We start from the raw sequence: 57,671 nt of genomic DNA on the forward strand, positions 1-57,671 counted from the left end.
GTCACGCTGAAGAAATACAAGATAATTTCTGCTCCTTCACGCGTAACTGCCATTGATATAATCACACTCATAATAAAACACAGGAGAGATTTAGGGATGCTTTTCTGATAGAAAAAACGCGTCAGCATGACCATATAAAAAACCAACATAAAATAAATTATGAATTGTATCAGCGCATTGATCACTTCCTGACCAACACCTTCAAACCAATCTGAGACTATGTTTATATTGGTGCCATAAACCATTGCACCAACAACACCCAATGATAAAGACCAGACTAGCCAGCGAAAATTGAGTGACATTTGCTTTGATAGTGCTATAAGAATACTAAAGAGTAAGGCCGCTTCAAGCACTTCACGCAGGACGATGATGACTGAGCTTAACAACATAAGGACAACCTTTTATTCAATTCTTTATTCAATGTTTTTTTCAACAATGACCTTTCCCTGTGCTGTTTTAGGAAAAAACTCACCAAAAAATGGATATTCTCCGGCAGGTAAAGGGCCAATAAATATAATTCCTTTACGTTCACCAATAATGACTTTTTCTCGGTTTAATTCATAGCTTTCAAATTCTTCATCGGTGGCATCATGGTTATGAATAACGAGTTTAACCTTGGTATTTTCTGGAATGGTGATTTCTGAGGGGATAAATAAATGATTACGTATTTCAATATTAACAATCGGTGTTGCAGCGTAAGTTGTCACTGAAAAAAATTGCAATAAAATAGCAGTGTAAATGCCCATAAAACTAACAGCCAAAGAAAAGGGATTTTTACCCCTGGGCATTTTAAAGCCAATCATTTTAATACCTCATTAAAAACAACTTTGACTAATAAGCCAGTTTCAAAACGCGACTGTTGCAGTGATATTGTTGCATGATGCAGTTCTACGATTTGTTGTACTATAGCCAGACCAAGACCACAACCAATGACGCCTGAGCTATGGCAATCACCATCCAGACGATAAAAACGATCAAATAATCGTGCATATTGATCTTCGGGCACGCCGGGTCCAGAATCTTCTATCATCAAGTTTATCTGATTATGTTCCTCAGTGACAGTCACAAGCACCGAACCACCCTCAGGGGTGTACTTACGCGCATTTGATATAAGATTCTGTAATAGTATATCGATAGCAAAGGTGTCACCATTAATATAGCAGGCATCTCCTTCCAGTTCGATTTGTAAGTTTTTTTCTTCAAAATAGGCATACTCCCGAACGATCACATCTTGTGCAATGGTATAAAGGTTGAGACGGGAAAAACCAGTACTGTATTGATCAGGCGAAGTACGACTTAAATTTAAAATTTGTTCAACCAAGTGTCCCATGCGATCAATTGAATCCTGCAACTGGATAAAACTATGTTCATCTTTGGCCACTGAATGCGACAGATTATGTAAATGAATCTTCATCGCACTAATGGGTGTTCTTAATTCGTGAGCTGCATCTGATGCAAAACGCTTTTCCCGAAAAAATGAAGCCTTTAAGCGCTTAAATAAATCATTGGTTGAATTGACGACCTGGATTAATTCTACCGGTTGCTTATCAATTGCCAGTGGCGTCAAATCATCCGCACGTTTATTTTCTAGTTCTTTGGCTAGGTTTCTTAGTGGCGACAGGCCAAAACTAATAATAGACCAAATAAGAATGCCTAGAAAAGGAATCATAAGCACCACCGGCAATATCGTTTCAAGCACAATATTTTCTGCCAGTACATAGCGAATATCCATGCGCTCGGTGGTAATGATCCATAAATCAGAAATATCGTTATAAAAACTGAAAACACGCCAGCGATGATTCAAAAAATTAACATCCTTAAAGCCAGCTTCAAAACGTGCTATCGGCTTATCAGGAGCAAGAGACGAGTGCAGGAGTAATTTATCACCTTGCCAAATTTGAAAGGCAAAAAAATCATCACTATTTTTATCTGATATATCACTGGCTAATGCATTCACCGAATTATCAGTGCGATCTAAATTCAATAAATGCGTATTAGACTCATTTTTTTTATGATGGACTGAAAATGCTTTTGAAAGAAGATGTGCCTTGTCCATCAATTCTGAATCAAACAGTAATTCAGCCTTACTCATGCTATCTTGATAACCATTAAGCGCAGATAAAAAAGCCATCAATGTGATAGTTGATAAAATAACAATACTTAAAAAAAATCGAATAGACTTCATACTTTATTAATGGTGTACCCTACTCCACGCACTGTTTTAATAAATTCAATGCCTATTTTTTTTCTTAAATGATGGATGTGCACTTCCAGGGCATTACTGCTAACTTCCTCTCCCCAACTATACAGTTGTGATTCAAGACCATCACGAGTTTGTACTCTGCCGGCATTTTGCATTAATGCCTTGAGCAACATGTATTCACTTTTTGAAAGCACTAAAAGCTTATCCGATACTTTGACTTGCATGCTCTCAGTATCCAGAGAGACCTGACCAATGTTGATTTCATTAGATTCAGCCGTGGTGCTGATACGACGCTCAAGTACACGAATTCTAGCTAATAGTTCGGAAATTTCAAAAGGTTTTGCCAGGTAGTCATCTGCACCACAATCAAGACCTGAAACAGTATCCTGAACGGTATTGCGAGCGGTTAAAATAAGCACGGGAGTGGTTAGTTTTTTTCGACGTATGGCTTTAATAACATCCAAGCCATCCATATCAGGCAAGCCTAAATCGAGCAAAACGATATCCGGTGGGAAAGATTCAACGACATGCAGGGCTTCTTTGCCATTGGCAACATGATTGACCGTAATACCTTCATGACCAAGCGCCTGTTGCAGGCCATCAGCCAATGAAAGATCATCTTCTACCAATAATATTTGCATCGTTTAACCTTTTATATCCCTATTACTTGGAATAATAAGTATCATGGGTATACCCGCTCTAAGCTTATGAAATGTATTTTTTTGCAGCCTTATTTTGTGAGCGTGTCGCCTTATCAACCAGCCCCGGTAAAATGGCATTAATACGCACAAATAAAGCTTCTGGAAAGCCTAAGTATTTTTCTTTATGATCTTTAATAATAGACCGAATGATCTGTTTGGCAACAAAATCCGGCTTATCCATATTCATCTTAACTTCTTTTGCCATATCGTAAACAGCACTGGAATTGAGTGAAGTTCTGACTGCTCTTGGCGCAATATAGGATATTTTTATATCAGTTTCGGCCAGCTCTCGGCGTAATGCCTGAGAAAACCCACGTAAGGCAAATTTGCTGGTTGAATAGCTTGTAAACCAGGCAAAGCCAATGGAACCAAAGGTTGAACCAACATTAACAATATGTCCCTCATTTTGCGCTAGCATATAGGGTAACACCTTTTTACATAATAGCATCGGTGCAATCACATTTGTTTGCAAAACAGCCTCAATACGCTCATCAGATTGCTCTAACAAGGAGGTAAAGTCCATAATGCCTGCCGTATTGATCAACATATCATAGCCATCAAAGGACTTTAGCATTTGATCGATAATCGTTTGTCGGCCATCACTCGTATTGATATCAGCACTGATTAAACAAAGCTTATTTGCATCAGAGGATAAGGAAGCCGCTAATTGCTCTAATTTTTCATTAGAGCGACTGACGAGTCCCAATTTGCAACCTTGAACAACCAATTGCTTGGCAAGCTCAATGCCTATACCACCGGTAGCACCTGTTAAAATGATGCGTTGATCGGTTAAAATTGTCATTTTCTGCCTCTAATAACGTTCGATGGTTTTTAATTTTTCCTTGATTTCAGCACGACGGCCTTCATCTGCAAGAGGACGAGTCGCACGTGCCGGCGCTTTCAGGGCTTTTTCAAAATAAGTCTTTGCTTCCTGGTATTTATCATTATCCAACAAGAAATCACCATAGAAATAGTTTGAGTCTATGCCATCAGGATTCAAGGCTAAGGCTTTTTTCAGATAAATTTCAGCTTGATCATCATCACCAAAACCTAGAGGCCAGCCTGGTACTTGATAATATAAACTGCCTAAGGAAGAGTATATTGAACCATTTAAGGCTTCTGGATTGATTTTTTCTGCCTTCAGTAATAGTTCACGTGCTTCTTTAACCTTGCCCAGCGCACCTAAACCACCATTTTTACCTGCATCGGTACTCACAATGATGGCATTCCATATCAGTGGTTCAGCCTTATCAGGGTTGGCACTCACTGCATTAACGGCCTTAGAGGTTAGGTCTGCAAAGACTTTTTCAAGATCATCTTCTGCGGTTTTATAATTGGCTATCGCCCATTCTTTTTGCAAGCTATGGATAGTATCATCCAAACTATCAGCCATTAATACAGCCGTTGAGGAAAAAAACACCGGAACGACTAATGACAGACTAAGGGCTATATTTTTTAGGTGAGCTCGTATTTTAATTTTCATTTTTATTATTTCCTATTTCTTTATATTGATTAAACTAAACAGCAATTGAACGGAATATATCTCCATACAATTTGTAAAACATCTGAGCGGCATGAATAATGATGATTTGATCATCTTCATCGCTGATCTGATTCATCAATTTCTCATAAAATCCCATGTGTTCGATATCTAAAGAACCATGTGATGACAGATAACTAAAGGCTGAATCTGGCAGGTTGAGATTTGTTTGTAACTTTAAAGCAGCATTCGTTGCCAGTGCAATACTCGTCCCCTCTAAAACCAATACCATACCAAAAAATCCAACTGGATTTATACGGGTAATCATATCATAAGCATAGGCAATCATCAGCTCTGTTGAAGGGTGAGGAATACCGTGACGTGTCAGTTCAGGGTCAAGCCCCGTCGCGGCAATATCATTCAATATCCATTCCTGATGACCGAGTTCTTCTTCGATATATTCGGCAATGGCATTTCTTAACCATTCTTTATTGTGTGGAATACGACTGCCACATGCCATTAATAAGGGGGTTGTATGCTTAACATGATGATAAGCCTGAATTAGAAATTGTTGATAGTTTTCCAATGAAATATCACCCGTACTGCCCTTTTTTAAGGTCTCAATTTGTTGAAACGCTTGTCTCTCATCTTCGGTAGCGGCGATTAATGTATCAAAGAAATTAGTCACAGAAATGCTCCATTTCATTAAGTTTGTTTAGTATCTATTCAGTGTGATAGCACTGTTCGAGTTGTTGCTGATAGATATTATAAATTAATTCACGTCTTGGACGACCTGTCCCGGTGAGTTGTTCATTAGCCACGGTAAAAGGACTGTCAGCGATGATGAATTGACCGATGCGTGCATAATCAGGCAGATGCGCATTCAGTTGCTTAATCTCTGCTTCAAGCTGGCTTAAATCATTGCTGATTTCACGTAGCACTAAAATAGCAACCAAATTTGGTTTTGCATGGCCATAGACCAGGCATTGTGCTATTTGTGGTATAGCTTCTAGTTCTTTTTCAACCCATTCTGGTGATATGTTTCGACCAAATGAGGTATTAATGATATTTTTTTTGCGCCCATTGATAAATAGGTAATTGTCCTCATCAAAATAACCTAAGTCACCAGTAGCATAATAGTTATCATCATTTCTGGCCGCTTGGCCTAAATAACCATTGAATAAATCGCCCTTAACCAAGACTTCACCCGTGTCACTGATTTTGACTTGATTTGCTTCAAGCACTCGCCCAACAGAACCACTTTTATGATGAGAAGGATTGTTTACCGCAACAACAGAAACTGCCTCGGATAAACCATAGCCTTCAAAAACCGGTATCTGTAGTTGACCTGCCATTGCTAATACTTTTTCTGAAATTGGTGCGCCTCCCATAGCAATAAAACGCATTGCAGATGGTAATTTGAAGCCATTAGAAATCGCATTCACTAATAAAAGCAATAATTGTGGAATGATTATAAAGGCAGTTGGTTGATACTGCTGAATTGATTTTAATAATTGCTGAGCATCAATTTGACTTGAACCGGTTAAACCGATGCTGGCAGGCGCTAATAAGATAACACTGGCGCCACAGTATAAGGTGACATAAAGCCCACCAATATTTTCTAATAAAGTTGACAATGGCAAGATAGACAGTGCAATATCATTTTCATTGGCTTCACTGGCAATAGCCAATGCGGCCACTTTCGATAAAATGGCTTGTTCCGACAATAAGACCCCTTTAGGCTTATCAGTCGTACCTGAAGTATAGGTTATCTTGACGGGATTTTCAGAAGAAGTTTGTGCAAAACCATCATTGGCGTTAGCTCTTTTGAGGTGCAAGCAAAGCAGTTCTTTTTCTGCAACAACAATATCTGTTTGCTCAATAATATCATCGCTTAATTCTTCTATCAGTTGAGTATTAAAATTAGAGCGATCTAAAATAAGATATTGTGCCTGAGAATCAGTTAAAGCATGCTTTAATTGTTCCATGGAAAAAAATTTCGGTAAGGGCACTGAGCACTGCTGATTAAAAAATAAAGCCAAGTCAAGCACAGCCCAAGCAGGATCATTGTCCAATAGCACCGCAAAAGTGTATGGTGAAGCATTAGATAACAATTCTAAACGGCTAGATAATTGTTGAATTTCATGCCATAAAGACGCGTAATCCAAGTTGATGTTATCACCCTGGATTGCTAATTTGTGCGGGTTTTGCTCAGCATAGTCGCAAATCCGTTGCTCTAATGCATTCAAGCAACTTCTCCGCAGAGATTTTCAGCTACAAACTCCTCTGTTTCATTGCTTTGTTCTTGAGCTTGTGCAGCAAGTAATGCTTGTGCACCGACTTTACAGGCTTGCTCAAACAATGGAATCAGTTTTTTATTTGAGCTATAGATATTTTTTTTCATTATCTCATAGCCCTTTTCAATGTCACCCAAAAAAACCATTGGCTTATTTTGGTAATATTTTGGTCCCCATTTCTTTTTAATTTCTTCAGGCAAACAATCTTGTTTTGCTTCAGCAATGAGCTCCAAGGGTATATTCATTCGGCTAAAAGAATTATAAATACCGGAAACGCCGGTAAAAATTAAGTATTTAAAACCCGCAGAATATAAGAAGCCAGTAATTGAGGTAATTAACCAACGCATTTGACCAATATTGGCAGGTGCGAGATTGCCCACTTCAACAATTTGTTTACGAGATATAGGCAGCTTAATTGAAGCACCAAATCGGTTTTTTATTTCTTGTTCGAGGGTATTTTTCAAATAGTACTCTGAGAATAAGTGACCATTTTCAGCACTACGTACACCTGCAACCGCCTTAATAGTTGATTCATTATCTTTACTATTTACATTGGTTTCTATGGCGAGCAAGTTAGGGTAAAACTCTTCAATATTGGCATCATAGTATTTTTTATAAACGCCTTTAATAAAAGTCTCAAGGTGTGCGCGTTCTGGTCTATCCTGCGGATAATAATTTATCTCAGAAGCAAGCGTTTGCTGATTGATTTTTGCTAGCTTAAGCAGCTTATCTTTATTCGTATAATGCTCATGGCTATCTTCATTCACGGTAATAGGCTGTAGATGCATATTAGCTGCGTTTGAGATTATACTTGTAGATTGTTTGACCAAGGTCATGAACTAAGCTCCAATAAATTTTTCATTGGAATTAGTTTACAAAATGAACCTTAAACTAACCTTAAGGTAGGCATATAAAGTGTGATATTGTTCATGTTTTAAGACTTAAACAAACTAACAAACAGGCTTTTTAATTATTTTTTGCCGCTAAATCGAGAGATTTCAGGTATTCAAGCTTGGTTTTGAGTTTTATTTCCAATCCCCTTGGCTGTGGTTGATAAAATTCAACTTGCGCATTACTTGTGGCTAATTCTGGCGGTAAATAGCTCTGCCCCGCTGAATAAGCTTCTGATTCATCATGTGAATAGCGATATTCTTCGCCATAGCCCAAAGATTGCATTAGCTGAGTAGGCGCATTACGTAAGTGTTCCGGGACTTCCAATGAGCCGGATTCCTTAACACAGGCCATTGCCGCTTTAAAAGCGGTGTAGACCGCATTGCTTTTTGGCGCCAGTGCACAATACACTGCCGCCTGAGCAATGGCACGATTCCCCTCAGCAGCACCCAATCGTTCAAAAGCATCCCAGGCATTTAATGCGACTTGCATTGCCCTGGGATCGGCATTACCAATATCTTCTGAGGCAATGGCCAATAAACGGCGGGCAATAGTCAATGGGTCGCAACCAGCCTCTATCATCCGAGACATCCAATACAGTGCACCATCAGGGGATGAACCACGTACCGACTTATGAAAGGCAGAAATTTGATCATAAAAAATATCACCACCTTTATCAAATCGACGGCTACTATTGGACACCACCTGGGTAATCACCTCAGTATTGATGAGCTGATTAACACCATTACTTTCAGCCAAATCAGCGGCTATTTCAAGTAAATTTAATAGTTTTCTGGCATCACCATCAGCAGCAATCACCAGATGTTGCTTATCCTCTTTTGCAATTAAAAGCTTAAGTTCCCCCAATCCACATTTTTTATCGGCGAGTGCCAGATTGAGTAAATCAAGGAGCTCATCTTCCCCTAGGTTTTTTAGTAGATAGACTCTTGCCCGGGAAAGAAGCGCATTATTTAATTCAAAGGAGGGATTTTCTGTCGTCGCACCCACAAAAATAAAGGTACCATCTTCTATATAGGGCAAAAAGGCATCTTGTTGGGATTTATTAAAACGGTGTACTTCATCAACAAATAAAATAGTACTCTGTTGATAGATTTGGCGATGTTGCTTCGCTTCTGTTACAGCCTGTCTTATTTCTTTAACGCCTGATAAAACAGCCGATATTGAAATAAACTGAGCATCTGCATAATGAGCAATAAGACGCGCTAGTGTTGTTTTACCTACTCCGGGTGGCCCCCAAAAGATCATTGAGTGGGGATGACCACTTTGCAAGGCAATTCGTAAGGGTTTATCTGCCGCTAAAAGATGGCTTTGACCAAAATAGTTATCCAGAGTAGTAGGACGCATTCTGTCTGCTAATGGAATAGCTAGATTGGCTGAAGGATTTTTTTCTTCCGGCTCATTCAAAAAGTCAGCCTGATATGACTTATTGGACATTCTCAGAGCCCATGATATCAACCCCTTCCGGTGGTACAAAGTTAAATTGCCGTGAAGAAAATGGTATGTTAACTGTCATATTAGAAAAATTTAATTGAGTGACCTGACCGAAACTATCATACATGATCATTTTCTTTAATTCCTTATCAGCAAAGGCCAAAATAACTTTCTCGAAGATCATTTCTTCCTGTTTCGCCCGTAGCTCAACCCAGTCAAGCCCGTCATCTTTGAAGTTTTTTAGATCGTTGACATCATAATGTCTATAAATATTTTTATTACTGCTTAACAATAATGCCGGTGAATCCCCAACATTGTCACTAATATTTTTAATGCTAACCTGCTCTAACTCCACATCATATATCCAAATTGTCTTACCATTAGAGATATATTTCTGCTCAGCGGGAGCAATATATTCCAGAATAAATTTATCTGGACGATCTAAAAGCAATTTACCCGTCGATTGTTCAATCACTTTACCACGCGTAGTACGGATGGTTTGGGTAAAATTAGCTTGCAGACTGCGTGTTGACTGATAAAAACTATCCAGAGTTTGATTGGCATGCGTCCAGGAAGAAATAAAGAGAATTAGAAAAAAAATACCGAAAAAAGACGATTTAATCATTGAGTTTGCCAAAATAATAAAAAATAAATAAGTAATTGTTCAGTATATACCCGTGATACTTGGAAATGCAGCGAGGCATTTTGATTTAGAGCCGATTGATTGTATAGTACTACATGATTGAGGCTTTAAATTACATCTCTTAACAAAGAGAACGAAGTCTGCATTTCCAAGTTTCATGGGTATAGAATGGATGAACACGGATTAGACAGTGAGATTTTATACAGGTTCATTGGGAAAATGAAGTAATATTTACTTTTTCACAGGCATAAAAAAACCTGCTTTAATTGAGATAATATCAATTAAAGCAGGTTAAGTTTACAGCAGCACACAATTAAACTGAAAATTCAGCAATAGGTGACTAAGATTTATCTAATTTACCTACTAAGGATAAAGTAAAGTCAGATCCCATATATTTAAAATGTGGTTTAACATGTAGTGCAGCACGATACCAGCCTGGCTCGCCTTCAACTTCAGTCACTTCAACTTTGGCAGAACGCAATGGCCTTCTACTACGTACTTCTTCAGCAGGGTTTTCCTGATCCGCAACAAATTGTCTGATCCAAGTATTTAATTCACGCTCCAAATCTGAACGCTCTTTCCAGCTACCTAGGTTTTCACGTTGAATAACTTTTAAGTAATGTGCCAAACGATTAATAATAAACATATAAGGTAATTGAGAACCTAACTTATAATTTGTTTCAGCAGCTTTACCTTCGGCATTATTAGCAAAGCGTTTATTCTTCTGGGTTGAATTCGCAGAGAAGAACGCGGCATTATCAGTTCCCTTTCTCATTGTGAGAGGAATAAAGCCTTCTTCAGCTAATTCAAATTCTTTCCTATCTGAAATTAAAATCTCGGTAGGAATTTTGGTCTCAATATCACCCATTGATTCAAAATGATGTAAAGGCAGATCATCGACTGAACCGCCACTTTGAGGCCCAATAATATTAGGACACCATCTGAATTTTGCAAAACTATCGGTTAAACGTGTACCGAGAGTAAAAGAAGTATTGCCCCACAAATAGTCTTCATGATCATTGGAAACATTTTCTTCATAGTTAAAAACCTTTACGGGGTTTTCTTCTGAGTCATAAGGGGGACGTAATAAAAATCTTGGCATTGTTAGGCCAACATAACGTGAATCTTCTGATTCCCTAAAGGAGTTCCATTTCGCATATTTAGGCCCTTCAAAGATAGACTTAAGATCTTTTAAGTTTGGCAGACCTTCAAAGTCATCCAAATCAAAGAACTGGGGGCCTGCACTAGCAATAAAAGGTGCGTGTGCCATCGCGGCAACATTAGAGACATGCTGCATTAGTTTAACGTCAGGTGTAGAAGGGCTGAGTTGATAATTAGAAATCATCACGCCGACAGGTTCACCACCAAATTGACCAAACTCTGAAGTATACACTTGTTTATAAAGACCTGATTTAATAACTTCTGGTGCATCTTCAAAGTCATCTAATAAATCCGCCTTAGAAACACTTAATAATTCAACTTTAATGTTCTCACGAAAATCAGTACGATCAATTAATAACTTTAAACCACGCCATGATGACTCAAGACTTTGAAATTCACGATGGTGCATAATTTGATCTAGTTGCTTACTCATTTGTTGATCAAGTTCAGCAATCATTTTATCAACAAGATTTTTGTTAACACGCTCTTCTTTATTTTGCGGTTTAATCAGCTCTGCAATAAAAGCACTCACGCCTTTACGCTGAACATCATAACCTTCATCAGCAGGTTTTAATTTAGTTTGACTGACAATGGAATCAAGTAATGAAGCAGATTCGGATTGTTGTTCTTCGACCATTGTTTCTTGGCTGGCGGACATGAAAGACTCCTTTCTTTATGGAACATCCTGGCTAGTCTATTAATAGACTATAATATTTTTAAAACAGTTATTTTTTAAACAGTTGAATAAAAGCTATTTATGAAAGCTTGTTTACGCGCTTTGATCAACGCCTAATTCAGACATTAATTGCTCTTTCTTGCTGTCGTCTTGTAGGACTGCTTGAATTTCATTTCTGAATGCAGGTACGTTACCCAGTGGTCCTTTAAGAGCTACAAGCGCTTCACGAAGTTCTAACAATTTGTTCAGTTCAGGCACTTGTCTAACGATACTTTCAGGCTCGAAATCTTTAATGTTTTTAAATGCAAGATTGATTGACATTTCTGCTGCATCACCTTCTTCACTGGCTGACAATTTATCATCAACAGTAAAATCAATATGCAGATCCTGCTTACCTAATACTTCGTTAAAGTTTTCTTTATTAATATTGATCGGTTTTCTTTCTTCGACTGGACGATCATCAGACTGCTGGGTGAAATCACCCATGACCATTACTTTAAAAGGTAATTCGACATCTTCTTTACTGTCACCAGTACTGGGGGAATATTTGATATTGATGCGTTCTTTAGGTGCGACGGAGCCTTCTTTGGCCATGATAATCTTCCTTATATATCCATTATGTTTTAAACAATTTAATTCCATTAAATACAGTTATTGAGGATGCCTCAGCTAGAATAGCATTAATAACTGTTTTAGACTTTAAGCTATTTAAGCTCGAGGTCTACCCTGTGATAGCAATGTGTACATTAGAGTCCAAGCGCTAAAACCGGGTCCAATTGACAAAGACGAGAGTATAGTAATTTATATTCATTATTTTCTTCTATCTTTTGCGATCCTTCTATCTTTTGGGATCCTTCTATCTTTTGGGATTGAGGATCAGTTGAAGACTCGATGTTAACGCTACTATTTATATTAGCATAAGACAGAAGTAAAAGATGCACTACATTCTTTTCTAGATCTGGTTCCCAACATTTTAGATTATTTTTTTGTAAAAATCTATCTATTTCTTTTAAAAGAAAAAATGCCAATTTCTTCTCAGATTTGTCATAACAAAACTGCGCAAAGTAATATTTTAAAAAAATTTTCTTTTTTAAAATAGATTGCGACATTATCTTTTTTTGAAAAAAATTAATCGCTTCTTTAATGTCTTTCTGTGTTGCTATTTCCCTAGCTTCTTCAACAATGTCTTTTAAAACATCATCACTGGAATCATCATTTAAAGTTGTCTGTTGCGATTCAGTTATCAATATAACAGAATTTATCCACTGTTTTGTTAAGTCGTCCGCAAATCCTGAATTATCTGAAAATTTCATCTCAACTAAGTCTGGAAAACGTCGCAAAAAAAGTGCTAAATGCTCTTTGATCTGGTTGGCTGATTCCTCCATCCCCAGTGCGACCAAAGACTCATAACTCAGTCTATGGGCATCAAGCCAAAAAGGTGATTTAGAAAAGCTTTGCTCGACCAAGGGAACTAATTCTTGATAATTACCACTATTATATAAATTAGTATAGGCATTGAGTTTATCTTTTGGCAGCGGTCTCAATGGCGTCAAATATTCTGTATGTACCGGCAACTGAGTAATACTCATCCAGGTAGAAAAGCGGTTCATCGCATACGCTGATGGTGAATCAAGCTTATTATTTAAAGACCAGGAAGAAATGCTTCTTAATGCCTCGTGGCATTGTCTAATTATTTTGTTTTTATCTTTTTCATCATTGGGGTTCAGTGCTATTGAAGTCACATTTAATGCTGTTTGTGAACGATTAGCTTTATTTGTATTTGTTACATTGGCAATGTCAAAAGACTGCTTATCACCTGTTACACTAGCAGGATTATTAGCGACATTCTGAGACTCTATATGTTTATTAACTGTTGTAGTCTGTGCTTGCTCGGGTGCTATTTTTTCCTGAGAATCTAATAGTGTTTGTTGCTCTTTCTGCTGTTTTTTTAAATCATTTAATGAACCAATAATATCGTATAATGAGCGTCTAAAATTTCCTAATGCTGGTGCATCATTTTCTAGTTTTTCATTAAAGAATTTTTCTATTTTCTGTATATTTTCATAAACACTCTGGTAAGTGTCTAATAATTCCAACTCAGGCTGAACATCCTGCATTAAAGGTTCAAGCCGTGACATCAACCATTCAAAAGCATTGCCTCTTGCTTTTGTCTTTATTGGAAATAAGTCATCCCAAAATGTATTTATAATTTGCAGATTAATATCTAGGCCAATTTTTAAGCCTTCAACACCTTGTTTTTCAAATAAGGCGCGTGTTAAATAACAGGCAATTTTTATATCTTTAGATTTATTAGATAATATATTAATACAAGCATCGATTACTTTTTCCCAGTTGACAACACCTCTATCAACCATCGAACCTTGTTTGGCTAGTTCATCTTCAACAAATTCAAATTCGTCATCATAACGTACATTTTCCCCTGCTGGTTTTTCAGAGGAAATAGGAATCAAGGCTATTTCAGATAATAATTCGTTTGACTTGCTCATAATTTCGTATCAATCACGTATTAACCCATCGCTTTAGCGGTAGGAATCTTCTCTTTTGATGTGAATTTTTTTGCCACAGGTCTTTTTGAATTATTTCTAGTATTAGTATCAGCATTTGTATCAGCATTTGTATCAGCAACAACATCAGTACTTTTTACTCTTCTTTTTGTCGAACGAGTTCCTTTTGATAAGACTTTACGTTCTGAAATAATATCAATGAGTTTTGCAAAGTTTTCTAATGAACTAAAATGCTCATAAATCAGCTTCATCTCATCATTGACAACCATTTCTTTAACTATTTCGCTATCAAGTTGTTGGAATTTTTCTTTGCTTATGGTAAAAAAGCCAGAAACTGACAATTTATCACCATTGCTCAAATTGATATTTAATGTGGCTATACTTAACCGGACACACAACTTAAAATAACTAAAAGATAAAAAGTGTGACCTAAAATGAATGATCAAACAAAAAAACCGAATAAAAGCTATACATCAGAATTTAAAGAATCAGCTGTCAAATTAGCTAATGAGACGGATCAACCCGTTTCTCAGACTGCCAGGGAGCTAGGTGTTAATGTAAATACTCTACATACCTGGATCAGTAAATATTCCAAACCGGTGAAGACGGTAGCCAATAGAAGTGATGAACACATTTATGATGAAGTAAAACGTCTGAAAAAAGAATTGGCAAAAGTGATTCAGGAGCGTGATTTATTAAAAAGGCCACAGCGTACTTTGCAAGGGAAACTTTGTGAAGTACGCATGGATAACTGATCAGGCTAAAGATTACCCGGTAACGATTCTGTGCCGTTTTATGGATGTTTCCCGTAGTTGCTATTATGATTGGGTTAGCTCTCCTAAAACGGATAGAGAGAAAGAAAATGAAGCGCTTACTGAGCAGCTAAAAAACTGTTTGAAGACAGTCGCAAGACTTATGGAACCCGTCGTCTTAAAAGAAAACTGGCTGAAAAAGGCGTTCATATAAGCCGCCGGAGAATTGGTCGATTAATGAAAAAGCCGGTTTGTTTTGTAAAACGAAGAGACGCTTTAAAGCGACGACTAATTCCAAGCATAATAAGCGTATATCTCCAAATTTACTGGAAAGAGAGTTTACTGTCTCTCAACCTGATCGCTACTATGTGGGTGATATTACCTATATTGCCACCAAGGAAGGCTGGTTATATTTAGCGGTTGTCATTGACTTATTCTCTAGGCAAATTGTTGGCTGGTCGATGGATGAGCGAATGAAAGCCAAGCTAGTCAATGATGCTTTACTGATGGCCATATGGAAGCGTAAACCAATGGATGGATTGCTTTGGCATACTGACCGAGGTAGCCAATATGCCTCTGATAGTCATAGAAAAATATTGTCGGATCATAACATAATTCAGTCTATGAGCCGCAAAGGAAATTGCTGGGACAATGCTGTATCAGAGAGCTTCTTTCATAGTTTGAAAACTGAATTGACGCACCATTGTCGATTCAAAACCAGAGTAGAAGCAAAGCAGGCAATATTTGAATATATTGAGGTATTTTATAATCGGGAGCGACTTCATTCGGCTAATGATTATTTGTCACCAGTCGATTATGAAATACAGCAGGAAATAGCTTAAATCGATTGATTGAAGAGGGGTAAAAGGCGACATAAATGCCGCCCATTACCGTTGACGGCCATCGGCTCCTCAGCCTGTGCCGTGAAGATATTGTAACAGGATCATTACCGTTGTGAAAATACCTTGGGTGAATGGAACGGCTCTATCGTTCCAGAGGGCAAAGCCCTTTCTCTTCATCTGTTTAAAGTTAACATGAGAAACTAAAATGATAGGAAATACAAAATGACAAAAATCACTTGAAACAGCCAAAAAAATATTTAGAAAACTGTCCGGAAAAGTGTTGACACATCATTACTGCTAACCAGTAAAGAAACATTTCCATTCACGACACCGGCTAGACTGATAGCACCATTTGATTTTAATTGAGTATCTTTGCTCAAGTTTAAGGTAGTATTTTTAGCGAAAGACAGTGATTTATCTGCGCTGACATTTCCATTAAGTTGAATACTACTATTCTCTTTCGTAATTGATAGAGTGTTTACCTTGGTATTGCCTAAGTAAATTGATGCCGCATCAAGTGAAAGATCATAGCTTTGACCTTCAACAACAGTATCCAGTAATAGATTTGAAAGTTGAGATTTTAAGCTCAGGCTATTATGTAAAACAATAGTGCTTGCATTATTCAGGTCGAGTAAATAATTTGTTTCAATATCATCATATAAACGTGTGTTTTTAGCAAATACCGTCAGTGATTGTAATTGCACTGCCCCTAGTCTTACATCACCCTGTTCAGCTCTGAGCGTCAATTGTTCACCACTCACCAACGTTGGACTAAAATCAATACCACCCTGAGTAGATTGAATTTCACGATCACCCTTAATGGTTGCTAGTTTAACTTGATTGAAGCTCAAACTATCCTGAACCATAATATTGCCTGCAATATTAACTGTATCTGCATTCAGATTAAGTTGCTTCAATGAACTATTGTTTTGACCGATATTTTTTAGTTCAATTTTATTGGCAGTCAAACTCAATGCATTCGTATTGACCAAACTATCCTCAACGTTACCACCCAAAGAAATAGTATTGTTACTACCCGTACTGATGAGCTTAATTGTATTATCAATAACTGTCAGTACAACTTCACTTAAATCAATATCACCAATTGTTGTAATATCACCTTTTAATGTCACTTTGTCAGTATTTGAAATACTTAAGCTATTCGTTGATACATTATTAACTTCAATGTCATTGCCCTGGCCATTTAAGATTAAATCATAATCTCCACTTACAGTATCAGCCAGCACTTGAGTATCTTTGGAAGTAATGATGGAGTCGCCGGTTAAATTTAGATTGACATTGTCCGCATAAAAAACACTGTCTTGACTTGTGATATTACCATTAAGATTAAAATTACTGCCTTCTTTAACGATAGATAACAAATTAACATTAGTATTACCCAGAGTAATATTATCCGCATTTAGAGATAGTTCAAAGGCTTTACCTGTCGTTGTAGTATTTAATAATAAGCTAGACTGTTTTGATTGTAATTCGATGTTTTTATAGAGAATAACTGTGTTTGCATTATTGAGATCTAAAGTATTGATTGTGGTAATATCATCATAGAGTCTTGCGTTTAATGCTTCAACAGTAAGCGATTGTAAGTTCACAGCATTTAAACTAACATCCCCTTTAGAGGCTATTAGAGTCAAATTATTACCTGTAAGGCGGGTATTAGCAAAGTCAATATCACCCACATTTGACTCTATTGTTCTGATGTTCGCCCCACTGACATTTGCATTCCTAACATCTGTAAAACTAAGGCTATTGTTGGTTGTGATATCACCGTCAACAATGACACTATTCGCTGTCAACTCTAAATTCTTCAGAGCCTTATCTTGACCAAGTGCTTGCAAATTAATTGTATCGGCAGTAATTTTCAAATTACTATTATTTGAATTGGAATCATCAGTGTTTTGACCTAGTAAAACACTATTATTAGCCCCCTTACTCAGTAAGCTTACATCTGTATTGAGAACTGTATTTGTCACACCACTTAAGTCAATATTAGCTTGTGTAGTAATATCATCATTTAATTTTGTAATACTGGCATTTTTCAAAGTAAGGCTATTAGTCGCTACCTGATACAAATCAATTTCACCACTATTAACTTGTAAGGTTAAATCATTTTCACCGGTAATAGAACTGGCAAGTACTTGATTACCCAATGAGCTAATGGTGCTATCAGTCACTAAGTCAAGTACTGTATTGGTCGTAAATATAACGTCAGCCTGAGTAGTAATATCACCATTAAGTGAAGTTGTTCCAGCACGAGATATATTTAAACTCTTTAAGTTTGATGCGCCCAGACTAATAATATCTGCATCTAGGATCAAATCATAAGCCTGACCTGTAAGCTGAGTATCTAACAATAGATTTGTCGCATCAAGGCTTAGGCTATTATATAAAACAACCGTTGCAGCATTACTTAAATCCAAACTATTCGATGTCACTATCGTGTTATACAAATTGGCATTTTGTGCCTGCACAGATAAGGATTGAAGATTAACCTTAGAAAGACTGACATCGCCTTGCAGTGCTTTGAGTGCTAAATTGTTACCACTCAATTCAGTTGAACTAAAATCAATATTTCCGGTATTAGATTCTATTGTGCGCGTATTAATTCCACTAATCGTTGTGTTGGAAACCGAGGTAAAATCTAAGCTGGATTGTGTTGTTACATTGCCATTTATATTGACGGTATTTGCATTAAGACTCAAGGTGTCCAATACTTCGTTCTGACCAATTGCCTGTAAATTAATTGTCTCTGCATTTAATGTCAAACTATTAGCATTAACAGTAGAGATATCGTCATCAAGATTCTGTCCGAGCAGAATTTGACTGTTTGCACCAGCACTTAAGCTAACATCTGCGGTGATCGTTGTTGCACTCACGCGGCTTAAATCAATATCACCCTGAGTCGATAAATTACCGCTAATATCTAGTTCATTAGCATTGACTATCAGGTTATTCAATGAAGATTCACCAAGAATAACTGTATCACCAGCATTTAATGTCAGATTTTGTGATTGATTATCTAAACCTTGTGATAAATCTATATTACCGCTAGTACTGGTAAAACTAATATCCGTATTAAGCGTTAATTGTGAGAGACTATTTAAATCAATATTATTCTGGGTAGAAATATCATCATTTAAATTTGTGATGCCACTATTAATCAAAGTAAGGCTTTTAGTATTCACTTTGTTTAAGTTAATTTGTCCACCTTGTGACTGTAAGGTTAGATCATAAGCACCGGTAATGGCGCTAGCAAGCACTTGATTACCTAAAGAACTTATGGTGCTATCTATTGCTAAGTTCAATATCGTATTGGTCGCAAAGGTGACATCAGCCTGAGTTGTAATATCACCATTGAGTGACGTTGTTCCAGCACGCGTTACGCTTAAACTTTTCACATCCAATTGCCCCAGACTAATGACATCAGCGTCTAATGTCAGATCATAAGCCTGACCCGTTATCTGGGTATCAAGTAATACATTATTCGCATCTAAGCTTAGACTATTATATAAAACAACCGTTGCAGCATTACTTAAATCCAGACTATTCGATGTCACTATCGTGTTATATAAATTCGCATTATTTGCTTGTACGGATAAGGATTGAAGATTAACCTTAGCAAGACTGACATCGCCCTGGTCTGCATTGAGAGCTAAATCATTACCACTTAAATCAGTGAGACTAAAATCAATATTACCGGTATTGGATTCTATTTTACGTGTGCTATTACCACTAATCGTCGCATTAGTCACCAAGGAGAAGTCTAAACTGGATTGGGTGGTAATATCACCATCAATATCCACGGCACTGGATGTGATGTTCAGTGTGTCCAGGGCATCATTTTGACCCACATCGTTTAACGCTATCGTATCAGCGCTTAACGTCAGCTCTTTTCTATTGGCATTAGTCGCATCGTTATCAATGGCGGTACCGAGTAGAATTTGATCCCCTGAACCCACACTGCCTGCCGTTAAAGTCACGTCAGTAGTAATTGTGGTGGCGGTTACATTGGTGAGATCAATGTTATCACTGGTATTGATATCACCATTGAGACTCAGAATCGCAGCAGTGACATTCAGTGATTCCAAGGTACTAGCACCCAAGTCGATGCTATTGGCTGCTAATACTAATTGTTCATTAGCACTGTTCAGGCCTTGTGATAAGTCAATATTGCCCGTGTCACTGGTTAATGTCAGGTTGTCATTGAGCGCTAAGGTATCAGCAGCACTCAAGTCCATATCAACTGCGGTGGTGATATTGCTATTGAGTGTGGTCGTGCCGCTATTGGTCACATCCAGACTATTGGTATTGACTGCGTACAAGTCAATTTGACCACCATTGACATCAAGCACTAGGTCAAAGTTACCACTGATGCTATTGGCCAGTATTTGCTGACCGGCATCACCGCTTACACCATTAGCATTCAATATCAATTTGCTATTGTTGCTCAGGATCAGGCTGTTATTGATACCAAACTGCAAGTTATCCTGCGTGGTGATATCACCCTTGAGAGTAATGGTGCTATTCGTACGGGTGAAATTCAGGTTATTGACATCGGCACTGTCCAAACTAATGCTGTCACCATCAACACTTAAGTCATAAGCATTGACACTGCCCAGATTAATGGTGTCGGCTTTAAGATCCAGATTAAATGCACTACTATTGACCACCGAATTTAATAGCAATTGACCCGACTGGGATTCCAGTTTTAGAGCACCCAGTAAAATGACACTATTCGCACCACTTAAATCTAAGTCGCCAGTGGTCAGGATGTTATTGTTTAAATTGGTCGCTTGAACGGACTGTACTTTTAAGGAGTTTAAGGTCACGGCATCTAAACTGACAAGACCATTGGCTTGCAAGGATAAGTCATTACCACTGAGGGGTGTGCCGGTAAAATCAATATCACCATTGTTTGAGATGACATTACGGACTGCACCACCACTGATATTTACACTGCCTGAGCTGGTAAAGTCTAAACTGGATTGGGTGGTAATATCACCATCAATATCCACGGCACTGGATGTGATGTTCAGTGTGTCCAGGGCATCATTTTGACCCACATCGTTTAACGCTATCGTATCAGCACTTAACGTCATCTCTTTTCTATTGGCATTAGCAGCATCGTTATCAATGGCTGCACCGAGTAGGATTTGATCGCCTGAACCTGCACTGCCCGCAGTTAAAGTCACATCAGTAGTAATTGTGGTGGCGGTTACATTGGTGAGGTCAATGTTATCACTGGTATTGATATCACCATTGAGGCTCAAAGTCGCAGCAGTGACATTCAGTGATTCCAAGGTACTAGCACCCAAGTCGATGCTATTGGCTGCTAATACTAATTGTTCATTAGCACTGTTCAGGCCTTGTGATAAGTCAATATTGCCCGTGTCACTGGTTAATGTCAGGTTGTCATTGAGCGCTAAGGTATCAGCAGCACTCAAGTCCATATCAACTGCGGTGGTGATATTGCTATTGAGTGTGGTCGTGCCGCTATTGGTCACATCCAGACTATTGGTATTGACTGCGTACAAGTCAATTTGACCACCATTGACATCAAGCACTAGGTCAAAGTTACCACTGATGCTATTGGCCAGTATTTGCTGACCGGCATCACCGCTTACACCATTAGCATTCAATATCAATTTGCTATTGTTGCTCAGGATCAGGCTGTTATTGATACCAAACTGCAAGTTATCCTGCGTGGTGATATCACCCTTGAGAGTAATGGTGCTATTCGTACGGGTGAAATTCAGGTTATTGACATCGGCACTGTCCAAACTAATGCTGTCACCATCAACACTTAAGTCATAAGCATTGACACTGCCCAGATTAATGGTGTCGGCTTTAAGATCCAGATTAAATGCACTACTATTGACCACCGAATTTAATAGCAATTGACCCGACTGGGATTCCAGTTTTAGAGCACCCAGTAAAATGACACTATTCGCACCACTTAAATCTAAGTCGCCAGTGGTCAGGATGTTATTGTTTAAATTGGTCGCTTGAACGGACTGTACTGTTAAGGAGTTTAAGGTCACGGCATCTAAACTGACAAGACCATTGGCTTGCAAGGATAAGTCATTACCACTGAGGGGTGTGCCGGTAAAATCAATATCACCATTGTTTGAGATGACATTACGGACTGCACCACCACTGATATTTACACTGCCTGAGCTGGTAAAGTCTAAACTGGATTGGGTGGTAATATCACCATCAATATCCACGGCACTGGATGTGATGTTCAGTGTGTCCAGGGCATCATTTTGACCCACATCGTTTAACGCTATCGTATCAGCACTTAACGTCATCTCTTTTCTATTGGCATTAGCAGCATCGTTATCAATGGCTGCACCGAGTAGGATTTGATCGCCTGAACCTGCACTGCCCGCAGTTAAAGTCACATCAGTAGTAATTGTGGTGGCGGTTACATTGGTGAGGTCAATGTTATCACTGGTATTGATATCACCATTGAGGCTCAAAGTCGCAGCAGTGACATTCAGTGATTCCAAGGTACTAGCACCCAAGTCGATGCTATTGGCTGCTAATACTAATTGTTCATTAGCACTGTTCAGGCCTTGTGATAAGTCAATATTGCCCGTGTCACTGGTTAATGTCAGGTTGTCATTGAGCGCTAAGGTATCAGCAGCACTCAAGTCCATATCAACTGCGGTGGTGATATTGCTATTGAGTGTGGTCGTGCCGCTATTGGTCACATCCAGACTATTGGTATTGACTGCGTACAAGTCAATTTGACCACCATTGACATCAAGCACTAGGTCAAAGTTACCACTGATGCTATTGGCCAGTATTTGCTGACCGGCATCACCGCTTACACCATTAGCATTCAATATCAATTTGCTATTGTTGCTCAGGATCAGGCTGTTATTGATACCAAACTGCAAGTTATCCTGCGTGGTGATATCACCCTTGAGAGTAATGGTGCTATTCGTACGGGTGAAATTCAGGTTATTGACATCGGCACTGTCCAAACTAATGCTGTCACCATCAACACTTAAGTCATAAGCATTGACACTGCCCAGATTAATGGTGTCGGCTTTAAGATCCAGATTAAATGCACTACTATTGACCACCGAATTTAATAGCAATTGACCCGACTGGGATTCCAGTTTTAGAGCACCCAGTAAAATGACACTATTCGCACCACTTAAATCTAAGTCGCCAGTGGTCAGGATGTTATTGTTTAAATTGGTCGCTTGAACGGACTGTACTTTTAAGGAGTTTAAGGTCACGGCATCTAAACTGACAAGACCATTGGCTTGCAAGGATAAGTCATTACCACTGAGGGGTGTGCCGGTAAAATCAATATCACCATTGTTTGAGATGACATTACGGACTGCACCACCACTGATATTTACACTGCCTGAGCTGGTAAAGCCTAAACTGGATTGGGTGGTAATATCACCATCAATATCCACGGCACTGGATGTGATGTTCAGTGTTTCCAGGGCATCATTTTGACCCACATCGTTTAACGCTATCGTATCAGCGCTTAACGTCAGCCCTTTTCTATTGGCATTAGTCGCATCATTATCTATGGCGGTACCGAGTAGAATTTGATCCCCTGAACCCACACTGCCTGCCGTTAAAGTCACGTCAGTAGTAATTGTGGTGGCGGTTACATTGGTGAGATCAATGTTATCACTGGTATTGATATCACCATTGAGACTCAGAGTCGCAGCAGTGACATTCAGTGATTCTAGTGTACTGTTCTGGCCTACATTGTTTATATCAATGCTATCTGCTTTTAATGTGAGTGCTGTTGCATCAACACTGTTTACATCATTATCAATATCAGCACCCAGAAGAATTTTGTTGCCAGAACCTGTTGTACCAGCCGTTATGCTCACATCTGATTTGATTGTGGCTGTTGTTACCCCACTTAAATCAACGTCTTTTTGTGTGGAGACATCACCGCTAATTGTTAATTGACTCGCAGTAACCGTCAGTGCATCCAAAGCATTGTTTTGTCCTGCATCTTGTAGCTCTACATTGTCAGCATTTAAAGTTAAAGCCTTTGTATCGACATTACTTATATCATTATCAATGTCGGCACCGAGTAAGATTTGATCGCCTGAACCTGCACTTCCCGCAGTTAAAGTCACGTCAGATTTTAGCGTAGTTAAATTGACACTACTCAGATCAATATCTCTAATAGTGGTTACGTCACCATTCAAGCCTAATGTTTCTGAGTTAATGGTCAGAGCATTAACAGCCGAAACCTGTTCAAGCGACACATTTCCTTTTCCAGATGCGGGTAATGCTGTGGCACTAATAAGCAGTTCATTTAATGATTGTCCGTTAACATCACCATTAACAATAACATCACCAGCACTACTGCTTAAGGCAACAATATATTCATTACCCACAATGACATCAGTTGATTTACTAAGGCTTATTTCAACACTACCACCATTTGCATTATCAGTGCCTGAATTTAATGTAATATCATTAGTTGCAGATAAGTTACCCATCAATTTAATGCTATTTGAGGAGGAAATAGTGATACTGTCTGAACTGCTTATTTCGCCTAAAATAACAGCTGTTGTATTATCGTTTTCACCACTTGCATTAGTACCACTATTAATCACTAAACTACCAGAGGTTATAATAATTGATGCCTTTGATGTATCGATTCCATGAATCTGGCCGACTAATTTACCACCTTCTGATGCATCATTATTACGTGTTTCAAGGGTTAGGTTGTTTGATAAGTTGAGTGTTAATGTATCAAATTCAATACCAATAGTTGCTTGTAAAGTAATATCTGAAGCAATTCCCTCTAATTGAGCTTTAGTTAAGATAATCGATAAATCTTCTGCTTCATCATAATCCAGTTTGTTATCCAACCAATCACTTACATCATCATAAATGGATGGGTGATCGACACCTTCGTTATCATCGTCATCACCACTCTCATGTTCAGGAATCGCAGCTACAACAGAAATAAATTCAGGGTCAAGTAATAACATACCAATCTGACCATTTTCAGCTGTTGTATCTACATTGCCCTCAAATTTTAATTTTTTCTTTCCTGAAACTTCAACAAATCCCCCATCGCCAGATTGTTTGCCACCTTTTGCAGAGATATCCCCTTCAAATTCAGTTTTTTCATCGGCCCAGATGATCACTTTACCACCATCACCCGCAGTAATAGCATCAGCTTTAATGATGACATTTTTATCAATTTCAGTTTTTTTGGCTGTTTTAACATCGCCCTTGCCTTGATAGTCACCGCCAATTAAAATCTCACCACCACCTTGTTGGCCTGAAGCGTCAATGAGAGTGTTGCTTTCAATTTCTACTTCATCACCCGTTATAACAACCTTACCACCCTTGGAAGATTGTCCTAAACCTTGCGCTGAAACGAGACCTTCTATTTCCACTTCATCGATCGCAGCAATAGTAATTGTGCCTGCGGTATCACTTTGAGTATCAGTAATCAGAGAACCTTTTGACTCGACATTGTTACCTTGAAGGACTATATTGCCAGCAATTTCATCGCTATTAAAACCAGAAACATCAATGGTACCCGTATTAACAATATCGCTATCACTGCCACCAATAAGAAATACGTCACCACCTCGTTGTTCAATTCTAGATGCTTTAATAACACCATCATTATTAACGACTTGGGAAAAAACATCCTTAGATGTTTGGGCATTCAATATTACATGACCACCCTCAGCAATAATTTCTCCAGTATTACTCACCGTTTTCTTAAGTAGTTTGTCCTGCTCAATTAATTCTTTATCAACTTCAAACTGGATCAGACCATCACCGTCAAAATCGACGCTTACTTTATTGGCAGAAATCAGATTAACATTTCCCAGCTTGGCATAAATTTTACCTTCATTGATAACATTACTGCCAATTAGTGTTACACCACCTGTGGCCGCTTTTATTAAGCCTTTGTTGATGATGCTAGCTGATTTGCTATTTATATTTTTGGTAAAAATATATTTGCCTGCCATAAAATCTTTAGTGGTAATATCTAGACTACTAGCAACGATACCAGCCACATTCACGGTAGCTGTTTTACCAAAGACAATACCATTGGGATTAATCAGAAAGACCTGACCATTTGAAGTGAGCTTACCTAAAATTTGACTTGGGTTTTGATCAATTATTCGATTCAGTACAGCGGATGATGACGAGGGCTGAATAAAATTGACTGATTCATTGGAGTTGATATTGAAACTATTCCATTGAATAGCTGCGCGATTAGACTGTTGATGAATAACCGTCTGATTGCTTGATTGCGTTATAGTTGCCTGACCAGCCTGAACAATACCATTCTGAGGCAAGGCAAATACGTCAACAGAAAAGAATGGATTGATAATCACCAAACCACTGGCAACGGGTAATATACTTTTACGAATTGCCGAAGCAAGTTTCACACTACCCTTTGATTTACTTCCCTTTAATAAGGCTTTTCTACGTAGCATTGTCATATCTAACTTCCTGTTGATAATATTTAAATCTTGTCAAGCATTACGCTTGTAAACATTTATAGACATTCATATAACATCCATTTATGAATAAACTAAAAATGGTAACTCAGTTCAAAATAGTATTGCGGATCACGATCATTTGAAGGATCGGGCCTGCCCATTGGTTTTGCCATATAAAGTCGTCCAACAAAACCGTAAAGCTCTTTTAATTGTATTGCAAAACCATAGCCCTCAAGACTAATAGTCTCTTCTTGAAAAGTCAGCGGGTCATTAATCCAGCCTTTAGTCGTATCATAAAAGAAAGAAAGGTTAAAAATATCTTTCCATTTTCTACCTGCAAAGGCATTATAATCACCAATAAAAGGCAAACCAACTGACCATTCTATGGATGCCAAGTAACCTTTATCACTTAAAAATTCTGAAACAGGATAGGCTCTTACACTATTAGGTCCACCCAACTGAAATTGTTCTAATGAAGTGAGAAGATCATCAGAATATTGAGTGTTTAATTTCAAAATCAATGATTGCTCATAAGGTAGCGACTGCACTCGCGCAAAGTTTAAATTCCATTTATCAAATCTTGATCCGGCTCTTTTGCCACTACCGCTAAACCGTCCTGAATTAGGATCATCATAGCCTTTCATTGAGCCTAGAAAATCATCAAGGCCATAACTATAAGAGATGTCGGCGATATTGACACCATTATATCTTTCATCAATTGAGTCAAATATTAACTGTGCACTCACTACCGTCAAGTTATCTTTTGATAATTGCTCACCAATATCTGATTCGGATATAGCTTCTTTGCTGGTTAAAGCCATACGACCATATAAATTCATTTCACGTGAACGAATAAAGGCACGTTTAAGGTAAATTTCTGCGTATTCACTATCACCTTCAATCCCTAAAGATTGTAATTGTCGCCCAATATTATAATCATTGGTATTATATGAAAAACCTACATAAGTCGCTTCATCGTAAACTAATTGCTCAAAGTGAATAGCATAATAATCTGAATTAGAAGGATCAAAGGTTTTTAATAACTGCACATTTAACTGGTTGACCTGATTAAATAAGCCATTAACACCTAAGCCCACTAATAAGCGACGATCCCCCGTAAACTCAGAACCAAAATTATCATAGCGAATAAAACCATTGAGACGGTCTTCATCCTGAACTAATAGTTGTAAATCACTAGTACCTACTCGACTACCTTTTTTGAAACTACCCGTAACGCCAAAACCAGGAAAATCATTCACCAGTAATAACAAGCGTTCCATGTCATATTTGTTAACCGCTTTATCTAAGTGTTTATTAAAATATTTTACATAGATGCTTTCATCGTAATACTCATTACCTACTGCTGAAACGTGTCCCAATTTACCTTCTACTATTTTTATTTCAACCGTTCCATCTGTCACTTTTTGTGGCGGCAAGAAAGCCTGAGCTAGGATATAGCCTTTTTGACGATAAATTTGGGTGATTTTGTCGGCAATGAATTGAATCTGACCAATAGTAATATCACTTGAGGATTTATTTTCTTCCTGAGCAAGTTTTTGTTGTTCTTTTAATAAATCGTCGGCAGTCTGATTCAAAAACTCAATTGTTAAATCAGGGTGTTCAACTGTATTAATTAAATTAATGCTTTTAATCGCAACTTTTGGGCCGTCTTTAATATCCAAAGGACGATCTAACATACGTGGAATAGGAAAGAATTCAGGTGAGGCTTTAGGTAGAGGAATATCTTTTTGTCGATTAGGATCAACAAAGCCTGCAGGATTAATTGGTAAAACCGGTGCAGCGATAACCGAGAGTGTGATACATAATGAGCAAGTCACTATACTTATCAATTGAAATACTAAACGACTAGTACTCATAAATATCCTTATAAAAAAATACCCAATCCTGTGGGCAAACACTATTTGTATAAAAACAAACAAAAAATTTATAACTTAATAACATCATTAAGACAAATGCTTATTCGCCCTAGCCGCCAATCAATACGTTTGGGCTGCCGAGCATGACTTTACTTCCACAACTAACAGCATCACCCATGCGACCGACGGGCATGCCATTGACAAAAACAGAACCTGAACCTGAAGCAAGATTACCGGGGTGAGGTCTGCAATTACCACAGCCATGGGGTGCGTAAGCATCGCCCAAACGGACAACAGGCACACCATTGGCAAACACATTGGAACTAGCAGCGATGGAAGGTCTTGGCGGAAAACATCCATGTCCAGTACAAATATCACCTAGTCGGGTTACTGGTGGCATAATAATTAGTCCTTTAATTATTTAAAAACTTTTTTATCTAAATTTTAACACATTATCGCATAACGAAAATATTTTATCTATATTAGCATAAATAGAAAATTCATCATTTAAATTTTTAAAAAATGGGACTTATTACCATTATTCGAGGTCATTAAGCTCAGTTCTGGTTAACAAATACGACAAGATTAACTTAATAGTGGTACGCTTCGTTCCTCAGCAGCACCCTAATTTTTTGCACGTAATGTAGAGTATTGTTACTGAAATCTTGTCGATATTTCTTCTAAATTGCTTCTTCATTTGAAAAATAGCGCCATAATTGATAGAATTTTGTCAGGAATTTTTATTAAAGTTATGGATTAACGGTGTTTTAATGAAGTATATCAGCTATTTTTTTGCCTTTATCTGCTTAGTCAGCCTGTCTGCCTGTGGTTTAAACACCAAATTTGATGACGATGATTATCGTCCTGTAGGTGCATCAACCCCACTCAACTCAAAAACACATACTATTTCTGAAACACGCACTATTGTTACAGAAACAGCAACGGACTCAAGTCTTGAATCAGGCAGTACCCGCTATGTTAAACCTGGAACAGAAGCGCCCAACAGCCAACGCATAAGCAACAAGAGTCTGAACAAAGATATTTCTACTTCAACAAAACCCTCAGCTGTCAGTTCAACACAAGAAAAAACGCCAGCCAACAACAATATTATTACGCAAACAATTAATAATGTATTTAGTTCACGCTATGGTGATCCTGCTATCATTGTTAAAATAGCCAAAACCGTTGCTATTCATTGCAATGAAGCACGATCACCCTCTAAAGCGAACAATGCAATCACTGCAAACATCTGCCAGTATCAATTCCCTGAATATTGCGGCGCACATACCTATTCATTAATTAATAATTCAAAAAACCAATTATTAGTATTTCATGCCACAAAATATCGGCGTAACATTATTGATACGATCACTGGCTACCCCAATTCCACCCCCGGCTTATGGGATAAAGATGACTACGTTTCCAGTGAATTATTAACCGTAAAACAATTGGTTAATAGCAATAAATCAGATATCAATAGTCTGGGCTGGATCATGAATGTCAACGATAATGAAAAAGCTTTACTGGGGCGTGCCTATGTTGAAGCAATTAAAGACGCCAGCAAGTGCTTTTAAAGCTTGAAATATGACCTATATTCTGCTTTGATAGACTATATAATAATATAAGCAGGAACCAGAATAATGAAGTATATTTTCAGACATACCGCATTTATTGAACATGAAGTAGATGCTGAAGATATTGTTGAAGCAAAGAAGAAGTTTTTTTCCGATGTTGCTGAAAGCGATGAATTTTTTACCAGTGCGTCCAAAGTAGTTACCGATGAACGCATAAAGATCTTAAATACTGATGGCAATCATATTGATACCTTTAATATTTATGATGATGTTTAAGCGACAGGCCTAAGACTTAATTGCCTTTAGGATAACAAATTTATTATTGGTGGCAATCAAACTTTGATTGCCAAACAATTTTTTCAGCTTGATATGATAGGCAAGATGGCGATTGCCTACTATCCAGAGTTCCCCACCCTTTTTAAGCACCCTCTTCGCTTGTTGAAACATTTGCCAAGCAATGGCATCACCCACAACATATTGTTGGTGAAAAGGTGGGTTACACAAAATCAAGTCAGCACTCTTTTCTATACTATTCGATAAAGCATTTGCAGCCTGATAAGTGATTCTTTGTTCTGCATTGACCGCATTGGCTTTAAGTGTTAATTTTGCTGAAGCAATTGCCATATAGGACTCATCGATACAATTAATCTGCGCCTCAGGATAAAGCTGTGCCGCTCGTAATGACAGAACCCCATTGCCACAGCCTAAGTCAATAATGTTTTTAAACTGCCCATCTCTCGGCAAATGCTGCAAAAAAAAACGTGTCCCTATATCCAGCTTAGTTCTGGAAAACACATTACTCATATTGAAAATCATTTCCTCAGAGCCTTCGAGGATATATTTTTTTGTGAAGTTTTCACTACGTTGAGTTGCTAAAGCTTTATCAGCCTCTTGCTCAAACTTAACAAACAATAATCTTGATTTCTTCCAGGTCAATGATGCCTGTGCAGAGCCTAGCACTGAGTTAAGCATCTGCAAGGTATTTTTTTGTAGGTTTTTGGCCATAATACCACCAAGAATCAAAGTTTCGGCATTCAAATGAGGCCGTAATCGCTGCATTTGTTCTTTAAAGAAGGTTTGATTTTTTACCTCCTTGAACAAAACCAAGTCATATTTTTTGACAAGTGCATCAGTGCTTTTAAGATAATTCACTTTATCTTGATGCTCAGGACAATTATTCTGTATATTCAATCGTATTGCTTCATGGCTAACAAAAGAGTCACCCCATGAATCACAACCATATTGCGCCAAAATAGTACTCAGAGCACCAAAGGCATCGTTGATGATTAAAATATTCGCCTGTGTTAAATCCAATTTACCTTGTTCAAGCCATTCTGATAATTGCTTAAGCATATAAGAATCAGCAGTATTCCAAGCCTGAAGATTTTTATCGGTATCAGGTATTCGCTGTAAATGAAAATGACCAAAGGGGCAATCGTAAAGAGCACTCATAAACTTTTTTTGCCTTTCACGCCTAATTCCTGAATTGATTTTGCCCTTGAGATTAAGTTGCCATTGCCACTGAATAAGCGATTATGTGCAATATTATAACTACTGGTTGCCTTGTCTAATTGAACACCAATATTTTCAACTTCTTCAACAAACAGGGCAAATTTATCCAACATGTCCCCTGCTTTTTTGGCTATTTCTTCAGCATTAGATTGCTGCTTATCATAGCGCCAAAAATTCTCAATCGTGCGCACAGTGGCGAGTAAAGTCGTCGCACTCACCAAGATAATTTTTTTATTAAAAGCTTCAAATATCATATCCGGCTCTTCATTAATTGCTAACATCAATGCCTGTTCAATGGGCACAAAAAGTAACACAAAATCAAGACTATGTAAGGCATTAATAGCTGAATAATCTTTATCTGAAAGTAGCTTGATATGATTTTTTATGGATTGTATATGGCTTTTAAGCGATTCAGACTGTTCTTTATCATCAATCGCTGCCACATATTGAGAATAACTTTTAAGAGACACTTTGGCATCAATAATAACAGTTTTATTATCCGGCAAATTAATCAGCACATCGGGTCGCAATAAACGATTATCCTCACCGCGCAGACTGGGCTGAAGTAGATATTCACGATCTTTCCTTAAACCGCTGCTTTCTAATAGGTTCTCTAAAACCACTTCGCCCCAATTGCCTTGAAATTTCACATCACCTTTTAAGGCCCTGGTCAGGTTGACAGTGTCTTCACTGATTTGCTGATTAAGTGAAGACAGTTGTTTCACCTGCCCAGCGAGAGAGACTCTATCACGAGATTCAACTTCATGAATTTCTTCAACTTTACGTTTAAACTCCGTAAACTGCTCTTTAAAGGGAGTTAATAATAATTTTATTTCATCTTGGTTTGCTAGCTTAAGTTCATGAGAATTATGGCTGAAAATCTTATTAGCCAACAATTCAAATTGCTCAGTCAATTGTTGTTTTGATTGCTCTAGGTTAGCAATAATGAGCTGCGCAGCTTTGAGTTTTTCGTCTGAAATAATTTGCACTTCAGATAATTGCTTCTGATAGTCATAAGCTTCATCTTGTAAGGACTGCATCTGTGATGCTGATTTCTGCAGGGCATCCTTATAGTCATTAATTTGTGCTGCACGGGTAGCGTAAATGGCTTTCAGCTCATTCATTTTTTGCAATTCATCAATCTTTTTAAATAAGGCTTGATCCTTATCCGCCAATTGATCACGCAGAGTATCTAAATCATTTTCAAAACTTTCTAACTCTAATTCGAGTAATTTTCGCTCTGAGTCATGCTGCATTTGCAAGTTGTCTTGCAATTGTTTGAAACGATTTGAGTATTTATTAGAAAAATAAAACCATGACAGGAGAAGTCCGGCTAAGACTCCCAAAGCCGAGGCCAATATTAATTTAACAACTTCCTGATCAATTTGCATGGTGAGTATCTATCATTAAATCGTATCAAGATCGTTTAAGGAATGATTTTATTATACTAGAAAGAAAATAGGCCACACCGGCCAATAAAATAATGGTTGCACCTGCTGGTAAATCCGGTTCATAGGAAATAAATAAGCCCGTTGAAGTAAACACCATTCCTAAAACAGAAGCGAGGAGCATCATTAAACCAATGGAGTGCACATATTGTTTTGCAATGGCTGCGGGGAGCGTCAATAATGCAATCACCAAAATAAGGCCCACTACCTGAATAAGCAACACCACGGTAATAGCAATCAAACATAGCAGCAGCAGATAAAATAAATTGACGTTAATGCCTCTAACGGTCGCAAATTCGATGTCAAATGAAATAGCCACCAATTGCTTATAAAAAGCGGCAACAAAAATGATAGTAATAATATCCAACAACAACATGATCAATAATTGTTGATCAGAGATAATAAGGATATTTCCAAATAGAAATGACATTAAATTAGTGTTATATCCATCTGATTTGCTTATAAATATAATGCCAATGGCCATACCAACCGCCCAGATAGCGCCAATAGTGGTGTCTTCCTGATGTTGCCATTTTAATTTTATAATTCCGATGATTAGTGCTGATAATAAAGCCGCAATCAAGGCGCCGACAAAGGGATCTAGCCCCAAATAATAGGCCACACCCATGCCACCTAAAACTGAGTGAGCGATCCCACCGGCCATATAACCAATACGATTTACCACCACAAAGCTACCCGTCAGGCCACAGCCGATACTGGCCAAAATGCCACCTAGTAGGGCATTTTGCAAAAAAGCCTGAGTAGATAAGGTGTTAAAAAATTCTAACATAAACCGTCTTTATTATATGATTAATGATGGTGGTGATGAATTTCACTGACGTGACCACCGTATAGAGTATTGATGGTATCACTGGTCACAGGGGATGAATCATGACACACCAAGGTTTTATTGAGACAAAAGACTTTATTGATATAATCAGACACAAAGCCAATATCATGTGAAATAATTAAAATCGTCATCCGTTGATTAATCGCTTTAAACAAGTCAAAAATATCTTTTTCCGCACGTTGGTCGATATTGGCTGTGGGTTCATCTAATAAAAGTATTTCTGGCTCTGCGGCTAATGCTCTTGCGACCAATACACGTTGCATTTGCCCACCAGATAAAGATTGTATGGGACGCTGAGCCAGGTTAAGAATTTCTGTTTCCTGCATCACTTTTTGTGCAATGGCTTTATCTTGCTGGCAATAACGTCCGAAGCAACGACTGATACCAAGTCGTCCTTGTAAAACCGTGTCCTGAACAGAAATGGGGAAATCGCTATTAAAATTAGCATATTGAGGCACGTAGCCAATTAATTTTCGCTGATTTTTTATGGGCTTGCCAAAAACACTGATTTTTCCAGATTGCGCTTTATATAAGCCCAAAATTAATTTTAGTAAGCTTGTTTTACCACCACCATTAGGCCCAACTAAACCGGCAAAGTCACCCTGTTCAATGACCATATTGATATTTTCTAAGATCGATAAAGACTCAAAGGAAAAGTTCAGGTCATTTATTTCAATGGCTATTTGGGTCATAGACTAATAAATCTCTTATAAAACATCAGCGCTCGCAGATGAAAAATTTGCTTAAACCTAAAAAAATCAGTTGAACCTACTGCGACCGCCTTATGCACTGAATCTTAAGGATTTTCCAGAACATTTTGACTTCACCCGTAGGGTGACTACGAATAAAGCCAAAATAACCTGTAAAACCCTTAATCTTTAGCACCTAAGTCGCTCTCGCTACGATTCAACTGATTATTTTAGGTTAAAAAAGTGACTTGCCGATTTTATCAGCAATGTCCTTCATATTCACTATATAATCCAGAGCAAGTGGATCAATCACCAGAAGTTCTGCTCCAATCGACTGGGCAATGGTTTTCGGGATCTGCTGATTAAATTGCTTTTCAACCAGAATATATTGCACATTTTTACCTCGTACAGCATTAATAATTTGGGCAATTTGTTTGGCCGATGGCTCTCTGCCATTTTTTTCTATGGTCATTTGAATCAAACCATATTGCTGTGCAAAATAAGAGAATGCGGGATGGAAGGTAAGAAAATGCTGTTTATGACCCAATTTAAGCGCCTTCCCTACTGCCTCATCTAAAACATTAACTTCTTTAGCTAATAGCTTGTAATTATTGGCAAATAGCTGTTTATTTTCAGGTGACAAGTCAATAAGATTTTGTAAAGCAATATGAGCTTGTTGTAAAAATAGCTTAGGCGAAAGCCAGGTATGCGGATCCTGAGAATCATGATGCTCATGTGCATGCTTATTTTTATTTAAGACTTTTTCATCGCTAATATCAGACTTTGCAACAAGCTGTGTGGGCGCAATGATAATGCTACTATTTAATGATGCGACACGCTCTATCCACACCTGTTCAAAAGGAAGTCCAATGGTAAAATATATATTGGCATGAGAATATATCGACATCATTTTAGGCGAAGGTTCGAAAGTCTCTGGTGATTGACCCGGCTTAACCATCACATTAACATTAACCTGATCCCCGCCTATTCTTTCGATCATATATTTCTGCGGTAAAATCGATACAAAAACTTCTATCGGTGTTGCATATAAATTAGAGCTAAAAAGAATAACACTAAAAAATATAACACTTTTTAGAAAATTAGCTTTCATACCTTGCTTTATCATTATTTATCTTTCTTATCTTCTTTAGCTGTGTTCATAGGAGGCACCAATAATGCCGGATCAATGCGACGCTTTAACCAGTTCATGCGCCAATCCAGATGTGCCCCCGTAGCACGTCCAGTAACACCCACTCGAGCGATTAAATCACCCTGCTTCACTTTGTCACCCACATCGACCAATAGTTCACTTAAATGTAAAAAACTCGATGATAGGCCATGACCATGATCTAAAATGATAGTGCCCCCCGAGTAAAACAAGTCATCATTTGCCAAAGTAATAATGCCCGCAGCAGGCGCACGCACCTGCGTTCCAATCGGTGCTGCTACATCAACACCATAATGAGGCCACTTCGGTTTACCATTAAGCACTCGTTGACTACCATAAACACCACTTATTCGCCCTTGCGCCGGCCAGATAAAAGCCTGTCGATAATCAGTACGCGCATCATCTCTCAAACGCGCTTGAGCGACCTGCTGACGTTCTTTCTTTATACGGGCTAATACGGTTGGTTTTTGTGGTGATACCTTGGATTTGGCTAAACCATTAATATGTTGAATAGCATATTGTCTTTTTTTCAACTGCAGCCGCTTAATCAGACTTTGACCGCTTGGCATAATGAGCTGAAACTCAGGAGTCAGGTTTTCATCTCGTCCAAAAGCAATAATAAAATCCCCCTGAGATGATACATGCACATCTTGCTGTTCATACTTCACTTGATTGTCAGGATCGGTAGTACCAAAAACTAAGCCTCCCTGAGTAAAATGACCCTGTAAAAAACTGCCATCCGATAGATTAATTTTCTCAGCATACAGCGTTGATGAAATAAAGGACAAAACAATGAAGTTTAGAAATAGGAGAGAATAAAAGAAATTAAAATACTGGGATAAATTGTGCTTATTTTTCACTCAATCAAAACTCTGTAAGGGTAAGTTACTATTCAGTATAATTGTAACATAATCTAACCCGTGCCCTAAGTGGTTTAAGGGCATAGACTAGAAACAGAAGTATCATGGGTATAAGCCATTGTATTAGGTAATGAACTTACCTTCACGCAACCTTTGAGCCTCCATAATTTCAATTTCATGAGCACCCGAGTAAACAACATTGCTATCCGGTACAAAGTCTAAATTTGCATCCAAACGTTCATAAGGCACACTATTCAAAATGGTTTTCATGGCGTTCAAGCGCGCCAAGTACTTATCATTTGAACGGATAATGGTCCAAGGTGCTGGTGCAGTATGGGTTTTTTTCAGCATTTCATATTTTACATTGGTAAAATCATCCCAACGCTCCTGAGCCTGAACATCAACCTCTGACAACTTCCATTGTCTTAGCGGATCAGTTTTACGACGATTAAAACGCCTCGCCTGTTCTTCTCGAGTTACACTGAAATACAATTTAACTAAAATTGTCCCTTGACGCACCAGATCTTTTTCATAACCGATGACACCCTTCATGAAATTTTTATACTCTTGTTCAGTACAAAAACCAAAAACAGGTTCCACCATTGAGCGGTTATACCAACTCCGATCAAAAAGTACAACTTCTCCACCCGCAGGCAGGTGATTAATGTATTTCTGAAAAAACCACTGCGTTTTTTGTTCTTCCGTCGGCTTGCCAAGGGCAACAATACGATAATGCTTTTCGTTCATGTAACGTGTCACACGACGGATTGTACCACCCTTGCCCGAAGCATCCCGGCCTTCAAATAAAATAACCATACGCTTACCTGTTTCTTCCAGGTATTTTTGCATTTTGATCAACTCAGCTTGGTATGGTTTGAGTGATTGTTCTAGTTTATATTTTTTTACCGCTTTAGAATTGCCTTTTTTTAAAGCAACATTATCCAACTTTAGCTGTTCATTTTCTTTAAGCAGCGTTTCTAATGTGAGTTCAGTTTCAGTCATTCGCTAAAAACCTCCTAATTTTTATGTGTACTTCATGTTAGCATATAAAACCTATTCCAGCATTGACCTATATTAGGAAAAAATAACTTATACTGGTGGCGGCGCTATCACCTCACGCTGTCCATTTGATTGCACAGCACTGACCACACCAGCAGCTTCCATATCTTCCACCATACGGGCAGCACGGTTATACCCCACTTTTAAGCGTCTTTGTAGGCCTGAGATAGATGCTCTGCGAGACTCTGTTACAATCGATACCGCCTGATCATAGAGTGGATCTGTTTCACTATCCGAATCAGTGTCACCTGGAATCAAACCTCCTGTCGAAACCCCTTCCCCCGATAATATTTCTTCAACATAATCTGCCTTGCCACGGGATTTTAGATCCTCAACGACCGCATGCACTTCATTGTCTGAAACAAAAGCACCATGAATCCGAACCGGATAACCCATTCCTGGCGGCAAAAACAACATATCACCATGACCTAATAGGTTTTCAGCCCCCATTTGATCAAGAATAGTACGGGAATCAATTTTAGAAGAAACCTGAAAGGCAATACGGGTTGGTACATTGGCCTTAATTAAGCCCGTAATCACATCCACAGAAGGTCTTTGGGTAGCAATGATTAAGTGTAAGCCAGCGGCACGTGCTTTCTGCGCCAATCGGGCAATTAACTCTTCTACTTTTTTCCCCACAATCATCATCATGTCGGCAAACTCATCAATGACAATAACAATAAAGGGTAAGGTTTCAAGTTCAGCGGCTTCTTCGTCAGGCGTCAGAGGATTGGGAGTAAAGAAGGGATCTTTAATTGGGTCGCCAGCATCAATAGCCGCTTCAATTTTTTTGTTATAGCCCGCTAGATTTCTAACGCCCATGGCCGCCAGCAATTTATAACGTTTTTCCATTTCAGCCACACACCAACGTAAGGCATTAGCGGCTTCTTTCATATCGGTGACAACCGGTGCCAGCAAGTGAGGAATATCTTCATAAATTGATAATTCCAGCATTTTGGGATCGACCATAATTAGTCTGAGTTTGTCGGGCGACAACTGAAATAACATGCTTAAAATCATGGAATTAACGCCAACGGACTTACCCGAACCCGTCGTACCTGCAACCAGTAAATGGGGCATTTTAGCTAAATCTGCGATAACGGGCTTGCCACTAATGTCATGACCTAGTCCTAATGGAATAGCGGCCTTGCTGTCGGCAAATTCTTTAGCGCCTAAAATCTCACTAAAATAAACAATCTCCCGATGTTCATTGGGCACTTCGATACCCACCGTCGATTTACCGGCAATGACTTCAACCACACGAATACTGACCACACGCATAGAACGTGCTAAATCTTTGGACAAATTAGTCAGCTGACTCACTTTAATGCCCGGAGCTAATAATAACTCAAAACGAGTAATGACTGGCCCTTGACTAACGGATTCCACTTCAACTTTTAAGTTATAATCAGCCAGCTTATCTTCAATCAATCGCGAGGTTAAAGCCAGTTCTTCAGGGGAGGTAACATGACCCGACGTTTGAGCGGCATCTAATAAAGAGAGTGACGGCAAACCATCAATGGCGTCATGAGTGAATAATTGAGTTTGTTTATCTGTATTAACCCGATCACTCTTTTTGGTATTTTGAAAACGCGGTTCAATTTTAAGCTTGCTTGTGGTCTTATCTTTTTTAGCATCAAGTTTTTTCTGTAACGTAGCTTGCTTGGCCGCTTCTTTTTGTGCTTTTTTCTGTGCTTTAAGACGGTTTTTTTCATCGTTTTTCAGTGCTGTCAGACGTTCGTTCTCATCCTTATTACCAGCCCTTTCTTCTTTCTTACGCGCAGCACTTTCACGCCAAAGATTCCAGCGTTGAATCAGCCATTTATTCGCATTAATCACCATAGCCCCTAAGCTATCCATCAGCGATAACCAGGACAGGCCGGTAAAAAAGGTCACACCAATGAGAAACAGCGTTAATAATAATAAGGTTGCACCGACAAAACTAAATAACTGCTGTAATTGTGTCGCAGTCACCTCACCCAGAATACCACCGGCATTAAGAGGAAAAATAACCGAAGGATGGGTGAAATGCATACTGGAAAGACCTGTTCCAGCAATTATCGTTAAAATAAAACCCACAGAACGCAAAGTCACATGCCAGCCATGAAAGACTTCTTCTTCGTTTCGTCCACGGTAAATCAACCAGCCGCTATAGAGCAACATAATAGGGAAAAGAAAGCCTAAATAACCAAATAGGTATAAAAACAGATCTGAAAACCAAGCACCAAACTTACCACCACTATTGTGTAGCTTTGTCGGATCGATAATTTCTGCAATGCTATGAGACCAGCCGGGATCGGCGGGTGAATAGGTAAAAAGGGCAATAAATAGATACAGACTAATAGCAATAAAGAGAAAAAATACACTTTCCTTAATGCCACGGACAACCTGAGAGGAAAGAGGTCTTTTTTCAGACTTCATTTGAGCAGATGGGTTCGCCTTCTTTTTTGAGCGAGTTTGAGCTTTCTTTTTAACAGTTTGTGGCAAAATATTGTTCTTTTATAGTTCTTTTAGAGTTATTTTCAAGTTCTTTTAGAGTTCTTTTAGAGTTCTTTGAAATTTATAATGATAGTCAATAAGCGTCATCTTAAAGCAGGATGGACAATTTCACCAGCATCAATGTTCACACCCGCTTGCAAAGGTGCAGAAAGATTATCTGGATGGTCAGCTAATTCCAGTAAAAAGGGTAACAGACTTGCTGATAAAGACTGTGATGCGGTTCTAGGAACACCACCTGGCATATTGGTAACCCCAAAATGCGTCACGCCGTGCAATTCATAAGTCGGTTGCTCATAATTGGTGGGATGAATAGTCTCAATGCAGCCACCCTGATCCACAGAAATGTCAATAATAACACTGCCCGCCTGCATTAGCCTGACATCTTCCTCAGTCACCAGATGGGGTGCTTTTTCACCCACTACCAGCACCGCACCTATGAGTAAATCTGCCTGTTTAACACATTGCTGTATACTGGCTTGATGCGGATACAAGGCGGTCACATTATCCCCAATCGCGCGCAAGGCCGTCATTTTATCTCGGTTTCTATCAAAAACTATCACCTCTGCGCCCAAGCCTGCAGCCATTTTTGCCGCATTACCGCCCGCCATACCACCACCTAAAATCACCACCTTGCCACGCTCTGTTGCCGGTACGCCGCCCAAAAGTACCCCCTTGCCTCCCATCGGTGAATGTAATAAATGCGTGCCAATTTGCACCGCTAAGCGCCCTGCTATATCACTCATTGGCGCTAATAAGGGCAACAGGCCATTAGATAATTCAACAGTTTCAAAACCAATGGCTTTTAAACCAATCGAACAAAGTCTTTGGGTTAATTCGGGTAAAGCCGCCAAATGCAAATAAGAAAACAAGATATGATCGGCTTGTAGTAGTCCCAGCTCTGGCTCAATAGGCTCTTTTACTTTGGCAATAATTTTTGCTGAGGCATACAAGCTTTTTGCATCTGCAACAAGCTTGATACCTAATTGTTCATAATCAGCATCACTATAGCCACTCAACAAGCCTGCCGATGATTCCATAAACACTTCATGTCCATGAACAATTAATTGTGCCGCTGCCTCAGGTATCAAAGCCACCCGCCCTTCTTTGGGCTTAATTTCTTTTGGTATTCCAATTCGCATCGTTATTTCCTTAATCTACACTAAAAACCAAATATCTCCGTAATATAAGTCTATACTACTTGGAATTCATTTTAACCAACCCCATAACTTATACTTCTAATAAGCTTAACTATACTTCTAAGCTTTACTATAATTTATTGTCTACAACTTTCCACCTTTTATTTGGAGTTAATTCATGAGTGATGCAAAACACTGCAAACTTTTAATCCTTGGTTCCGGGCCTGCCGGATATACCGCAGCCGTTTATGCTGCCCGCGCAAATCTTGATCCTGTTATTATTACCGGCATGGAACAAGGTGGTCAGTTAATGACAACGACCGAGGTAGACAATTGGCCAGGTGATGTCGATGGTTTACAAGGCCCGGATTTAATGGAAAGAATGAAACTCCATGCTGAGCGGTTTAATACCGAAATTGTCTTTGACTATATTAGCGAAGTTGACCTGTCAAGCAAGCCGTTCAAACTTAAAGGTGACTCAAAAAGCTATACCTGTGATGCAATGGTCATTGCGACTGGCGCTTCTGCCCGCTATCTTGGACTTGAATCAGAAGAAGCCTTTAAAGGCCGTGGTGTCTCCGGTTGTGCAACTTGCGATGGTTTCTTTTATAAAAACCAAAAAGTTATCGTTGTCGGCGGTGGTAATACTGCGGTTGAAGAAGCCCTGTATTTATCCAATATTGCGGCTGAAGTCACCATTGTTCATCGCCGTGAAAAATTCAGCTCAGAAAAGATATTGGCTGATAAACTGATTGAAAAATCAAAAACCGGCAATATCAAAATTGAGTGGAATGCCAGTATTGATGAAGTGCTCGGTGATGATGCTGGGGTAACCGGTGTACGTCTTAAAAACACTCAGAATGGCTCAACCAAAGAACTGGAGGCCATGGGTGTATTCATCGCCATTGGCCACAAGCCTAATACCGACATATTTGAAGGCCAGTTAGAAATGTCCCATGGCTACCTTAAAACTCAAAAAGGTTCTGAAGCCAATGCCACAATGACCAGTGTGGAAGGTGTATACGCGGCTGGCGATGTGGCTGACCATGTTTACCGTCAGGCAATTACTTCAGCAGGAACGGGTTGTATGGCGGCTTTAGATGCTGAGCGCTATCTTGACGATTTAGAAGCATGATAATTTAAAACATGACGCTCGAATCGCTATAGTAGCAAAATCCGCATTTATTCTGCTCTTTCTAAACACCATGAAGAGCAAATAAGTGCGGCATTTCCTGCCTTGATAAAATCCCTATTACTTAGCCTGTTAAGTATTCAAATAACGCATTAACAGCAATTCTCGCTGAGATGAACAATTGAGTTGTAGTGGTGCTTACCAAGCAGAAATAAAAAAACTTTTCGCAGTAACTTTAGCAAAATTAAAAAAATCAAATAAAAAGCTTGCATTTTGAGAAACAAGAGATCAAACTCTTGTTTTTCAATTGGTTGAATGACTTCATGTTAAAAAATATTTCCCTTTTATATGCTTGGTACTGTGAATTTTGGCCTCTTTAAGTCAGCAAAAAAAACATTTAAGTTTTTCTGCCCTGAAACAGGCCATCTCACTGCACTTTCATGCAATCAAAGATAGCCGAGTACAAGGAAAGTGTGATTACAGTCAACATGATGTGCTTATGAGTGCTTTTGCCTGCATGTATTTTCAAGATCCCTCTTTAAGTGAATTTCAGAAACAGATGGAAGAGGAACAGAATCAAAATAATTTACGCACTCTTTTTAATGTTGAAAAAATTCCTAAAAATAGTCAACTAAGAGACATTTTGGATCTCATACCCTCTAAAACATTTGCACCTGCATTTAAAGATTTATTTGAACGACTCAGACGACATAAGCATCTTGAAGAGTATGCCATATTACCCAACACATTGCTTTGTGTTATTGATGGCACGCAATATTATTCCTCTAAGCAAATCCATTGTGACTGTTGTCTTCATAAAGAACATAGAACGGGTGAAATAACCTACAGTCATGTTGTTTTACAAGGTGCCATTATGCACCCCGATAAAAAACAAGTGCTCCCTGTCATGCCTGAAGCAATACAAAATACGGATGGTACAAAAAAACAGGATTGTGAAAGTAATGCAGCCAAACGTTTTATAGCCAATCTAAAAAAGCACATCCAAGACAAGGATTTATGATTTGTGGTGATGGTTTGATGTCACATCAACCTATGATAGAAGATATAATTGAAGAAATGATGCATTATTTATTGGTTGCCAAACCTGGTGATCACACATATTTATTTGAATGGCTTGAAGCATTTTCTGAACTCCCATCAATGGACTGGATTGACGAAAAAGGGCACCAACATCATTATCGATGGAAAAATAATGTCCCTTTACATGGCGAAAAAAATGCCATTGAAGTTAACTTTTTTGAATATACCCTCACCAATACCGCAGGGAAAATTATCTACCGAAATAGCTGGGTCACCGACATAAAGATCAGTGAACATAATATTCAAACAATGACCCAGGCGGGTCGATGTCGTTGGAAAATAGAAAACGAATGTTTCAACACATTAAAGAACCAAGGCTATCACATTGAGCATAATTATGGTCATGGGAAGAAGCACCTGAGCTTTAATATGTATCTGTTAACCTTGCTGGCTTTTTATTTCCATCAAATTTTTGAATTAACCGATGGGGCTTATCAAGCTTGTCGTAAAAAGTTTGGCTCTAAAAAATTAATGTGGGAAAAGTTCAGAGGGGTTATTACCTTTTTTGTGATGGACTCCTGGGAACATTTAATGGATTTTTTATTGTACAGAGACGATTATGAGGAGATGAGACCTGTAAAAATAAGAAAATAAACCTATTTTAGGGAAAATGCGTCGATTAAACGCAGCATCTCCCGTGCCTGCTATTTAGAAAGAAAGAACAAAAAAAATTTTAAAAAGCATCAGGCAAACAAAAAATGCTGTTTTCAGCTTAATTCATAAGAATAAGTTACTTCACCGAGTTTTGCTGACGCATTAAAATGATCCTTGACAAGCTCTGTGTAATTGCTTATTTTGGTACGTATTTACCCGCTTCTTTCCCTTGAAAGATATTAATCCAAGCTGATTTAGGTTATTATTCGCCGACCAGCGCAAGACTGGATCTTTTAATGGAATAATAATAGATGAAACAGGATATGTTGACAAAGAACAAATTATCACAAACTAAATTATCACGGACAATGATAAATACCACGCTTTTCTGCACACTTTCAATGGCAATAACCTTAAATGTACAAGCAGAAAATTTAATTGACGTATACGGCCTTGCGTATCAAAGTGATCCAATCTTAAAACAAGTTATTTCACAAAGACAGTCTATTGGTGAAGGTTCTGTGCAAGCTTTTGCTGCATTTTTACCCCTAATTACCGCTGATGCCTATACCCGCGCAACTAATCAGGATACGCCCATTGGTCAAACTACCGACGTCTCCTTTAACTCTCACGGCTATAGTCTTGATGTTAACCAAAGTATTTTTGATAACCGTAATTATGTCAATTATAAAATCTCAAATATTAATATTAATCGTGCTGAAGCCAATCTCAGTGCCGCACAGCAAAGTTTAATTATTCGAGTCGCTGAAGCTTATTTCTCAACCTTATCAGCCATTGATACCGTTACCTTTTCCGAATCTGAAAAAAAGGCCATTGGTCGTCAACTCGATCAGGCTAAGCGACGCTATGAAGTCGGTATTATTGCCATCACCGATGTTCATGAAGCTCAGGCCGGTTATGATAATGCTAATGCTCAGGTTATTGCCGCAGAAAACTCATTATTAGTGACCAAGGAAGTGTTAAGAGAACTAACGGGTCAGTACATTGAAGATGTATCTTCGTTGGCTGACAAAATCCCTCTTGATCCACCTAGCCCTGCCAAAATACAGCACTGGGTTGATCAGGCAACAAGCGGTAACTTCACCCTGCTTGCAGCCAAAGAAGATACTTATGTACAAAAAGAAAACATCAATTTACAACGTTCCGGCCATTATCCTACCCTTGGCTTAAAAGCATCCTATGGTTATAGCAAGGCCAATGGACCATCATCATTTTTTGCTCCTCAATACCATGAAAGTTCCATTGGATTAAATGTCTCCATTCCCATTTATGAAGGCAATGCCGTTACTTCAAGAACACGTCAGGCACAATATGATTTTCAACAAAGTCAGGATGCTTATAATGAAGTGCTAAACGCGACCGAAAAGAATGCTCGTAGCAGTTACTTAAATGTGATTTCTGAGGTCAGTCGTGTAAAGGCCTTGGAACAAGCGGTTGTTTCAAACATCAGTGCATTAAAAGCAACTGAAGCAGGATTTGAAGTGGGTACGCGTACTATCGTCGATGTGCTTAATGTACAACGTGACTTATATCGTGCCAAGCAAGAACATTCTAACTCACGCTATACATACATCCTCAATGTTTTACGTCTAAAACAAGCCTCTGGTGAATTAGCACGCGTTGATCTTGAAACAGTTAATAGTTGGTTAAACCGCTAACTCATCCCTCCCCTTTCTCTCAAAGTAGTTACCCTATTTACAATAGGGTAACTACTGCATGTCCCATTTTTTAATAAGAAATCCCCTACAAAATTGTCATTTTATTGTAATAATATTGTTTTCTGATCTTTACAATAATTTTCACTACTTCTATACTTGACGTTAGAACACATCGAATGATTCTAATAAATAAAGCATAGGAAATTGTATGCCTAAATATTGTTTATATTTTTCAGGTGAGGTAAATCATTCACATCACACTGACACCGTAAAAGACAATTTTAAAAAACATTTCAGACTATCTACTTCTCAATTATCCTATATTTTTTCGGGCAAAGAAGTCAGGCTGAAAAAGGAACTGAGTCAGGAAGAAGCATTAAATTATGCCGTGAAAATTGATTCGCTCGGTGGCATAAGTTATATAGAAGCGATGGCCTCTACAATTACACTGCCCACGGGAATCGAGAATGACAGGCGCAACAAGGATAGACGTACTTTTAATAATCGTCGTAATCACATCCGAGCAGGTATTGTGTCCGATAGACGCATACACACTGATCCTAGAGCGCAAATGGAGTAGATGAGAGTGAGCTTATAGCTTATAGAAGGTATTTAAGCATATCCCTAGGATGGCTTATATTTTTTCCCAAATACTATCAAACTGATCAGTCTTTATATCATCAGTATTCACTTCACGATCAGATTCATTCATTTTATCAAACAAGTAGAGTGAATAATCATGAATTTCATTCACCTTTTGTATCAGTTTGATATTCATCGAACCTGTCTTATGCGTCATCACTAGATGATCAGTTCGAGTATTATAAAACTTCTCGACAAATGTATGAGTAAATAAAATGGGTTTGAACTGGTGCTCTTTTGTTCCGGGGAAAACAAAACTGCCCAAAACATTTTGTTTCTCAAGTGGCTCATCTTGTTGATGTAACTTATGGTATTTTGTTAATTGTACTGGCTCAGCCATAGCACAGAGGTGTTCAAAGCCAAATTCAATATCACCTACAGTACTTTCTCTCATCCAGCGAATATACCCTATTTGAAAGCTACCATTTTCATGCTTCACAGCGATGACTTCACCAATATTGGGTGCAATAGGCTTTTCAGACTGGTGATTCAGCTTAAGGCGTAAGCCCTTGGAAGATTCATCAACTAAATACGCTTGATAAAATGCATGCTCAGAAGTTGTTATCTCCAATTCTTTGAAAGGCTTATTTTCAATTTTTAAAATTTTTGGCGAAATATCTATCTCAGCTAAAAACTGTGAAATACAAGACACGCCTACGGCAATGACAACGGGCTCGATAAGCTCTTTCCGCACCATTTTGCGATGACTAATACCCGCCCAACTTTTTATAATGCGCTCCAGAAAATAGTGTGAAATATCGGGGTATTTATCTTTAACCGCTAGTTGTTTTAATAGTTTTTTCGTATCCAAACCCCAAATAGAATCTGAGGATAAATCTAATTGATCCACTGAATTGATTGGCTGACTAACATAATTGTTTTGAAACGGTGCTTTGTCACTAAAAGGCTGAATTAAAAAAGTATAGTTATTTTTAATGACTTTAATCGTATGTAAATTGAGTTGTGCAAATTTAGCCCATTTATCTAAATTATGCCAAGTCACTTCCATTTCATTAACAGACAAATGATAGGGATTAACCAATGAAAATAAAAGAATTTTCTTATAACTCTCAGCAATGGTTAAATCTGCTATTAAATGATGAGTAATTTTTTTGTTGGTGAGGTTTCGTTTAGATGCAAAACGATATACTTGATGGATATCACGCCAGACATTTTCACTGCATTTCGCATAGAGCATATAATTTGAATAGAGCTGACCACTGAGATAATACAGCACATAATAAAGTGCACAGCTTAGATCTTTTTGTTTAATAAAGGTGGTAAAAAAACTGTGTTCCGATAAATCATCAATAATAATTTTATACCCCTTGGCCATTTCTGACCAAAAGGTGTTTACAATTTCAACAAACTTTGCCTTATCTTCAGTTAAGGGGAGTGCGGAACCCGCATATCTTTTTGCTAATTTATCAATCAGTAATAATACTGGAAGATGCATTTTCTCAAGAAAATTCAGGCGTTCCTTAACCGATAATTCCAATTGATTAACTTCTACCAATAATTGAAAATAAAGTCGTGCCTGCTCACCAGTTTTAAGCTTATAATTACGTTTAACCCACTCACTAATATCAGTGATGGAAGAATAAAGTGCGTTACCATCTGACTTTTTTCTAGGCTGTAATTGCAACCATAGGATGGTATCTTTCATATGATTAATTTACCTTCATATTTTCAAACAGAGCCATTTTTATCATCATTGTAAGTGCCAACTGTTAATCGACCCACTTTCTAGCATTTCTAAACATTCTCATCCAAGGCGCATCTTCACCCTTATGCTCAGAAAGCCAAGTATTCTGCGCTGAACGGAAAACACGCTCTGGATGGGGCATCATAATGGTAAAGCGTCCATCTTCACTGCATAAGCCCGTTATTCCCTGAGCCGAGCCATTGGGATTCATAGGGTATTGCTCAGTGGCATTGCCATCATTGGCAACAAAACGCAGACTCACTAGCCCCGAATCAAGCGCTTGCTGTGCTGAGCCACCTAAACGAAATTCTGCACGTCCCTCACCATGGGCTACCGCGATAGGCATTTTTGAACCTTCCATCCCTGCAAGGAATAGCGACGGTGTTGGCATAACTTCAACCATAACAGTACGCGCTTCAAATTGCTCTGATTCATTTTTTACAAAATGAGGCCAGTGTGATGTGCCGGGAATTAATTCATGAAGATTTGACATCATTTGGCAGCCATTACAGATACCTAAACCAAAGGTGTCTTGGCGGGTAAAGAATTTTTCAAATTGCTCTCGCGCACGATCATTAAACAAAATTGATTTTGCCCAACCTTCACCAGCTCCCAGTACATCACCATAAGAGAATCCACCACAGGCAACCACCCCTCTAAAAGCATCCAGCGATAATTCACTCTCTAATATATCAGACATGTGAACATCACGGGTGGAAAATCCGGCACGCTCAAAAGCAGCCGCCATTTCTACCTGACCATTAACGCCCTGCTCCCGCAATATAGCTATAGTGGGTTTGGCTCCCAAATTAATATACGGAGCACTTATATCTTCATTGACATCAAAGCCTATTTCTACATTTAAACCAGGATTGGCCGTTTGTAGGATATTATCGTATTCTTGTTGAGCACTCTTAGGATTATCACGTAATTTTTGTATTTGATAAGAAGTTTCAGACCAGTCTCGCTGGTATTCAGTACGTGAATTGCTCAATAATAATGCATTATTAAAATTAAAGTCGATCAGATCTTTTTGTGTGGGTATGGCAATAACATGAGCCATACTACCCAATTTCATTTCTTCGATATAAGTAAAGATTGCATCATGATCGGATTTTCTAATTTGAATCACTGCGCCCAATTCTTCATTAAATAGCGCCGGTATAATATCTTCTTGATTAACACATAATTTATTTAATTCAATATTAAGGCCACAATGTCCCGCAAATGCCATTTCCAATAAGGTGGTAAACAAACCGCCATCTGAGCGATCATGATAGGCCAATAATTTTCCGTTAACATTGAGCTCTTGAATCAGAGTAAAAAAGGCTTTAAACCTATCGGTATCATCTAAGTCAGGTGCTGTATCACCTATTTGTCGATACACCTGTGCTAAAGCAGAGCCGCCCATTCGGTTTCGACCTCGCCCCAGATCCAGGAGAATTAATTCGGTTTCACCACAGTCCATGTTAATTTGTGGCGTCAAGGTTGCTCGCACATCCTGCACCCGCCCAAAGGCTGTCACAATAAGTGACAAGGGTGCAGTCACCGACTTGTCTTCACCGTCATCATTCCAAACCGATTTCATTGACATCGAATCTTTGCCCACCGGAATGGTAATACCTAATTCCGGACAAATTTCCATACCAACGGCTTTGACGGCATCATATAAGCCCGCATCTTCACCTTCATGTCCAGCGGGTGCCATCCAGTTTGCAGAAAATACAATATCTGATAATTTATCAATACGTGCTGAGGCTATATTGGTCAATGCTTCACCAATTGCCATGCGTGCTGAAGTCGCCTGATCGATCAGAGCAATCGGTGTGCGTTCACCAATAGACATGGCTTCACCAGTGATTTCCTGATAACCACTACAAGTCACTGCAGCATCAGCCACAGGAATCTGCCATGGACCCACCATTTGTTCTTGCACAACTTGCCCCGTCACAGAGCGATCACCAATGGTGATTAAGAACGATTTATCCGCGACAGAAGGTAAATGCAGGACTCTAGAAGCTGCCTCTTCAAGATTGATGTTATCCGTAATAAACGGCTCTTGAATATTTTTTACATGCACCACATCACGGGACATTTTGGGTGGTTTACCCAGTAAAACTTCCAATGACATGTCGATAGGTTTATTTTTAAAATGCTTGTCATTAAGAATTAATCGCTGTTCTTCAGTCGCATCCCCCAAAATGGCATAAGGCGCTCGTTCTCGCTGACAGATTTGCTCAAACTGTTCGATATTCCTCGGGCTAATAGCCATCACATAACGTTCTTGTGACTCATTACACCATATTTCCATCGGTGACATACCCAATTCATCATTCGGCACTTCACGTAATTCAAACTCTGCCCCTCTACCGGCATCATTGACCAATTCAGGTAAGGCATTAGAAATACCACCGGCACCTACATCATGAATTGACAGAATAGGATTATCTTTACCTAGCTGCCAGCAACGATCGATGACTTCCTGACAACGGCGTTCCATTTCAGGATTACCCCGTTGCACCGAGGCAAAGTCCAAGTTTTCACAACTACTGCCAGAGTTCATTGATGATGCTGCACCACCGCCCAAACCAATCAGCATGGCCGAACCGCCCAATAAGACAATTTTAGAACCAACAGGTACTTCACCCTTAAGTACATGTTCAGCCTTAATATTGCCGACACCACCTGCGAGCATGATAGGCTTATGATAACCACGCACTTCTGTGCCTGTAGCCGTTTTAATTTGCTCTTCAAATGTTCTGAAATAGCCACAGATATTCGGTCGGCCAAATTCATTATTAAAGGCCGCAGCACCAATAGGTGCTTCAAGCATGATATCTAAGGCTGAAACAATACGGTCGGGCTTGCCATAATCAACTTCCCATGCTTGCTGCGCATTATTAATTTTTAAATTTGAGACTGAATAACCACTGAGTCCAGCCTTAGGCTTTGACCCCTGTCCGGTTGCACCTTCATCTCTAATTTCACCACCTGAACCGGTAGCTGCTCCCGGACCCGGTGATATTGCCGTAGGATGATTATGTGTTTCAACTTTCATCAGGATATGACTCTCTTCCTGAGAGTAGGCATATTCAGAGGTGTCGCTAAGGGGATAGAAACGGTTGACATTAAAGCCTTCAATTACAGCGCAATTATCACTATACGCAGAAAGAATCCCTTTAGAGTTTTCATGATAGGTATTTCGAATCATGGAAAAAAGTGATTTATCCTGTACCACACCATCTATCGTCCAGTCAGCATTAAAAATTTTATGGCGACAATGTTCTGAATTGGCTTGTGCAAACATCATGAGTTCAACATCGGTCGGATCACGCTTAAGCTCGGTAAAGTTATCCACCAAATAATCAATTTCATCATCTGCCAAAGCCAGGCCTAATTCGATGTTGGCATCCACTAATGCACGACGACCTTGCTCTAAAATCGGTACACAGTTTAAAGGTTTGGGCACATGTTGCTCAAAAAGTGCCTTCGCGTCTTGAATATCGTAGAAATAAGTTTCAATCATCCGGTCATGTAATGCTTGCACTAATTCAGTTTTTTGAATTTCTGACAGTGCTACACCTTCGGGTAAATCCTTGACTGATAAATCAACCGTATACAAAACACCCCGTTCGATACGACTGATAGTTTTTAAGCCACAATTATGTGCAATGTCGGTTGCCTTACTTGCCCAAGGTGAAATTGTGCCAATGCGTGGCACGATGAGTATTTCCAGACCATTGAATTTAACTTCATCCGAATGCGCACCATACATGAGAATTCTTTCCAGCGTCGTTTCTTGTTCGGGTGTAATGACTGACTGGGAATCCACAAAATGGATATATTGACTACTCACGGCATTGACACTGGGAACAACTGCGCGCAGTTTGTGCAATAACTTTTCAATTCTAAAGGGTGATAAAGCAGATTTGCCACGCAGAATTAGCATTTAATAGTCTCTCTTAAAAGATATTGGATAATATGGGCTATTTTAGCAAAATATAAGCAATTTAGGGTAATGACTGTTTAATTTATAAGAAAAAAAGTAAAATGATGTTTTTATGGCACAGATCAAACCTTGTTTACACCTCAGATTGTAGGGTGTGGTGAGGAACGAACCGCATCAATGGCTTTAAATGTACGTCTTTGATGCGGTTCGTTATACTCACCACATCCTACCAATGTAAAGGTAAATTGGTTTATTTGATCTGTCCCGTTTTTATCAGCAAATTATAACGAATAAGCTAACAATGAGTAACACTATAAACTACCCAACTGATCTTCCTCCCGCCACTTTCTTACGCTTGCTTGGCAGTTGGCTGTATGATTTTTTATTGCTTTTTGCGGTCTTATTACTTGCGGTTATCATTTATACCATCACGGCACAAATGTTTGCCCATGTGGATTCAAGTCAGACCAGTAATCTCAGCACGACCGAATTCACCGGTCCGGTTTTTTATACTTATTTATTTCTCGTCAGCTGGTTCTTTTTTGCCTGGTTCTGGACACATGGGGGGCAAACACTCGGGCTGAGAACCTGGTCATTACGGCTACAAACGAATGAAGGTTATGCACTTAATTGGGTACAAACCTTGTTACGTTTTTTAATTGCCGGTACCCCTTGGGTCATCAGCCTTTTTGTCTATGATCAGCTTGATTCAAAGCAAGTATTGAGTTCACCCTATCAATACAGTCCCTTGATTATTGGCTTTGTCGGCTTATTCTGGACTTTTATCGATGACAATAATAGAAGTTTACAGGATATTCTATCCCGTACACAGATTGTTAGAATCCCTAAAAAAGCCAAGGTAAAAAAGTAATCCGCTTAAACTTTTTTTAATAATCTAAAGCTGCAAAAATTGATAAATCGCTTCACAATGACGTGAGAAACCTTGAAAAGAGTGATCGCCACCTTTCTCAATCATTAAATGCGTCTGTTTATATTTTTTCTCTGCAAGTCGATAATCCAATACTTCATCACCCGTCTGCAACATGACCATCAAATTATCGGGCTGATTGAGCTTATCACAACTAATCGCATCAAGTTGTTTAATATGTGCTGGCGTAAACTCATATTCTTCACCGGTATGATAATTCTTATTTTTACCCAAATAGTTAATTAATAAGGATTGAGGATTGACTGCGGGATTAATCAATGTTGCCTTTATATCATATTGCTGTGCTAATTGAGTAGCATAAAAACCACCCAGAGAACTGCCCAACACAGCCACTTTACTCTGCTTGATGTAGTTTTCAATCAGCTCAATGAGTCTACTCATAGCATAAGCAGGCTGGTCTGAAAGTTGTGGGCTTATGCACTCATGCTCTGGATGCTGCTCATGAATAAACTGTGAAAAGCATTGTGCTTTATAGGATTCTGGCGAACTATTGAAGCCATGAATATAAATAAAAATCATTTTGCTTAATGACGATAATTATTTTAAATTATATTCTTTTTTAAGACTTTGAATTTTTTCATCTGCCGCTTGTTTTTCTTTGGATGAAAGCTCCTCACCCAATTGCTTGACCGAATCATTGGCCGCTGAATAAGCATTATCTGCAGATATTTTTAACCAGGCATAGGCGCCGACTAAATCCACATCACTGCCCTGTCCATTGGCCATCATGATGCCCAGATTATATTGAGCCTGTGGATGATTTTTTTCTGCCGATTTACGCATCCATTTATATGCCATACCCATATCACTGATCATGCCACTACCCTGATAGTACATCACTGCCAAGGCAAATTGAGCATCTCTATTACCTTTTTTAGCCATATTGCCACACACGTCGGTGGCTTCATAATAGTCTTCTTTTTGGACTAAACTCGTACATTCATTAGCGAATATCGACTGAGCTGGTAGCACTAAAATAAACATAAAAATAAACATTGAAAATGGCAAATCAAAATACTTCATAAACTTTCCTTATATAATTATTACTTATCCACTAAATCATCAAACTCTTTGGGACAATTTAAAACCTGATAACTACTGCGCTTAAAATGACTCAACCAGCCCATTTGATGCACAAAAAGCACTAAAAACAATGTTAAAAATAGAAGATGCACCCACCACAGACCAAATCCTGGGCTAACGACACCTTGACGCACCCAATTCATTGCTACGACTAATAAATTGGAGTAGCCAATATACAGCAAGATAGCCACTGCCATTTTACCATAACGCCCCTGTCGGGGTGCGGTTTTACTCAGTGGCACTGCAATCACTGCCAACAGCAGCATCATTATGATTTGAGAAACACGCCATTGAAACTCAGCACGATGAACCAAAGTACCACTTTGCAGTAATTCTTTTGTCGGCATTGATTCCCGATCCAGATCAAAGCTAGTAAATGCCTTACCTTCAAGCAACACGCCATAGTCCTTGAACTTAATAAAACGATAATCAAGACTGCCGGAATTGCCATCATAACGATTTCCATCCTGAAAAACGATATAGCGTGCACCCTGCCGACTATCAGTAACGACATTTGCATCATCAGAGGCCATGACACTACTGCTATCACCATTATCAACGTGTAAAAAAACGTTTTTTAACTGACCTACTGTGGGCATATCCTCTGCATATAAAACTCGCATGCCATTATCAGCAACATTAAACTGACCTGGAATGATCATTTCAATATCCGATTCTGCTTTATAGGATTCTTGGGCAAATTGCATTTTGCTACTCGCCCAGGGAGCAAGTACCATTGCCAGGCCGGCCTCAAGAAAAATAAATGCGCCTAATACGATTAAGACGCTTTTTAGTAAACTGCTGGGGCCAATACCACAGGCAGACAAAGCAATCATTTCACTGTCTTTGTATAAGCGACTTAGCGCTAATAAAATGGCCAGAAACATCGCTAGGGGGAGAATAAGGACAAGACTTTCTATATTTTTAAAAAAAATAAGTTCAAAAAGAAAATCAAGCGCAATTCTACCTTCTGCCACTGCGGATAGAGAGCGCAAAAGTTGAGTGCTTAGAATAATAAGAAACAACACGGTAAAAACCCCAGCAAAGGTTCTCATTATTTCTTTTATAACATAATCCCTGATGATCAATAGTTAGCCTTTTACTGTGTAGATGCCCTTTGCAGACGATCTTAACAAAATTAAATGATACATTTTACTGGATTTGTTCAATATTTTGGTTAAACTACTTAATATAAACAATTTAGTTAAACTTTATTGAGCATTATAAGGTGAATTTTTACTCACAGAATGATCTGAAACGCGTAATTTTATAAAAAGATACTCTGTCTGACAATCAATTTTACAATTTGTTACAAGGTATCGTCTACTAGACTTTACATTTTATTGCGTTATTATCGGCTTTTTTAATTTTGTTCATTAAGAACAATCAGTTAATTATCCGACATAATTTATCCGACTTTATTAATAATTAACAATTAATACCTATTCAGATCTAAATTGGAGCCAGCATGGAATTTAGTGTAAAAAGCGGCAGTCCCGAAAAACAACGTACGGCCTGTGTCGTCGTCGGTGTTTATGAACCCAGACGATTAACCCCATCAGCACAAAGAATTGATGATTTAACCGATGGTTATATTTCCAGCCTTATTCGTCGCGGCGATCTGGAAGGCAAGGTAGGACAGACCTTATTATTACACAATATCGATAACACCCTCTGTGACCGTATCTTATTAGTAGGCTGCGGACGGGAAAGAGATCTAAGCTTTACTCAATATCGCAAGATTATCTCTCAGTCTGTCAGCACTCTGAATGATACTGGCTCAATGGAGGCCGTTTTTTATCTCACTGAGTTACCCGTAAAAGGCTGCAATAGCTCACAGAGAATACGCCATGCCATTGAAGCCGCTCAGGATTCACTGTATCGCTTCGATCAGCTTAAAAGCAAAAAAGACACCACCCGTCGTCCACTTCGAAAAATTGTCTTAACTGTACCAAATCGTCGAGATTTAACCGATGGAGAACAAGCAGTGCGTGAAGGGATGGCCATTACTCAGGGCATCCAACTGGCCAAAGATCTGGGCAATATGCCCGGCAATATATGTACGCCAGGCTATCTTGCCGACCGCGCAGTGACCCTGAGCAAAGTCTATTCAAACCTCAGCACGGAAATTCTTGAAGAAGCAGAATTGGAAAAAATGGGCATGAATGCCTTTTTATCGGTGTCCAAAGGCAGTCGTCAACCGGCCAAAATGATCGTGATGAATTTCCTCAATGGCGATCCGGCTGATGCACCGATTTGTTTAGTGGGCAAAGGCGTTACCTTTGATTCGGGCGGTATTTCCCTCAAGCCCGGCGCAGCAATGGATGAAATGAAATATGATATGTGTGGCGCTGCTAGCGTCCTAGGTACGATCAATGCCATTGCCGAGCTACAACTAGAAATCAATGTGATGGCAGTCATTCCAACCACAGAAAACATGCCTGATGGTATGGCCACAAAACCGGGTGACATTGTTACCAGCTTATCCGGAACAACGATTGAAATCCTCAATACCGATGCCGAAGGCCGCCTCATTTTATGCGATGCCCTAAGCTATTGTGAACGCTTTAATCCCTCTGTTGTTATTGATGTCGCCACATTGACAGGCGCCTGTGTTGTTGCTTTAGGCAAGCACGCTGCGGGCTTATTCAGTAACCATAGTCCACTATGTCATGAATTAATCAATGCTGGAAAATCAACCGGTGATCGGGTCTGGGAAATGCCTTTATGGGATGAATATCAAGAACAGCTCAAGAGTAATTTCGCTGACTTAGCCAATATTGGTGGTAAAGAGGCAGGCTCAGTGACGGCAGCAACCTTCCTTTCTGCTTTTTGCAAAAAATACCATTGGGCACATCTTGATATCGCTGGTGTTGCCTGGAAATCTGGTAATCATAAAGGTGCTACAGGTCGCCCTGTCTCATTGCTAACCCAGTATGTCATTGATCAAGCTGGCGATTCATAATAATGGCATTCAAATGACACAAGTAGACTTTTACATCCTTGGCGAAAATTCTCAGCGGCAAATCACGTCAATGGTTTGTCGTTTGTGTGAGAAAGCCTTAGCTCAAGAGTTGAGTGTATTAATTTATGTTGCCTCACCTGCTGATGCGCAACAAATGGATGATTTACTCTGGACCTACAAGGCCAATAGTTTTATAGCACATAGCAGTCACTTTACACAAACTAAGCTTAACAGCGACTATTTCTACCCTGTCTTCATCCACTACCCAACAGCGGCAGATAAAACAGATGTAGTACCAATAAGAGATCAGTACAAACAACTATTAATTAATTTAACAACAGAAATCCCGTCTTTTTTTCAGAAATTTACCCGTATGGCTGAAATGGTAGGGAAAAATAACGAAGAAAAAGCAATCGCAAGGAATCGCTATCGCACTTATCTACAACAGGGTTTGAGTCTCAATAAATATGATTTATGAGCACCCGTTTTTGTATAAAGGTTTGGTATAAACAGTTGTGAGCAAAAAAGATAATAAATTTACTTCTGCAATGGGTGATTTAAAAGGTATTCTCGATAAAGAAGGGATTAATCTTAGTCGCAACAAATCTACTCGTAACGAGCTTACTCAAAAAGAAAGCACTTCCCTCGAACGTATTATATCTGAGCTCGATGAAACATCGACATACGCTCAAGATAGGCATGAAATTGAGCTTCCCGTTTTAACCGAAAGTATTTCAATTAATACAATGCAAGAAGAAGCTGTCTATTCTGAATTGGCAAATATTGATACTACAGGGACAACTGATTCACAACACCCCGTTTCTTTAGATGATTACATCTCCGATATTGAAGATGATGAGGAAGCACTACAAGAATTCGCCAGTTCATTTGAAGAACTCGAAGAAAAGGTCGAATCTATCACTGATCCCGACCACCTCCACCAATTTAAACACAACTTAGATCTCAGTGAACTGAATAAACTCAAAGAAAGCTTAGAAAAACACCTCAGTTTAAAAATTGAAAAAGTATTAGCAGAAACTAAAATCAAATTAATTGATTCAATGCAAAACGAGATCAATGACTT

The 57,671-nt window shown here is 38.8% G+C and carries 43 protein-coding genes and 1 pseudogene (2 of these 44 running past the window's edge); 12 read left to right on the plus strand and 32 right to left on the minus strand.

Annotated elements, in window-relative coordinates:
- From JEU79_RS01640 to JEU79_RS01710, 15 genes are all read right to left on the minus strand, one after another.
- On the minus strand, window positions 1-389 hold the 5' end (the start) of the coding sequence (locus JEU79_RS01640) for an FTR1 family protein (RefSeq protein ID WP_198262696.1). Its footprint begins 418 nt before the window's first position; 389 of the gene's 807 nt are visible here — the first part of the coding sequence; it begins with the start codon at window positions 387-389; the stop codon falls past the left edge of the window.
- A gap of 24 nt (window positions 390-413) precedes the next feature.
- A complete protein-coding gene (locus JEU79_RS01645; protein WP_198265808.1) occupies window positions 414-746 on the minus strand; it encodes a cupredoxin domain-containing protein in 333 nt (110 codons plus the stop codon).
- 53 nt (window positions 747-799) lie between these two features.
- Window positions 800-2,185 (minus strand): sensor histidine kinase, encoded by a 1,386-nt coding sequence (locus JEU79_RS01650; protein ID WP_198262697.1) that lies wholly within the window; start codon window positions 2,183-2,185, stop codon window positions 800-802.
- On the minus strand, window positions 2,182-2,844 hold the full coding sequence (locus JEU79_RS01655) for a response regulator (RefSeq protein ID WP_198262698.1): 663 nt from the start codon (window positions 2,842-2,844) through the stop codon (window positions 2,182-2,184). Before JEU79_RS01655 ends, JEU79_RS01650 begins: the two co-directional genes overlap by 4 nt.
- Window positions 2,845-2,908: 64 nt before the next feature.
- Entirely contained in the window at window positions 2,909-3,706 is a 798-nt protein-coding gene (locus tag JEU79_RS01660) for an SDR family oxidoreductase (protein ID WP_198262699.1), read from the minus strand.
- A 9-nt stretch (window positions 3,707-3,715) separates the two neighbouring features.
- Window positions 3,716-4,387, minus strand: coding sequence for a tetratricopeptide repeat protein (locus tag JEU79_RS01665; protein WP_198262700.1), 672 nt, complete (start codon window positions 4,385-4,387; stop codon window positions 3,716-3,718).
- Window positions 4,388-4,421: 34 nt separating this feature from the next.
- Window positions 4,422-5,090 carry an iron-containing redox enzyme family protein gene (locus JEU79_RS01670; RefSeq protein ID WP_198262701.1) on the minus strand — a complete coding sequence of 223 codons (669 nt, stop codon included), beginning with the start codon at window positions 5,088-5,090 and terminating at the stop codon, window positions 4,422-4,424.
- Window positions 5,091-5,106: 16 nt separating this feature from the next.
- Window positions 5,107-6,633: an AMP-binding protein gene (locus tag JEU79_RS01675; protein WP_198262702.1), complete on the minus strand. Its 1,527-nt coding sequence runs from the start codon at window positions 6,631-6,633 to the stop codon at window positions 5,107-5,109.
- Window positions 6,630-7,517 carry a thermostable hemolysin gene (locus JEU79_RS01680; protein WP_198262703.1) on the minus strand — a complete coding sequence of 296 codons (888 nt, stop codon included), beginning with the start codon at window positions 7,515-7,517 and terminating at the stop codon, window positions 6,630-6,632. The genes JEU79_RS01675 and JEU79_RS01680 overlap by 4 nt, the downstream gene beginning before the upstream one ends.
- A 130-nt stretch (window positions 7,518-7,647) precedes the next feature.
- Entirely contained in the window at window positions 7,648-8,937 is a 1,290-nt protein-coding gene (locus JEU79_RS01685; protein WP_246540483.1) for a replication-associated recombination protein A, read from the minus strand.
- 79 nt (window positions 8,938-9,016) lie between these two features.
- Window positions 9,017-9,649: an outer membrane lipoprotein periplasmic chaperone LolA gene (lolA, locus tag JEU79_RS01690; RefSeq protein ID WP_198262705.1), complete on the minus strand. Its 633-nt coding sequence runs from the start codon at window positions 9,647-9,649 to the stop codon at window positions 9,017-9,019.
- 358 nt (window positions 9,650-10,007) lie between these two features.
- Entirely contained in the window at window positions 10,008-11,465 is a 1,458-nt protein-coding gene (gene tssC, locus JEU79_RS01695; RefSeq protein ID WP_198265809.1) for a type VI secretion system contractile sheath large subunit, read from the minus strand.
- A gap of 132 nt (window positions 11,466-11,597) precedes the next feature.
- Window positions 11,598-12,098 carry a type VI secretion system contractile sheath small subunit gene (gene tssB / locus JEU79_RS01700; protein ID WP_198262706.1) on the minus strand — a complete coding sequence of 167 codons (501 nt, stop codon included), beginning with the start codon at window positions 12,096-12,098 and terminating at the stop codon, window positions 11,598-11,600.
- Window positions 12,099-12,250: 152 nt separating this feature from the next.
- Entirely contained in the window at window positions 12,251-14,011 is a 1,761-nt protein-coding gene (gene tssA, locus JEU79_RS01705; RefSeq protein WP_198262707.1) for a type VI secretion system protein TssA, read from the minus strand.
- A 20-nt stretch (window positions 14,012-14,031) separates the two neighbouring features.
- Complete coding sequence (locus JEU79_RS01710; protein WP_343074924.1) at window positions 14,032-14,475, minus strand: SapC family protein; 444 nt, start codon at window positions 14,473-14,475, stop codon at window positions 14,032-14,034.
- Here JEU79_RS01710 and JEU79_RS01715 point away from each other — a divergent pair.
- Window positions 14,464-15,623, plus strand: a pseudogene (locus JEU79_RS01715) (IS3 family transposase). The gene JEU79_RS01710 and the pseudogene JEU79_RS01715 sit on opposite strands and share 12 nt — an antisense overlap.
- A 257-nt stretch (window positions 15,624-15,880) precedes the next feature.
- On the opposite strand, the gene JEU79_RS01720 reads toward JEU79_RS01715, so the two are convergent.
- The 3 genes from JEU79_RS01720 to JEU79_RS01730 form a co-directional block, all read right to left on the minus strand.
- The gene (locus JEU79_RS01720; RefSeq protein WP_198262709.1) at window positions 15,881-26,110 is read right to left on the minus strand and encodes a two-partner secretion domain-containing protein; all 10,230 of its coding nucleotides are present in this window, start codon (window positions 26,108-26,110) and stop codon (window positions 15,881-15,883) included.
- Between the two features lie 98 nt (window positions 26,111-26,208).
- A complete protein-coding gene (locus JEU79_RS01725; protein ID WP_198262710.1) occupies window positions 26,209-28,056 on the minus strand; it encodes a ShlB/FhaC/HecB family hemolysin secretion/activation protein in 1,848 nt (615 codons plus the stop codon).
- A gap of 46 nt (window positions 28,057-28,102) precedes the next feature.
- Window positions 28,103-28,393, minus strand: coding sequence for a PAAR domain-containing protein (locus JEU79_RS01730; protein WP_198262711.1), 291 nt, complete (start codon window positions 28,391-28,393; stop codon window positions 28,103-28,105).
- A 370-nt stretch (window positions 28,394-28,763) separates the two neighbouring features.
- On the opposite strand from JEU79_RS01730, the gene JEU79_RS01735 reads away from it, so the two are divergent.
- Both JEU79_RS01735 and JEU79_RS01740 read left to right on the plus strand, forming a co-directional pair.
- Window positions 28,764-29,567 carry a hypothetical protein gene (locus tag JEU79_RS01735; protein WP_198262712.1) on the plus strand — a complete coding sequence of 268 codons (804 nt, stop codon included), beginning with the start codon at window positions 28,764-28,766 and terminating at the stop codon, window positions 29,565-29,567.
- Between the two features lie 66 nt (window positions 29,568-29,633).
- Window positions 29,634-29,843 (plus strand): hypothetical protein, encoded by a 210-nt coding sequence (locus JEU79_RS01740; RefSeq protein WP_198262713.1) that lies wholly within the window; start codon window positions 29,634-29,636, stop codon window positions 29,841-29,843.
- Between the two features lie 9 nt (window positions 29,844-29,852).
- Here the strand turns inward: JEU79_RS01740 and JEU79_RS01745 are convergent, their stop codons facing one another.
- From JEU79_RS01745 to ald, 9 genes are all read right to left on the minus strand, one after another.
- A complete protein-coding gene (locus JEU79_RS01745; RefSeq protein WP_198262714.1) occupies window positions 29,853-31,019 on the minus strand; it encodes a methyltransferase in 1,167 nt (388 codons plus the stop codon).
- Complete coding sequence (locus tag JEU79_RS01750) at window positions 31,016-32,470, minus strand: DNA recombination protein RmuC (RefSeq protein ID WP_198262715.1); 1,455 nt, start codon at window positions 32,468-32,470, stop codon at window positions 31,016-31,018. The genes JEU79_RS01745 and JEU79_RS01750 overlap by 4 nt, the downstream gene beginning before the upstream one ends.
- Window positions 32,471-32,495: 25 nt before the next feature.
- The gene (locus JEU79_RS01755) at window positions 32,496-33,317 is read right to left on the minus strand and encodes a metal ABC transporter permease (protein WP_198262716.1); all 822 of its coding nucleotides are present in this window, start codon (window positions 33,315-33,317) and stop codon (window positions 32,496-32,498) included.
- Between the two features lie 20 nt (window positions 33,318-33,337).
- A complete protein-coding gene (locus JEU79_RS01760) occupies window positions 33,338-34,069 on the minus strand; it encodes a metal ABC transporter ATP-binding protein (RefSeq protein ID WP_198262717.1) in 732 nt (243 codons plus the stop codon).
- Window positions 34,070-34,301: 232 nt separating this feature from the next.
- Window positions 34,302-35,192, minus strand: a complete 891-nt coding sequence (locus JEU79_RS01765; RefSeq protein WP_198262718.1) for a metal ABC transporter solute-binding protein, Zn/Mn family — start codon at window positions 35,190-35,192, stop codon at window positions 34,302-34,304.
- The gene (locus tag JEU79_RS01770) at window positions 35,192-36,022 is read right to left on the minus strand and encodes a M23 family metallopeptidase (protein ID WP_246539892.1); all 831 of its coding nucleotides are present in this window, start codon (window positions 36,020-36,022) and stop codon (window positions 35,192-35,194) included. The genes JEU79_RS01765 and JEU79_RS01770 overlap by 1 nt, the downstream gene beginning before the upstream one ends.
- A gap of 195 nt (window positions 36,023-36,217) precedes the next feature.
- Entirely contained in the window at window positions 36,218-37,096 is an 879-nt protein-coding gene (gene ppk2 / locus JEU79_RS01775; RefSeq protein ID WP_198262719.1) for a polyphosphate kinase 2, read from the minus strand.
- Between the two features lie 87 nt (window positions 37,097-37,183).
- Complete coding sequence (locus JEU79_RS01780) at window positions 37,184-39,574, minus strand: DNA translocase FtsK (RefSeq protein WP_198262720.1); 2,391 nt, start codon at window positions 39,572-39,574, stop codon at window positions 37,184-37,186.
- A 161-nt stretch (window positions 39,575-39,735) separates the two neighbouring features.
- Window positions 39,736-40,791: an alanine dehydrogenase gene (ald, locus tag JEU79_RS01785; RefSeq protein WP_198262721.1), complete on the minus strand. Its 1,056-nt coding sequence runs from the start codon at window positions 40,789-40,791 to the stop codon at window positions 39,736-39,738.
- A 175-nt stretch (window positions 40,792-40,966) separates the two neighbouring features.
- Here ald and trxB point away from each other — a divergent pair, with 175 nt between their 5' ends.
- From trxB to JEU79_RS01810, 5 genes are all read left to right on the plus strand, one after another.
- Entirely contained in the window at window positions 40,967-41,923 is a 957-nt protein-coding gene (gene trxB / locus JEU79_RS01790) for a thioredoxin-disulfide reductase (protein WP_198262722.1), read from the plus strand.
- A 364-nt stretch (window positions 41,924-42,287) separates the two neighbouring features.
- Complete coding sequence (locus JEU79_RS01795) at window positions 42,288-42,941, plus strand: transposase family protein (protein WP_198262723.1); 654 nt, start codon at window positions 42,288-42,290, stop codon at window positions 42,939-42,941.
- Window positions 42,938-43,615 carry a hypothetical protein gene (locus JEU79_RS01800; RefSeq protein WP_198262724.1) on the plus strand — a complete coding sequence of 226 codons (678 nt, stop codon included), beginning with the start codon at window positions 42,938-42,940 and terminating at the stop codon, window positions 43,613-43,615. The genes JEU79_RS01795 and JEU79_RS01800 overlap by 4 nt, the downstream gene beginning before the upstream one ends.
- A gap of 401 nt (window positions 43,616-44,016) precedes the next feature.
- On the plus strand, window positions 44,017-45,294 hold the full coding sequence (locus tag JEU79_RS01805; protein ID WP_198262725.1) for a TolC family outer membrane protein: 1,278 nt from the start codon (window positions 44,017-44,019) through the stop codon (window positions 45,292-45,294).
- Window positions 45,295-45,502: 208 nt separating this feature from the next.
- Window positions 45,503-45,874 carry a hypothetical protein gene (locus JEU79_RS01810; RefSeq protein WP_198262726.1) on the plus strand — a complete coding sequence of 124 codons (372 nt, stop codon included), beginning with the start codon at window positions 45,503-45,505 and terminating at the stop codon, window positions 45,872-45,874.
- A gap of 54 nt (window positions 45,875-45,928) precedes the next feature.
- Here the strand turns inward: JEU79_RS01810 and JEU79_RS01815 are convergent, their stop codons facing one another.
- Window positions 45,929-47,602 (minus strand): hypothetical protein, encoded by a 1,674-nt coding sequence (locus JEU79_RS01815; protein ID WP_198262727.1) that lies wholly within the window; start codon window positions 47,600-47,602, stop codon window positions 45,929-45,931.
- Between the two features lie 64 nt (window positions 47,603-47,666).
- Window positions 47,667-51,590, minus strand: a complete 3,924-nt coding sequence (gene purL, locus JEU79_RS01820) for a phosphoribosylformylglycinamidine synthase (RefSeq protein WP_198262728.1) — start codon at window positions 51,588-51,590, stop codon at window positions 47,667-47,669.
- Between the two features lie 301 nt (window positions 51,591-51,891).
- Here purL and JEU79_RS01825 point away from each other — a divergent pair, with 301 nt between their 5' ends.
- Window positions 51,892-52,461 carry an RDD family protein gene (locus JEU79_RS01825; protein ID WP_198262729.1) on the plus strand — a complete coding sequence of 190 codons (570 nt, stop codon included), beginning with the start codon at window positions 51,892-51,894 and terminating at the stop codon, window positions 52,459-52,461.
- 24 nt (window positions 52,462-52,485) lie between these two features.
- Here the strand turns inward: JEU79_RS01825 and JEU79_RS01830 are convergent, their stop codons facing one another.
- The 3 genes from JEU79_RS01830 to lptF are packed head-to-tail and all read right to left on the minus strand — an operon-like array spanning window position 52,486 to window position 54,710.
- On the minus strand, window positions 52,486-53,058 hold the full coding sequence (locus tag JEU79_RS01830; protein WP_198262730.1) for a YqiA/YcfP family alpha/beta fold hydrolase: 573 nt from the start codon (window positions 53,056-53,058) through the stop codon (window positions 52,486-52,488).
- A gap of 18 nt (window positions 53,059-53,076) precedes the next feature.
- Window positions 53,077-53,562: a tetratricopeptide repeat protein gene (locus JEU79_RS01835; protein WP_198262731.1), complete on the minus strand. Its 486-nt coding sequence runs from the start codon at window positions 53,560-53,562 to the stop codon at window positions 53,077-53,079.
- A gap of 20 nt (window positions 53,563-53,582) precedes the next feature.
- Window positions 53,583-54,710: an LPS export ABC transporter permease LptF gene (gene lptF, locus JEU79_RS01840; protein ID WP_281400815.1), complete on the minus strand. Its 1,128-nt coding sequence runs from the start codon at window positions 54,708-54,710 to the stop codon at window positions 53,583-53,585.
- A gap of 380 nt (window positions 54,711-55,090) precedes the next feature.
- Here lptF and JEU79_RS01845 point away from each other — a divergent pair, with 380 nt between their 5' ends.
- The 3 genes in view from JEU79_RS01845 to JEU79_RS01855 are tightly spaced (at most 37 nt apart) and all read left to right on the plus strand, a layout consistent with a single transcriptional unit that may run on beyond the window.
- A complete protein-coding gene (locus JEU79_RS01845; RefSeq protein ID WP_198262733.1) occupies window positions 55,091-56,587 on the plus strand; it encodes a leucyl aminopeptidase in 1,497 nt (498 codons plus the stop codon).
- Between the two features lie 13 nt (window positions 56,588-56,600).
- Window positions 56,601-57,065, plus strand: a complete 465-nt coding sequence (locus JEU79_RS01850) for a DNA polymerase III subunit chi (protein ID WP_198262734.1) — start codon at window positions 56,601-56,603, stop codon at window positions 57,063-57,065.
- 37 nt (window positions 57,066-57,102) lie between these two features.
- Window positions 57,103-57,671 carry the 5' portion of a hypothetical protein gene (locus tag JEU79_RS01855; RefSeq protein ID WP_198262735.1) on the plus strand. The gene runs 19 nt beyond the window's last position, so the window shows 569 of its 588 coding nt (coding positions 1-569); its start codon is at window positions 57,103-57,105; the stop codon falls past the right edge of the window.

It is taken from the genome of sulfur-oxidizing endosymbiont of Gigantopelta aegis, from assembly GCF_016097415.1.
Lineage (GTDB): Bacteria > Pseudomonadota > Gammaproteobacteria > GRL18 > GRL18 > GRL18.

Bases quoted from the DNA above. Each gene is read 5' to 3' on its own strand.
- JEU79_RS01645 (WP_198265808.1), bottom strand. From the start codon at position 746: ATGGGCATTTACACTGCTATTTTATTGCAATTTTTTTCAGTGACAACT.
- JEU79_RS01650 (WP_198262697.1), bottom strand. From the start codon at position 2,185: ATGAAGTCTATTCGATTTTTTTTAAGTATTGTTATTTTATCAACTATC.
- JEU79_RS01655 (WP_198262698.1), bottom strand. From the start codon at position 2,844: ATGCAAATATTATTGGTAGAAGATGATCTTTCATTGGCTGATGGCCTG.
- JEU79_RS01660 (WP_198262699.1), bottom strand. From the start codon at position 3,706: ATGACAATTTTAACCGATCAACGCATCATTTTAACAGGTGCTACCGGT.
- JEU79_RS01665 (WP_198262700.1), bottom strand. From the start codon at position 4,387: ATGAAAATTAAAATACGAGCTCACCTAAAAAATATAGCCCTTAGTCTG.
- JEU79_RS01670 (WP_198262701.1), bottom strand. From the start codon at position 5,090: ATGAAATGGAGCATTTCTGTGACTAATTTCTTTGATACATTAATCGCC.
- JEU79_RS01680 (WP_198262703.1), bottom strand. From the start codon at position 7,517: ATGACCTTGGTCAAACAATCTACAAGTATAATCTCAAACGCAGCTAAT.
- JEU79_RS01685 (WP_246540483.1), bottom strand. From the start codon at position 8,937: ATGCGTCCTACTACTCTGGATAACTATTTTGGTCAAAGCCATCTTTTA.
- lolA (WP_198262705.1), bottom strand. From the start codon at position 9,649: ATGATTAAATCGTCTTTTTTCGGTATTTTTTTTCTAATTCTCTTTATT.
- tssC (WP_198265809.1), bottom strand. From the start codon at position 11,465: ATGGTCGAAGAACAACAATCCGAATCTGCTTCATTACTTGATTCCATT.
- tssB (WP_198262706.1), bottom strand. From the start codon at position 12,098: ATGGCCAAAGAAGGCTCCGTCGCACCTAAAGAACGCATCAATATCAAA.
- tssA (WP_198262707.1), bottom strand. From the start codon at position 14,011: ATGAGCAAGTCAAACGAATTATTATCTGAAATAGCCTTGATTCCTATT.
- JEU79_RS01720 (WP_198262709.1), bottom strand. From the start codon at position 26,110: ATGCTACGTAGAAAAGCCTTATTAAAGGGAAGTAAATCAAAGGGTAGT.
- JEU79_RS01730 (WP_198262711.1), bottom strand. From the start codon at position 28,393: ATGCCACCAGTAACCCGACTAGGTGATATTTGTACTGGACATGGATGT.
- JEU79_RS01735 (WP_198262712.1), top strand. From the start codon at position 28,764: ATGAAGTATATCAGCTATTTTTTTGCCTTTATCTGCTTAGTCAGCCTG.
- JEU79_RS01740 (WP_198262713.1), top strand. From the start codon at position 29,634: ATGAAGTATATTTTCAGACATACCGCATTTATTGAACATGAAGTAGAT.
- JEU79_RS01745 (WP_198262714.1), bottom strand. From the start codon at position 31,019: ATGAGTGCTCTTTACGATTGCCCCTTTGGTCATTTTCATTTACAGCGA.
- JEU79_RS01750 (WP_198262715.1), bottom strand. From the start codon at position 32,470: ATGCAAATTGATCAGGAAGTTGTTAAATTAATATTGGCCTCGGCTTTG.
- JEU79_RS01755 (WP_198262716.1), bottom strand. From the start codon at position 33,317: ATGTTAGAATTTTTTAACACCTTATCTACTCAGGCTTTTTTGCAAAAT.
- JEU79_RS01760 (WP_198262717.1), bottom strand. From the start codon at position 34,069: ATGACCCAAATAGCCATTGAAATAAATGACCTGAACTTTTCCTTTGAG.
- JEU79_RS01765 (WP_198262718.1), bottom strand. From the start codon at position 35,192: ATGATAAAGCAAGGTATGAAAGCTAATTTTCTAAAAAGTGTTATATTT.
- ppk2 (WP_198262719.1), bottom strand. From the start codon at position 37,096: ATGACTGAAACTGAACTCACATTAGAAACGCTGCTTAAAGAAAATGAA.
- JEU79_RS01780 (WP_198262720.1), bottom strand. From the start codon at position 39,574: ATGAAGTCTGAAAAAAGACCTCTTTCCTCTCAGGTTGTCCGTGGCATT.
- ald (WP_198262721.1), bottom strand. From the start codon at position 40,791: ATGCGAATTGGAATACCAAAAGAAATTAAGCCCAAAGAAGGGCGGGTG.
- trxB (WP_198262722.1), top strand. From the start codon at position 40,967: ATGAGTGATGCAAAACACTGCAAACTTTTAATCCTTGGTTCCGGGCCT.
- JEU79_RS01800 (WP_198262724.1), top strand. From the start codon at position 42,938: ATGATTTGTGGTGATGGTTTGATGTCACATCAACCTATGATAGAAGAT.
- JEU79_RS01805 (WP_198262725.1), top strand. From the start codon at position 44,017: ATGGCAATAACCTTAAATGTACAAGCAGAAAATTTAATTGACGTATAC.
- JEU79_RS01810 (WP_198262726.1), top strand. From the start codon at position 45,503: ATGCCTAAATATTGTTTATATTTTTCAGGTGAGGTAAATCATTCACAT.
- JEU79_RS01815 (WP_198262727.1), bottom strand. From the start codon at position 47,602: ATGAAAGATACCATCCTATGGTTGCAATTACAGCCTAGAAAAAAGTCA.
- purL (WP_198262728.1), bottom strand. From the start codon at position 51,590: ATGCTAATTCTGCGTGGCAAATCTGCTTTATCACCCTTTAGAATTGAA.
- JEU79_RS01825 (WP_198262729.1), top strand. From the start codon at position 51,892: ATGAGTAACACTATAAACTACCCAACTGATCTTCCTCCCGCCACTTTC.
- JEU79_RS01830 (WP_198262730.1), bottom strand. From the start codon at position 53,058: ATGATTTTTATTTATATTCATGGCTTCAATAGTTCGCCAGAATCCTAT.
- JEU79_RS01835 (WP_198262731.1), bottom strand. From the start codon at position 53,562: ATGAAGTATTTTGATTTGCCATTTTCAATGTTTATTTTTATGTTTATT.
- JEU79_RS01845 (WP_198262733.1), top strand. From the start codon at position 55,091: ATGGAATTTAGTGTAAAAAGCGGCAGTCCCGAAAAACAACGTACGGCC.
- JEU79_RS01850 (WP_198262734.1), top strand. From the start codon at position 56,601: ATGACACAAGTAGACTTTTACATCCTTGGCGAAAATTCTCAGCGGCAA.